This is a genomic window from Methylobacterium sp. A49B (genome assembly GCF_053346215.1).
Window position 1 is genome coordinate 1 of sequence record NZ_JBKFBO010000054.1, and the last position, 55862, is coordinate 55862.

A 55862-nucleotide genomic window follows, 5' to 3' on the forward strand; every position below is an offset into this window, starting at 1 on the left:
ACGTGGCCCAAGCCGCGGCGGCAGGGAGGAAGGATGGACACGGGTCAGCCTCTTCTGGAGGTGGACGGCGTCACGCTCCGCTACAAGACGCCCGAGCATCTCGTCACGGCCACCTACCGGGTGAGCTTCCGGGTTTGGCCCGGGGACCGGTTCGTGCTGCTCGGGCCGTCGGGCTGCGGGAAGTCGACGCTGCTCAAGGCGGTGGGCGGCTACATGGCGCCGACGGAGGGCGAGATCCGCCTGAAGGGTCAGGCGGTCACCGAGCCCGGGCCCGACCGGATGATGGTGTTCCAGGAGTTCGACCAGCTGCTGCCGTGGAAGACGGTGCGGCAGAACGTGGTGTTTGCCCTCGAGGCCTCGGGCCGGCTCAAGGGCCGCGCGGCCCTGGAGCGGGCCAACCTGTACATCGACAAGGTCAACCTGACGAAGTTCGCCGACAGCTATCCGCACACGCTCTCGGGCGGGATGAAGCAGCGCGTGGCCATCGCCCGCGGCATGGCCATGGAGCCCGACATCCTGCTGATGGACGAGCCGTTCGCCGCGCTGGACGCGCTCACGCGGCGGCGCATGCAGGACGAGCTGCTGGCGCTGTGGGAGGGCACGCGCTTCACCGTGCTGTTCGTGACCCACTCGATCCCCGAGGCGATCAAGGTCGGCTCGCGCATCCTGCTGCTCTCGCCGCACCCGGGCGAGGTCAAGGCCGAGCTCAACAGCGCCGACAGCCCGGAGGCGGCGCTGCGGCTGGAGGGCCGGATCCAGCAGATGCTGTTCTCGGAGGAGATCCAGGAGGCGGAGAATGTCTAGCGCGCAAGCCCTGACGGACGCGCCCCGGCCGGGGACGGTGCCGCCGCGGCCCGCCCTTGCGGACCCGCCCCGGCCCGAGATCGTGCGCGAGACCGGGCACGCCCACGGCGCCACGGTGGTGGAGAAGAAGCTGTCGTGGGCCGAGCGGCTGTACAACCAGGCGTGGCTGCGCAAGCTGCTGATCCTGGCGCTGCTGGCCGGGATCTGGGAGGCCTACGGGCGCTACCTCGACAACGACCTTTTGTTCCCGACCTTCACCGCCACCGTGGAGGCGTTCGTGCGCGGCATCATGGACGGCACGCTGCCGGCGCGCGCCTGGGTGTCGCTGAAGGTGCTGCTGATGGGCTACGCCGCGGGCGTCGCGCTGGCGACGCTGCTCACCGGCGTCGCCATCGCGTCGCGGATCGGGACCGACTTCCTCGAGACCTTGACGTCGATGTTCAATCCCTTGCCGGCGATCGCGCTGCTGCCGCTGGCGCTGATCTGGTTCGGGTTGGGCAACGGCAGCCTGATCTTCGTGCTGGTGCACTCGGTGACCTGGGCGATCGCGCTCAACACGCATTCGGGCTTCCTGTCGGTGAGCCGGACGCTGAAGATGGTCGGGCGCAACTACGGGCTGTCGGGCCCGGGGCTGATCGGCAAGATCCTGATCCCGGCGGCGTTCCCCTCGATCCTGACCGGCCTGAAGGTCGGCTGGGCGTTCGCGTGGCGCACCCTGATCGCGGCCGAGCTGGTGTTCGGCGTGTCGTCCGGGGCGGGGGGGCTGGGCTGGTTCATCTTCGAGAACAAGAACATGCTCGACATCCCGAACGTGTTCGCCGGCCTGCTCACCGTCATCCTGATCGGCCTCGTGGTCGAGAACCTGATCTTCCAGACCATCGAGCGCCGCACCGTCCAGCGCTGGGGCATGCAGGCCTGAGCGGCGGGAGCGGGCCGACCGTCGGGCGCGTCCGTCGCATTCCGCGCGCGGTGACTTCTCGGCGCGCGCGTCGAGCCGTTCCGAAGGCGCGCCTCCGCTCAGTCCATCCGCGGACGATCGCGCGCAGTCGGGCGCCCTCCCCGCCTTCGGCTGCAGTAAGTCATGTATATGACACATGAGTGTTGACAGACTTCGCGCCGGGCGTATCCTCGCCCCGACGCCGACGAACTCGCGAGAGACGAGAGCGGCGCAACAACCGGTGAGGAACGCCATGACGGCACGGGGCATCATCCGGCTCGTCGGGACGGTCGCGGCCCTGTGCGTGACGATCGGCGCCGCCCGCGCCGAGGTCTCGACCGTCCGACTCGCGAAACAGTTCGGGATCTCCTACCTGCCTCTGACGGTGATGGAGGAGGAGGGGCTGCTCGAAAAGCAGGCCAAGGGGCGAGGCCTCGACCTGAAGGCCGAGTGGCTGCGGTTCACCGGCGGCTCGGGGATGAACGAGGCCCTGCTCTCCGGCAACCTCGACTTCGCCTCCGGCGGCGTGGGGCCGTTCCTGACGATCTGGGGCCGGACCCAGGGGAACATCAAGGTCAAGGGCGTGGCGGCGCTGAACGCGATGCCGCTCTGGCTGGTGACCACCAATCCTGCGGTCAAGTCGATCAAGGATTTCGGCCCCCAGGACAAGATCGCGCTGCCGACCGCCAAGACCTCGATCCAGGCGATCACCCTGCAGATGGCCGCCGAGAAGGCCTTCGGGCCCGGCCAGCAGGCCAAGCTCGATCCGCTCACCGTCTCGATGGGGCACCCCGACGCGCAGACCGCCCTGATGGGGGGGCGCTCGGAGATCACGGCGCATTTCGGCTCCCCGCCCTTCCAGGAGATGGAGCTGAAGGACCCGCGGGCGCACAAGGTGCTCGACAGCTACGACGTCATGGGCGGTCCCCACACCTTCAACCTCGTCTGGGCCTCCGGCCGCTTCGTCACGGCCAATCCCAAGGTCACCGCGTCCTTCCTGGCGGCCCTGGAGGACAGCCTGAAGCTGATCCGGGACGATCCCGCGAAGGCCGCGGCGCTCTGGATCAAGGCGGAAGGCGCGAAGATCTCGCCGGAGGAGGCGGAAGCCCTCATCCGCGCCCCGCAGAATGTCTGGACCACCAAGCCCCAGCGCATGACCGACTATCTCGCGTACATGAACCGCGCCGGACTGGTCTCCGCCACGTCCTCCAGCGACGCCGAGCTGTTCTTCCCCGCGCCGGCGACGGGCGATGCCCCGAAGGAGGCCACGCGGTGACGGCCCCCGTCGATCATGCCGCCGTCGGGCTGAGCGCGACCGAGGCGCTGCGGGTGCGGGTCCAGCGGGGCGACGGGATCGCGGACTACGTGGTGCCGCGCCGGGCCAACCAGACGGTGCTCGACGTCGTCACCGAGATCCAGCGCGACCAGGACCCGACGCTCGCCTACCGCTTCGCCTGCCGGGTCGGCATGTGCGGCTCCTGCGGCATGACGGTGAACGGGCGTCCGCGCTGGACCTGCCGCACCCGGGTCGCCGCGGTGGCGCCGGACGGGGTGCTGACCCTCGAGCCCCTGCGCAACCTGCCGGTGGTGAAGGATCTCGCGGTCGACATGGAGCCCTTCTTCGAGAAGTGGCGCCGGGCCCACGGTTATTTCGAGCCCGGCGAGAACCCGCCCGACGATTTCGCGACGGTCGCGCCGGATTCGCCCGCCCGCCAGGAGGTCGACGCCGGCATCGAGTGCATCAATTGCGGCGTCTGCTACGCCGCCTGCGATCTGGTGACGTGGAACCCCGACTATCTCGGGCCGGCGGCCCTCAACCGGGCCTGGACGCTGGTCAACGACGTGCGCGACCGCGACCGGGATCGGCTCGCCGCCGTGGCGGGCGATGCCGGCTGCCATTCCTGCCACAGCCACATGAGCTGCACCGAGCACTGTCCGAAGGGCCTGAGCCCGACCTTCTCGATCGCGGGCCTGAAGCGTGAGACCGGCAAGGCGGCGCTGCGCCGGTTCTGGAGGCGCGGATGAGCCCGCTCCTGTACCTCGCCCAGCGCGGCACCGCGGCGATCCTGGCGGTCACGGTCGCGGTCCATCTCGGCACGATCCTCTACGCGGTGCGCGGCGGGCTCACGGCGGGCGAGATCCTGGGCCGGACGCACGGCAACCTCGCTTTCCTGCTGTTCTACGCGGTCTTCGTTCTGGCCGCCGCGATCCACGCCCCGATCGGCCTGCGCAGCATCCTGCGCGAGTGGACCGGCTGGCGCGGCCGCTCCCTCGATCTCGCCATGATCGCTCTCTCGGCCCTGCTCGCCGGTCTGGGCCTGCGGGCGGCAGTCGCGGTGTACGTGGCATGAGGACCGCCACGAGCACGGCCGGGCGGACCGGCATCACCCGCGCGTCCCTGCGCAGGCCCGGCTTCGCCGCCGCGCTGATCCACCGGCTCTCGGGCATCGCCCTCGCGCTGTTCCTGCCGATGCACTTCATCGCGCTCGGCACCGCGCTCCAGGGCGCCGACCGGCTCGAGAGCTTCCTCGGCCTCACCCATAACGGCTTCGTGCGCGCCGCCGAGTGGGGCCTCGTCTGCGCGCTGGCCGTCCACATGGCGCTGGGGCTGCGGGTCCTCGCCATCGAGTGGCTGCGCTTCCGCGAGCGCAATGCCCTCGTCGTGTCGGGCTGCCTCGCCACCGCATTCGCGGTCGGCCTCCTGTTCCTCCTCAGCGGGGCCTGATCCCGCGCTCGTCATCACCGGAGACCCGCCATGGATCTCGACATCCGCGAATTCGAGGAGGTCTGCCGCGACCTCTACGTCCGCGCCCTGAAGATCCTGCCCCCCGACATCAAGGCGGGCTTCGCCGACCTGCAGCGGGCCGAGACCAGCGCCACCGGCCGCGCCATCCTCGACACGATGGTGGAGAATGTCGCGGTCGCGGAGCGCACGAAAAATATCCTCTGCCAGGATACCGGCATCCCGATCTACAACGTCGTCATCGGCGCCGACGTGCGCGTCGACGGCGCCGCCCTGAAGGCCGCGATCCGGCGCGGCTGCGAACGGGCCACGAAGGAGTTTTCCTTACGCTCCTCGGTGGTCCACCCGATCACCCGCAAGAACGAGCAGACCTCCTGCGGCATCCGCGTGCCGATCATCCACGTCGACTTCGACGACCGGCCCGAGACCGTGGCGGTGGAGATGATCCCGAAGGGCTCGGGCTCCGAGAACGGCTCGTTCCTGCAGATGCTGCTGCCCTCGGACGGGATCGGCGCGGCCAAGCGCTTCGTCATCGACCGGGTGATCGAGCTGGGCGGCCGGGTCTGCCCGCCGACCATCGTGGGCGTCGGGCTCGGCGGCACCTCCGACCTGTGCATGCACCTCGCCAAGGTGGCGGCGACCCGGCCGCTGCGCTCGGTCTGCTCCGATCCCGAAGGCGCCCGGATCGAGGCCGAGCTGTCGCGGGCGGTGAACGAGCTCGGCATCGGCCCGCAGGGGCTCGGGGGCCGGTCGACGAGCTTCGCCGTCCATGTCGAGCTCGCCGCGACCCACATCACCCAGAACCCGGTCGCCGTGAACATCCAGTGCCACTCCGCCCGCCGCGCCCGCGCGACGTTCACGCCCGGCGGCATCGCGTTCGATTGAGGAGCAGACCGTGGCCCACCACGTCCTCGACATGCCGGCCACTGAGCCCGAGATCCGGGCGCTCCGGATCGGCGACACCGTCACCCTGCGGCGCTGGCTGTTCGGCATCCGCGACGCGACCCTGATCCACATGTTCGACCGGGACCGCCGCACCCGGCTCGACCTCGACGGCCACGCGGTGATCCATACCGCGCCGAACGTCCACCGCGTCCCGGTCTCCAACGAGGCGCCGGTCGGCTTCGCGCCGTTCTGCATCGGCACCACCACGTCGATGCGCATGGAGCGCTTCACCGACGCCCTGATGGAGCGCGAGGGCGTGCGCCTCATCGTCGGCAAGGGCGGCATGGGTCCGGCGACCCTCGACGCCTTCGCCCGGCGCGGCGGCGCCTACCTGGCGATCGTCGGCGGCGCGGCGGCTTTGGAGACCACCTGGATCGAGACCATCGTGGACGTCGATCTCGACGATCTCCATCCCGAGAGCCTGTGGCAGTTCGCGATCCGCGATTTCGGGCCGCTGCTGGTCGGCATGGATTCCCACGGCGGCTCGCTCTTCGCCGACGTCCAGCGCGACGTGGCCGCCCGGCGCGACGCCGTCATCGCCTCCCTCGAGGACGCCCGATGAGCCCCGAACAGGTCGAGACCGACATCCTGATCCTCGGCTCCGGCGGGGCCGGGCTGTTCGCGGCGCTCCACGCCAAGAAGGTCGCGCCGGACCTCGACGTCACCGTCGCGGTGAAGGGTCTGCTGGGGAAATGCGGCTGCACCCGCATGGTCCAGGGCGGCTACAACGTGGCGCTGGCGCCGGGCGACTCGGTCGAGCGGCACTTCATGGACACGATCGAGGGCGGCAAGTGGCTGAACGACCAGGCGCTGGCCTGGACGCTCGTCACCGAGGCGCAGGTGCGGATCCGCGAGCTGGAGACCGAGCTCGGCTGCTTCTTCGACCGCAACCCGGACGGCAGCGTCCACCAGAAGGCCTTCGCCGGCCAGACCTTCGACCGGACGGTGCACAAGGGCGACCTCACCGGCATCGAGATCATCAACCGCCTGTCCGAGCAGGTCTGGCGCCGGGATGTGCGCCGCCTGGAGGATCATCGCGCCCTGGAGCTGATCCCCGCCCGGGACGGGTCGGGGCTGGCGGGCGTGCTGATGCTCGACATGCGCACCGGCGAATCGAAGCTGGTGCGGGCGAAGGCCGTGCTGCTCGCCACCGGCGGCGGGCCGACCATGTACAAGTACCACACGCCGTCCGGCGACAAGTCCTGCGACGGTCTCGCCATGGCGTTGCGCGCCGGGCTGCCGTTGCGCGACATGGAGATGGTGCAGTTCCACCCGACCGGGCTGCTCGCCGGCGCCGGCACCCGCATGACCGGGACGGTGCTGGAGGAGGGCCTGCGCGGGGCCGGCGGCTGGCTCCTCGATTCCACCGGCCAGCGCTTCATGGAGGCCTACGACCCGCGGGCCGAGCGGGCGACCCGGGACGTGGTCAGCCGCTCGATCATGCGGCGGCTGCGCGACGGCTTTGCCACGCCGAGCGGGGGTGTCCACATCCAGATGAGCCACCTCGGGCCCGAGGACGTGCGCCGCCGGTTCAAGGGCATGGTCGAGCGCTGCGCCGATTGCGGCTTCGATCTCGCCGGCGGCCTCGTCGAGGTCATCCCCACCGCCCATTACATGATGGGCGGCCTCCAGTTCGCGGTCGACTGCACCACGGCGCTGCCGCGCCTTTACGCTGCCGGCGAGGACACCGGCGGCGTCCACGGGGCGAATCGGCTGGGCGGCAACGGCGTGGCGAACTCCACGGTGTTCGGGGGGCTCGCCGGCCAGTCCATGGCGCGGGCCGTGCGGCGCGAGGGGCGCCTCGCCGAGCCCGATCCCGCCGCCATCGAGGTGGGCCTCGCCCGCGCCTACGGCCCGCTCGGCCGGCCGGCGGAGTCGCTGCCGGAGATCCGCGAGGCGCTCTACGAGACGATGTGGGCCGATGTCGGCATCCTGCGGGACGCGGCCGGCCTAACAAGGGCGCTCGCCACCCTCGACGGGCTCTCCGACGCGGTCGCCCAGGCCGGCGCGCCGGACGGCGACCGCCGCTACGCGCTCACCTGGATGGACCGGCTGAACCTCGAGAACCTCGTCCTGGTCTCGCAGGCGGTCGCCCGGGCGGCGCTCGCCCGCACCGACAGCCGCGGCGCCCATTTCCGCGAGGATTTCCCGGAGGCCTCGGATCTCGCGACCTCGCACTTCACCGTGGTGCGCCAGCGCGGCGGCGCCCTCGACCTCGCGATGGAGCCGGTGCACTTCACCCATGTCCGGCCGGGGGGCTCCCTCCTCGACGCGGCCGCCTGAGGGGGCTTGAACCATGCAGACCCTACGCGGCGCCGACATCGTGGCCCGGACCCTGGAGGCGCTCGGCGTCACCCGGATCTTCACACTCTCCGGCAACCACATCATGCCGGTCTTCGACGCCCTGCTGGAGACCGGGATCAGCCTCGTCCACACCCGCCAGGAGGCGGCCTGCGTCCACATGGCCGATGCCTGGGGCCGGCTGACCGGTGAGGTCGGCGTCGCGCTGGTCACGGGCGGACAGGGCCACACCAACGGCGCGGCGGCGCTCACCACGGCGCTCGCGGCGGACTCGCCCGTGCTGCTGCTCTCGGGCCATGCGGGCCTGTCCGAGCTCGGGCGGGGCGCCTTCCAGGAGCTGGCCCAGGCCGATATCGCCCGGCCGATGACCAAGGCGGCCTGGACCGCCGGGTCGGTCGCCGCCTTCGGGCCGGACCTCGCCCGGGCCTTCCGGATCGCCCGCGAGGGGCGGCCCGGCCCGGTCCATCTCAGCCTGCCGGTCGACCTGCTGGACAAAGTCGTCCCCGCCGCCTCGGTGCGGATCCCGGACCGGGCCGCGGCTTCCGTCCGGGTCGCCGAGCCGGCGCCGGACCTCGTGGCCGACCTGCGCGCCGCCCTGACCGGGGCGGAACGGCCGCTCATTGCCTGCGGCCCAGCCCTGTGCGACGCCTCCGGCCGGGCTGCCATGGCGGCGCTGGAGGAGTCGCTCGGCCTGCCGGTCGTCGGCATGGAGAGCCCGCGTGGAATCAACGATCCGGCGCTCGGCGCCTTCGCGGAGGTCCTGGCGCGGACCGATCTCCTCGTGCTCCTCGGCAAGCCGCTCGATTTCACCCTGCGCTTCGGCGCGGCCCCTGCCCTCGCGCCCGACTGCCGCTTCGTCCTCGTCGATCCCGATCCGGTGCTGCTGGCCCGCGCGCCGGCCGACCGTCTCGCCGTCTCGGGCCTCGCCGATCCGCGGCCGGTGCTGGCGGCGCTGACCGCCCGCGGCACCGCCCTCCCCCGCCGGGAGGCCTGGCGCCGCGAGGCGCGGGCCGCCCTCGCCTACCGGCCCCCCGGCTGGGCAGACCTGCGCGGGACCGACGGGCGCCTGCACCCGGTGGAGTTGTGCCGGGCGGTCGACGCCTTCCTGGAACGCCACCCCGACGGCACGCTGATCTGCGACGGCGGCGAGATCGGCCAGTGGCCGCAGGCCCTGGTCCGCGCCGGGCGCCGGGTGATCAACGGCGTCTCGGGCACGATCGGCGCATCGATCCCCTTCGCGCTCGCCGCCGCCCTGGAGCGCCCCGGTGCCCCGGTGGTCGCGGTGCTGGGCGACGGCACCTTCGGCTTCCACATGGCCGAGTTCGACACGGCCGTGCGCTACCGGATCCCGTTCATCGCCGTGGTCGGCAACGACGCGCGCTGGAACGCCGAGCACCAGATCCAGCTGCGCAGCTACGGCCCCGATCGGACGCGCCACTGCGACCTGCTCCCGACCCGCTACGACGCGGTGGTCCAGGCGCTCGGCGGTTTCGGCGCGCTGGTCACCGAGGCCGCCGACCTCCCGGCGGCGCTGGAGGCCGCCCATGCCAGCGGCCTGCCGGCCTGCATCAACGTGATGATCGAGAGCGTGCCGGCACCCATGATCCGCCGCCCCGGCTGAGGAGACGTTTCTCGGGAGGAGATCTCATGCGCAGACGCGACGTTCTGGCGGGCGCCGCGGCGCTCCTGGCGGGTCCCGTCCCGGGGCGGGCCGCGGAGGTCGGCGCCGTGGCGATCGCCCGCCAGCCGAGCCTCGGCCACCTGCCGCTGTTGCTGATGGAGGAACAGGGCCTGCTCCAGAAGGCCGCGGCCGCCCGCGGCGTGGCGGGGCTCCAGGCCCGCTACCTCACCCTCGCGGGCGGCGCGGCGATGAACGACGCCCTGCTCTCCGGGACGATCCAGTTCGCGGCCGGCGGCGTGCCGCCCCTCGTGCTGCTCTGGTCGAAAACCGAGGGCACCGCCATGGCGGTGAAGGGCGTGGCGGCGATGAACAGCATGCCGCTCCTGATGAACACCAGCAATCCGAAGGTGCGCACGCTCACCGACTTCACCGACCGGGACAAGATCGCGCTCCCCGCCGTCAAGGTCTCGGTCCAGGCGATGTTCCTGCAGATGGCGGCCGAGAAGGAACTCGGCGCCGCCCATCGCAACGACCTCGACCGGCTCACCGTCACCCTCTCCCATCCCGACGGGATGGCGGCGCTCCTCGGGGGCAGCGAGGTGACGGCCCATTTCACCGCCGCGCCGATCCAGGAGCTGGAGCTGCGCCGGCCCGGCATCCGCACGGTGCTCAACAGCTTCGACGTCCTGGGCGAGCCCTCGACCTTCAACGTGGTCTGGGCCTCCGCGGCCTTCGCGGCGGCCAGTCCCCGCGTCTTCGAGGCGTTCGGCGCCGCCCTCGACGAGGCCCTCGCGGGGATCGTGGCCGACAAGGCGGAGGCGGCCCGCGCCTACGTGCGCCTCGCCCGCGACGGGAGCGATGTCGGCCTCATCACCGAGATCCTGAACGACCCGCAGGTCTCCTTCACGGCGACGCCCCGGGCCATCGGCAAGGTCGCGGACTTCATGGCCCGCACCGGTACGATCCGCCGCCGCCCGGACAGCTGGAAGGACCTGTTCTTCGCGGGCGTTCACGGCAAGGCCGGGAGCTGAGCCGCCCTGGCGGCCGCCTCAACCCTGCAGCAGGCCGGGCAGCGCCAGCGCGGTGGTGGTCAGCCCGATCGCCGCGAGCAGGGCCAGGACGAGGGTGCGGAAGCGCCGCTGGTCGATCCGGGCGAACAGCGAGAGCCCGGCGAGCACGCTCACCAGCACCACCGGCAGCGCCAGCGCCAGGTCGCCGACGAGTTCGGGGGGGATCGGGTCGAGGTAGACGAGGATCGAGAAGGCCCAGACCTGCATCACCAGGGTGAAGGACTGGTAGACCGCCCGCTGGGTGCGCGGGTCCCAGCCGCGCACGAGGCTCCAGGCCGTCGGCAGGGCGCCGGACAGGCCCGCGATGCCCCCCAGCACGCCGCCGAGGAAGCCGATCGCGCCGTCGCTCCAGCGATTGCCGAAGCCCACCCGGTAATCGGCGCGCAGCAGGGCGATGCCGCCGCTGTAGAGGACCAGGAAGGCGCCGATGGCGACCTTGATGAAGCGTGGATCGAGGTCGTGCAGCAGGTGGATGCCGATCGGTGCCCCGACGAGGCCGGGCAGGATCATCGCGAAGGCGGTGCCCCGCGGCGGCCAGGTGCGCAGCCGCAGGATCGAGATCACCTGCGAGAGGATGCTGCAGACGAGCACCAGGGCGGTCGCCTCGACGGGCGTGCGGATCGACAGCAGCGTGCCCGAGGCGATCAGCGCGAAGGCGAAGCCCGTGAGGCCCGAGATCACGCCGGCGCAGCCGACGCACAGGATGAGGAGGAGCGTCTCGTTCACCGCGGGCACCCGGCCCGGCCGATGCCCTGCGCGGGCGCGCTAACCATCCTCGTCCTCCCGGCCGGCGTCCCGCCGGAGGCGAGCCGCTCATGATATGTAACTTATATAAGACATGGCGTGAGGAGCAAGGCGTGATTGCCGCACGAGAGATCTGGGAGACTGCTCGCACGGACGCTCGCTGATCGCTTCGTGCGCTCGATGGGACAGGCAGGCCAGACCTGACACGCGCCCTCCCTCCCTCGCAGAGGCTTGCGGATTCACACTTCTCTGTCCGACACTCAACCCTCTCGGAACAAAGCGCTTTTCCCTCCCTCTTGTGGGGAGGGGCCAGGGGTGGGGGTGGAGCAGAGGGCATCACCGGGCTCGATCCTGCGCCACCCCACCTCCAGCGCCTCTCCACGAGCTCGAGCGATCCCGTGCAAGCCCGGGATCGCCAGGGGAGGAGCGCGCGTCGGCGTAGATGTGTGAATGTCGTAGCCCGCAGAGGGGAGAGGGACACGCGCGGAGCCGGATCGGGCCTCGAACAATGAAATCGACCTCCCCGGTCAATCACCCGTTGACGTCCACCGCCTCATAGGTCTTATATAAGACCAGTCGCCGACGAGAAGCCGACGACAGCTATCAGGAGGACCGCATGAGCAGCCACGCCGCGTCCGGCGAGGGGCACCGCAAGCCGCATCTTCTCGCCCATTCCCCCCAGGACAACGTCGCCGTCGCGGTGATCGAGGGCCTGAGCGCGAACACCGACGCCTTCGGGGTGGTCACCGAGAACGACTCCACCTTCGCGGTCCATGTCCGCCACGACATCCCGATCGGCCACAAGGTCGCGCTCACCGACCTGAAGGCCGGCGATACGGCCATCAAGTACGGCCAGGACATCGGCAAGGTCATCAAGGACGTCGCCAAGGGCGAGCACGTCCATGTCCACAACGTCAAGACGAAGCGCTGGTGAGGTGACGATGTTCAAGGAAGCCGCTCAGCTCGAACACGAGATCGCCACCCCCTTCGTCGGCGGTGCGCCCGATCAGTTCGCCACCCAGGCGCTCGCGACCAAGCGCGCCTCGCAAGACTACAAGGCCGCCACCTTCATGGGCTGGCGCCGGGAGAACGGCCGGGTCGGCGTGCGCAACCACGTCGTGCTCCTGCCGCTGGACGATCTGTCCAACGCCGCCTGCGAGGCGGTCGCCAACAACGTGAAGGGCACGATGGCGCTGCCCCACGCCTACGGCCGGCTCCAGTTCGGCGAGGATCTGGACCTCCACTTCCGCACCCTGATCGGCATCGGCTCGAACCCGAACGTCGCCGCCGTCGTGGTGATCGGCATCGAGGACCAGTGGACCAACCGCGTGGTCGAGGGCATCGCCAAGACCGGCAAGCCGGTGGTCGGCTTCGGCATCGAGGGCCACGGCGACATCGCGATCGTCGCCAGGGCGAGCTACCAGGCCAAGCGCTTCGTGCAGTGGGCCACCGAGCTCCAGCGCGAGGAATGCCCGATCGCCGACCTCTGGGTCTCGACCAAGTGCGGCGAGTCCGACACCACCACGGGCCTCGCCTCCTGCCCCACCGTCGGCAACATGTACGACAAGCTGATCCCGCACGGGATCTACGGGGTGTTCGGCGAGACCTCGGAGATCACCGGCGCGGAGCACCTCTGTCGGGAGCGGGCGATCAGCCCCGAAATCTCCGACAAGTGGTACACGATGTGGAAGGCCTACCAGGACGACGTGATCGAGGCCCACAAGACCGACGATCTCTCGGACTCGCAGCCCACCAAGGGCAACATCGCGGGCGGACTCACCACGATCGAGGAGAAGGCGCTCGGCAACCTCGAGAAGATCGGCCACGAGTGCCGGTTCATCGACGCGCTGCAGCCCGCGGAGGCGCCCGCCAAGGGACCGGGCCTCTACTTCATGGACACGTCCTCGGCGGCGGCCGAGTGCGTCACCCTGATGGCGGCGGCCGGCTACGTGGTCCACACCTTCCCGACCGGTCAGGGCAACGTGATCGGCAACCCGATCGTCCCGGTGATCAAGATCACCGGCAATCCCCGGACCGTGCGGACCATGGGCGAGCATATCGACGTCGACGTGTCGGGCGTGCTCACCCGGGAGATGACCATCCCGCAGGCCGGCGACGCGCTGATCGACATGGTGGTGCGCACCGCCAATGGCCGGCTCACGGCGGCCGAGTCCCTCGGCCACCGGGAATTCGTGATGACGAAGCTCTACCGCAGCGCCTGACGCGCGAGTCGTTGACTCACCAGTCCCGCGCCCGCGGACCGCGATCCGGTCCGCGGGCGCGGCCCCGACGCCACGGGGTCTGGACCACGAGGGAGCGCACGACCGCGGGCGAAACCGCGGCGGCCTCCGTCCCGTCATTCTGGAGGAACGCATGAGGCTGCTTCGGTCGATCTACGGCCAGGTTCTGCTCGGCATCGCGCTGGGCATCGGCGTCGGCGTGGTCGCGCCCGACTTCGCGGTGGGCTGCAAGATCCTCGGCGACATGTTCATCAACCTGATCAAGATGATCGTCGCGCCCGTGATCTTCTGCACGGTCGTGGTCGGCATCGCGCATGTCGGCGACATGAAGAGCGTCGGCCGGATGGGCCTGAAGACCATCCTCTACTTCGAGGTCGCCACCACGGTGGCGCTCGCCGCGGGCCTCCTGTTCGTCAACCTGCTGCGGCCGGGCGACGGCGTGAACGCCACCGTCGACAGCCTCGACGCCAAGCTGGTCGCCGGCATCGCCGGCAAGGCCCACGCGCAATCGCCGATGGAGATCGTCGCCAACATCATCCCGCACAGCGCGGTCGACGCCTTCGCCAAGGGCGACCTGATCCAGGTGATGTTCTTCTCGGTGCTCGTCGGCATGGGGCTGGCGATGCTCGGCCGGCGCGGCGAGTTCCCGCTCAAGGTGGTGCACGCCTTCGGCGACGTGCTGATGAAAGTCGTCGGCCTGATCATGTACTTCGCCCCTGTCGGCGCCTTCGGCGCGATGGCCTTCACCATCGGCAAGTTCGGGCTCGGCATCCTCGCCCAGTACGGGATGCTGATCGTCTCGCTCTACCTGACCTTCATCGTGTTTATCGCGGTCTTCCTCGGCGGCGTGATGCGGTTCTACGTCGGCCTGAGCCTGTGGAAGCTGTTCCGCTACACCCGCGAGGAGCTGTTCATCCTGCTCGGCACCACCAGTTCGGAATCGGTGCTGCCGCGGATCATGGCCAAGCTCAACGGGCTCGGGGTCGACAAGAGCGTCACCGGCCTCGTGATGCCGGCCGGCCTGTCCTTCAACATGGACGGCTCCTGCATCTACCTGACCATGGCGATCGGCTTCATCGCGCAGGCCCTCAACGTGCCGCTGACCTGGGAGCAGGAACTCGGCATCCTGGCCATCGCGCTGGTGACCTCGAAGGGCGTGGCGGGCGTGGCCGGTGCCATTCTGTTCGTGCTGGCCGCCACGCTCCAGGCCTCGCAGCTCCTGCCGGTGGCGGGCATCGCCCTGATCATCGGGGTGGACCGCATCCTGAACGAACTGCGCTGCGTGACCAACGCGGTCGGCAACATGGTGGCGACCCTGGTGATCGCCCGCTGGGAGGGCAAGATCGACCTCGCCCATGCCCGGGCGGTGCTCGACGGCCGCATCACCCCGAATCTCGATCTCCTCGACGACGAGGACGCGGTGGCGGACGCGATCCCCGCCCGAGAGCCGGCGGCGGCCTTCCGCCGCCCCCTCCCGGCCGCTGTGCCGGCGACCTGAGAAGGACCCTCCATGCCCAAGGTCATCATCAGCGAGTTCATGGACGAGGCGGCGATCGCGGCCGAGCTCGCCGGATTCGACGTCCTGTACGATCCCGGCCTCGTCGACCGGCCCGCGGATCTCGCCGCCGCCGTGGCGGGGGCCGACGCCCTGATCGTGCGCAACCGGACGCAGGTGCGCGGCGCCCTGCTCGATGCCGCCCGCGACCTCAAGGTCGTCGGACGCCTCGGCGTCGGCCTCGACAACATCGACGTCCCGGCCTGCCGGGATCGGGGCATCGCGGTCTACCCGGCGACCGGCGCCAACGACGTCGCGGTGGCCGAGTACGTGGTCGCCACCGCGATGCTGCTCCTGCGCGGCGCCTACGGGGCCACGGCCCGCGTCGCGGCCGGCACGTGGCCGCGCAACGCCCTCATGGGCCGCGAGATCTCCGGCAAGCGCCTCGGCCTCGTGGGCTTCGGCGCCATCGCCCGCGAGACCGCCCAGAGGGCGGCGGCCCTCGGCATGGCGATCGCCGCCCACGACCCCTTCGTGGCCCAGGGCGACCCGGCCTGGAACCCGGCCTACGGCCCCGTGCAGAGCCAGGCGCTCGACGCCCTGATCGCCCAGAGCGACGTGCTCTCGCTGCACGTGCCGCTCACCGATCAGACCCGCGGCCTGATCGACGCGGCGGCGCTGGCCCGGATGCCCGAGGGCGCGATCCTGATCAACGCGGCCCGGGGCGGCGTGGTCGACGAGGCCGCCGTGGCCGAAGCCCTGCGGTCCGGGCATCTCGGCGGCGCGGCGCTGGACGTGTTCGACCGGGAACCCCTCGACGCGGCGGCCGGCGCCGTCTTCGCGGACGTGCCGAACCTGATCCTGACCCCGCACATCGCCGGGGTGACTCAGGAATCGAACGTGCGCGTCTCCGCCGTCACGGCGCAGGCCGTCCGCCGCCATCTCACGGAGCGCTGACCCGATGCCGAACCTCACTCTGTCGGAGGCGGAGGCCCTCGCCGAGGCGGCCCTGATCCGCTGCGGCACGGCCGAGGCCGCAGCGCGGAGCGTCGCCCGGGCGCTGGTCGGCGCCGAGGCGGACGGCTTGAAGGGCCACGGCCTGTCGCGGGTGGCGCCCTACGGCGCGCAGGTGCGCGCCGGCAAGGTCGTGGGCGACGCGGCCCCGCGGGCGGAGCGTCCGCGGCCGGGCCTGCTCGCGGTCGACGCCGCCCACGGCTTCGCCTATCCGGCCCTCGACCTCGCCCTGGAGGCGCTGCCCGGCCTCGCCCGTCAGCAGGGCGTGGCGGCGGCCGGCATCCGCCGCTCGCACCATTGCGGCGCGGCCGGACGCCCTGTGGAGGCCCTGGCCGAGCAGGGCTGCGTCGCCCTGCTCTTCGCCAACACGCCCGCCGCGATGGCCCCCTGGGGCGGGCGTCAGGCGGTGTTCGGCACCAACCCGCTGGCCTTCGCCTGCCCGCTGCCGGGCCGCGCGCCGATCGTGGTCGACCTCGCCCTGTCGAAGGTGGCCCGCGCCAACATCGTCGGGGCGGCCAAGCGCGGCGAGCCGATCCCCGAGGGTTGGGCCCTCGACGCGGAGGGACGCCCGACGACCGACGCCAAGGCGGCCCTCGACGGCACGATGGTGCCGCTGGGCGACGCCAAGGGCACGGCGCTCGCCCTGATGGTCGAGCTGCTCGCCGCCGGCCTCGTCGGCGCGCGCTTCGCCGGCGAGGCCTCCTCGTTCCTCGACGCCGCGGGCGACCCGCCGGGGACCGGGCAGTTGATCCTCGCCCTCGACGCCTCGGCGCTCAGCCCGGACGCGCCGGAGCGCTGCGCGGCGCTGGCCGACGCGATCGAGACGCAGGACGGCGCCCGGCTCCCCGGGAGCCGCCGGCTGGCGCTGCGCCGCCGGGCCGCCGAGGCGGGGCTCGACGTGGCCGAAGCCCTCGTCGCCGAGATCCGGGCTCTGTGAGGCGGATCGCCTGTGCGGGGGAAAAACCTGTGATTGCTCCCGTCGGCGGAGCCACGTAAGCGAGAGGAGGGAGAGGTGCTGGACACATCCTTCGACGCTCTACCCACGGATGGGGCTCTGCGTCGTCACGCGATGGAACGGTCAGGCGAAGGGCAGGCAGGTTCGGGACGCGCGGATTCGGGAGGCGCCCGCACGGTCGGCTTCCGGCCGCTCTACCGGCAGGTCTACGACACGCTGCTGAGGCGCCTCGCCGACGCGGTCTGGCAGCCCGGCCAGATCCTGCCGAGCGAGGGGCAGCTCGCCCTCGAGCTGGGGGTCAGCCAGGGGACGGTGCGCAAGGCCCTCGACGCGCTCACCGCCGACAGCCTGCTGGTGCGCCGCCAGGGCCGCGGGACCTTCGTGGCCGACCACGACGACAAGCAGAGCGTCTTCCGCTTCCTGAAGCTGCGGCCGGACGGGGACGGCACCGGCATGCCCACGAGCCGGGTCACGGGGATCGCGGAGGCGGCCGCCAGCGCCGACGAGCGCGGGCGCCTCGACCTCATGCGGTCCGCCCGGGTGGTCCGGATCGAGCGCGTGCGCGCCGTCGACGCCAAGCTGTGCGTGGTCGAGACGATCAGCGTGCCCGCCGGCCTGTTCCCGGGCATCGCCCAGCTCGAGCTGCCCAACACCCTCTACAGCCTCTACGCCACCCGCTACGGCATCACGATCGCCACCGCCAAGGAGCGCCTGAAGGCCGTGGCGCTCGGGCCCCGCGAGGCGGAACTGCTTCAGGTGCCCGCCGGGACTCCGGCCCTCGAGATCGACCGCGTCGCCATCGACCTCGAGGAGCGGCCGGTCGAGTGGCGCCTCTCGACCTGCCTGACGCAGGACATCCACTACCTCTCGGTCCTGCGCTGACCGGGATCCCCTCCGCGGCGTCGCCCCGCGATCGCGGAGGGGGCGCGCCGAACCGGAACTCCGCTGCGACAGCCTGAACGAGGAGCGCGCGATGACCGATCGTGGAAGACGGGACTTCATGCGGCTGAGCGCGCTCGGCGCGCTGGCCGCCGTCGGCGGCGTGCCGCGCGCACGGGCGGGCGACACCGCGACGCTGCCCTTCGGCAACGGCGAGCGGCCGCTCGTCGCCTATCCGGGCAAGCGGCCGCTCCTGCAGATGACCGCGCGCCCGCCGCAGCTGGAGACGCCGTTCGCGGTCTTCGACGAGGGCGCGATCACGCCCAACGACGCGTTCTTCGTGCGCTACCACCTCGCCGACATCCCGACCGAGATCGACGCGCAGGCCTTCCGCGTCGCGGTGACCGGGCAGGTCGAGCGCCCGCTCTCCCTGTCGCTCGCCGACCTCAAGGCCATGCCGCAGACCGAGATCGTGGCGGTCAACCAGTGCTCGGGCAATTCCCGCGGCTTCTTCGAGCCGCGCATCGCCGGCGGCCAGCTCGCCAATGGCGCCATGGGCTGCGCCCGCTGGACCGGCGTGCCGCTCAAGGCCGTGCTCGACAAGGCCGGCGTCAAGGCCGGCGCCGTGCAGGTGTCCTTCGAGGGCCTCGACGGACCGGTCCTGCCCGAGACGCCGGACTTTGCCAAGGCGCTGACCCTCGACCACGCCCGGGACGGCGCGGTGATGCTGGCCTGGGGCATGAACGGACAGGACCTGCCCTGGCTCAACGGCTTCCCGCTGCGCCTGATCGTGCCCGGCTTCTACGGCACCTACTGGGTCAAGCACCTCAACAGCATCGCGGTCCTCGATCACCCCTTCGAGGGCTTCTGGATGAAGAGCGCCTACCGCATCCCCGACAATGCCTGTGCCTGCACGGAACCCGGCAAGGCGCCCGACAAGACCGTGCCGATCGGCCGCTTCAACGTCCGCTCGTTCGTGACCAACCTGACTGACGGCGCGCAGGTGACGGCCGGGCGCGTGCCCCTGCGCGGCATCGCCTTCGACGGCGGCTCGGGCATCAAGGCGGTGGCGGTCTCGACCGACGACGGCCGGAGCTGGGGCGAGGCCCGGCTCGGCCAGGATCTCGGCCGCTACGCCTTCCGCACCTGGACCGCGGAGGTCGAGCTGACGCCGGGCACCCACGCCCTGCGGGTGCGGGCCACGGGCAACGACGGCGGCACCCAGCCGATGGAGCCGCGCTGGAACCCCGCCGGGTACATGCGCAACGTGGTCGAGACCACCCGCGTTCGGGCGGCCTGAAGGAGGATCGGCATGTTCAGCCCCTGCCCGCTTCGCGCGTCGATCATCGCCGCCCTCGCGCTGGCCCCCGCGCTGGCCGCGACCTCCGCGCGCGCCGCGCCCGACACCTACGCGCTGCCGGAGCCGACGGCGCAGTTCCGGCCGGCCCCGGATGCCGCGCACGCGGCCGGCTTCCAGGCCGCGCAGGAGAACTGCATGACCTGCCACTCGGCCGACTACGTCGCCATGCAGCCGCCGAAGAAGGGGCAGGCCTTCTGGGACGCCGAGGTCGCCAAGATGATCAAGGTCTACCGGGCGCCGATCGCCGAGGAGCAGGCCAAGGCCATCGCCGCCTATCTCGGCGCGGCCTACTGAGCGCCGACACCGGACAGGAGGCCGCGCGATGATCGCCAGACCCGCCGTGCTGGACCGGTCCGGGACCGCACCGTCCCGGTCGCGGCGCGCATCCGCCTGGGCCGGGACGGCCGGCACCCTGCTCCCGGGCCTGCTCCTGTGCCTGGGCCTGACCGTGGTGGCGCAGGGTCTGCAGGCTGGCGAGGAGCACCTGACCGGCCATCCCTACGTCGAGGCGCTGGTGCTGGCCATCCTGCTGGGGACGGCCCTGCGCTCCGCCTGGGTGCCGGGCGCGCGCTTCAAGGCCGGGATCGCCTTCTCGGCCAAGCAGGTGCTGGAGGTGGCCGTGACCCTGCTGGGCGCCGCGGTGAGCCTGGGGGCCATTGTCGCCTCGGGGCCGGCGCTGCTGGCCGGCATCGTCGGGGCGGTAGCGCTGACCATCCTGGCGAGCTGCGCCCTCTGCCGCGCTCTCGGGCTGCCGGTGCGCATGGCGCTGCTGATCGCCTGCGGCAACGCGATCTGCGGCAACTCGGCGATCGCCGCGGTGGCGCCGGTGATCGGGGCGGACAGCCGGGACGTGGCGGCCGCCATCGCGTTCACGGCCGTGCTGGGCGTGCTGATGGTGCTCGGCCTGCCGCTGTTCGTGCCGCTCGTCGGCTTCAGCGAGCACCAGTACGGCGTGCTGGCGGGGCTGACCGTCTACGCGGTGCCGCAGGTCCTGGCCGCGACCGTCCCGGTGGGCCCGCTCGCCACGCAGGTGGGCACGCTGGTCAAGCTGGTTCGAGTGCTGATGCTCGGACCGGTGGTGCTGGCCTTGTCGCTGCTCGCGCCGCGCCTGCCGGCGGCGGGGGCGACCGCCCGGACCACCCGGAGCCGGCCCGGCTTCTTCAAGCTGGTGCCGTGGTTCATCCTCGGCTTCCTGGCATTGGCGAGCCTGCGCTCGCTCGGGCTGATCCCGGACGCCTGGATCGCGCCGATCTCACGCCTCGCCGGCTTCCTCACGATCGTGTCGATGGCCGCGCTGGGCCTCGGGGTGGACGTGCGTGTGCTGGCACAGGTGGGCGGCCGGGTCACGATGGCGGTCACCGCCTCGCTCCTCGTCTTGCTGGCCACCGCCATCCTGCTCATCCGCGGCCTCGGGCTCGGCTGAGCGGGCCGCTTCTCAACGACGACTGTTCGCAAGGCGGATCGTATCTGGCCGCCGGTCGGCCATCGGCGCGCAGCGGCCGAGCCGGCTGAGCTGGAATCCGCTGATCCGGGATGGGTCAGGCCGAGGCTAATCAATCTGTGGCCGGGGCAGCGGCATCCCATTCACGATCCTGCTGTGCGAGCAGGGCGGCCCGACGGGATGCGATCGTCTCCGGCTCCGTCGCGGGCGCGTCTTCGGCTACCTGCGCGGACAGAGAAGCGGTCGTCCTGCTCCCGCCCAGGAGTTCGGCGAGCGTCGCGATGATGCGATCCACATCGCGGGCGATCACGCGTCCCGTGCCGAGGAGTTCGGTGCGTGAACGGCCGGCCAGATCCGCGCAGGTGCAACCGGCGCAGCCGAGCGCGGCGATCGCGTCGGCGGCCAGGGGCAGGCCTTCGACCGGCCTGTCTCGCAGGCGTCCGAGCCTCCGCTCTCCGGTGGCCCCCTTTGCGTGCCTCTCTCGGGCGCCCGGCAGCCAGCGCGCGATCTCGTTGAGGATGAGATCCCGAACGCGGTCGACGCGGACCGGACCGAACTTCCTGATGCTGGCGATCGCCTCCGGTGAAGTCTGGGCCAGTTGGCCGAGATCCCGATACCCGGCCTTGCGCAGGCGGGCTCGCAGCGAGGCCGTCAGGAATCCGCGGCCGAATCCCGGCGTCGCGAGATGCTGTAGCGCGTCAGGAGGCAGATCCTCGAACAGCGGGAGCCGCACGCTGATCTCGTCAAAGAGGGTATCGGACCTGGTTGAGCGAAGCGATCGGCCGGGCATCGCCGCCGATAGGGCGATTTCCGACTTCCCGCAACGGCTCGCCATCGACGGCGTTCAGGATGTCCGCTTGTCCGCCGTTCGACCGGCTAAGAGCGCGCGAGGCTGGCCGTTCTCCGGCCGCTCGGGTCGGCCGTGAGGGCGCTAGATCGCTCGCCGTTTGCGGAGCCGGCCGAACTGCAGATCCGGAGGCGCAGCGGACGTGTCTGACTTGCAGCGTGGACGTCAGAGCGATGAACGACCGGCATGGGCGCAACCCGGACGCGCAAGGTCGGAGCGTTGGTAGGCGGACGCCCTGATGCTCCCTGCACCAGCGAAAGATACAGGGAACTTTCCGGATCCAGAGTTTGATGCCGGACCAGCCTCAGCAAAGAGGGGTCCGTTGTTCTGGCCAAGCACCTGCCCGAGCAAGGACGGAAGTGGCCTGTCAGAGAGACCGGCGTTCGGCACGGTAATCATGCGTATGATGAGGCGCTCTCGGATGCAGTGGTCCAGACCCAGACTCGGAACAGTATCGAGGTGCCGTGCACCGAGAGACGCCGAAATGCCCTGATCGATCTCTCCTGTCTAAGCTGGGCCAGTGTCCCGTATCTGCCAATTAATCGCGCAAGTATTGTTAAACTGATTGCGCGTACAAAAGTTCAATTTCAAAACTATATCCGATCTCAGATCGATCAATAAATAATGGCACGTTATGATGGATTTCACGGGTTGATCAGAATGATACCGCAATCGATAAAATCTTTCACGTTGCGAGTCGCAAGTCGCGCGCCGCGCGAGGCGGTGATTGCCGCAATCTGCCCGTCGATCTGCGTAATCGGCTGACCTTCTCGGCGTCGGTGGGCGGCGATCGCCGCGTAAGCCATTGCCGCATCCTGATCGAAGCTCAAGATCCGGCCGGCGAGCTCAACCGCAAAGATTGGCCGTGCAGCCGCCATCAGGTCGTCGCGGCGTTGGCCATCGGGAAGGAGGGCCAAGCCATAGAAAATTTCAGCCTGCGTGAGGGTCGTGGTGAACAGAGTCGCTGCAGACTGAACGGCAAACCACCGAAGGACGGGCGCTGCCGGCGTCGCACGCATCAGCTCAGACAAAACGTTGGTGTCGAGGACGATCACTCCGCGAATCCGATCGGATCGCGACTCGGCTCCCGTGGCACGGCGGGCAAATCAACACCTCCGAGGGTAGCAAATCTTTCGTGGATCGCGTGACCGAGGTTCGCGGGCTGCGGAAGCTCCGTGGAGAGCGCTGAGCGCAGAATATCGCGGGCCTCGTCCTCCATCGAGCGGCCCTTCAAGGCAGCGCGGACGCGCAGGCGCGTCTTCAACGCTGCGTCGATGTTGCGGATGGTCATCACGGCCATGGCGACCTCCATTAGTCAATGACTGCAAATTAGCGTTTGCTACAATGGTCGACAAGGCCAGCCTTTTCCCGCGGCCGCTTGGAAACCGTTCAGGGAAGCGTATCGAATCTCGTCATCGCGGGCGTGCCTCGATCTCCGGCCCGCGAGGGGTTGCTGCCCGTTACCCAGCACGGCTGTGGCGGCATTCAACGCCGCTTTGACCCAGCGCGCGCCAGCCTAGCTGCTTTGGTGGCGCCAGAATCGAGGTGGGAATCCGCGGTCGATGTCGCGCCGGTCGAGGTCATGGGACTGTTCGGGCCGAGCTGCAGCCGGCGCCCGCAGCGCCTGACAGCAATCACGGTCGCGATACGCCGCCTGCGACCGAGCGGGTCGGGCTGGGCTTTCCCTCCTTCCGATACGGTCCCATCCCGTCGTAAGTTGGCCGCCAACCTCGGTCCCGGGCTCTCGACCTTGCCCAGGTCGATCAACAGTCGGCGCGAGTGAGAGACGGACACGGCCGCCAGCCGACCGGTGGGAGCCATGAACTACCTGATCGCGTCAGAGCTCTGAGGGCTGCGCAAAGAACTCGGTGCGTTCCTTATCCCCGGTCGCGCGATCGGCGCCCGAGCAGCCTACTCGATCCAAATCGTCAGGCTCAAAAATAATGTCGAGCTGTCGGCAATATTTGACTGGACTGCGGCGGCGATCGGAGCGTGAATAGATGTGCCGCGAAGCAATAGCTCTTGTAAGCCGGGACGAAAAAATCTTGAGCATGGTTGATCCGAGCAGCGTCATCGATCGATTCGCACACGACATGCCTTTGAATGGTGGGAGCGTGGTTGCGGATTTGATCATGACCTGCAGCGCAGCCGCATGGCGCGCCCAAGATGGGCGTGGGGCGAGCGCTGCCGAGGTTTGGCGGCGGCAGGCCGAAGCGTTGCAGCGCGTGACATGCCTCGAGACGCGAAGGCTGCTCAGGATGATCGCCGCGGTAGCGACTGGCTAAGGCGTTCCGACAACAGGCGCGCTGAGGTCTGATAATCGCGTTGCCCCGCAGGCTCATGAGGCCGCGTGCGGGGTCGGGGCAGTGGCGGGGCAGATCCCGCCGCCAGCTCGAGGCGCATCATGTGCTCACGCCGTTCGGTTCAGCTCCGCCCCCTCCCCTCGCGTCCTTATGGCCGATCCAGAGGAGTGGCGTACCGTCGGCGACTATCGGCTCCATGCCGGTCGGCATCTCACACCCGATCGGCGTGAGGGCGGCCATGTCGAACCGCAACATCTCCTGGGCGGCTGCCCTGCGCGAGTTGAAGGCCGACCGCTCCGTGCGCTCGCCCGTGCGTGAGGAGCGCCTGCGGACGAGTGCTGGCCTGCGTGGTGGCCCCGCACTCGCCATGAGCGTCTGGCGTGGGCGCTCCGGTCGGCGCTACGTCGTAGTCGTTCAACCGCTCGATGCGGCTGACCCTGTCGCCGGGCACTCGGCCGTCATCCTCGCGGTCGCTCGGGATGAGCACGACGGACAAGCTACGATCGTCGCGGCTCGTCCCTGCGAGGCCGGCGATGTCGGCTTTCTCGGCTGGCTCGCTGCTTGTGCAGGACGTGGCGCGCGCGAGTTGCACGCCTACCGGCTTGCCCAGACCACGCATGAACGCGCCGAGATCGCAGCTGACCTGGGCGGGCCGACCACGCGCACCTCTGCGGGGGTGGCGTGATGGCGCGGCGAGAGTTCAGCAAGGCGGTGCTGCGCGCCGCCCTCGCCCGAGCTGACGGACGCTGTGAGGGTATACTCACGGACGGCAGCCGCTGTCCGTGCGCGCTGCAGGTCGGGCACTTCCACTACGACCACATCATCCCAGCGGCGCTGACGGAAGATGCTTCGTTGGAGAACTGCCAGGTGCTGTGCCGACCCTGCCACGCGGCCAAAACAGTGGTGGATGTCGGCATAATCGCTCGGGTGCGGCGAGTGCGGGATCGGCACGCCGGCATCGCCGATCCCCACCGCCGGCCGTTTCCAGGCGGGAAGGCGAGCCCGTTCAAGCGGCTGATCGGAGGTGGCATCGTCTGTCGCGAGACAGGAGCGCGTCTGGATAGACGGGGCAAGTAAATGGATCTCACGCCGGGCTGAGCGTTCCAAGGCGACGTTCTCGCCTTCGCGAGCTGTATTTCCAGTCCACCGGACTTCTTTGATTCCGGATCTGCCGCTCTGACATCGCATAAGCCCGCCTTCGGCGTGGTCCTGTTCAGAAGCCAAAATTCAGCTTGCTTTGAACGGTCGAATGCGTCACCTCTTGGTACGCCTGTCGGAGACGACTCAGATCCGATGGGGCATCCGGGACCGATTTGCCCTGAGGCATTCGGCGGCCCGTAGTCATATCACATGAAGCAGCATGGGGTGTTGGAGCCCTGAGCAGCATCGGTTTGGCGCGAGCGACTTCGCAGTCGCTTGGCGACTGGTGGCTGCGCATGCTGTCGTTCCTCTCAGTCAACATCGGTCTCCATCGCTGGGTCAGCCTTGGAGGCTACGATGTCAAAACAACAACCAGCCCGTCTTGCCGATACGACGGTCGGACTTGTGCCCTGCGCAGCACACGCCAACGCGATCACCCTCGATGAAGCGCCGCGTATACCCATCGGGCCGGGGCTGGAGGGGCGCTATGGACTTGCTCCGGTTGCGAGCTTGGTCGAAAATCCGCATCGCGTGCAGATCCACTCATCGCGGCAGGTAAAGAAGCTTAGTCGTGCCCTCGAAGTTGGCGGACAGCTGGCGCCGGCCGTCATCGACGAGCATTACGTGATCCTTGCAGGCCATGGCCGCCTTGCGGCCGCCAGAGCGCTTGGCCTCGACTGCATGCCAGTTGTCCAGGTCTTCAATCTATCGGAAGCTCAGAAGCGGTCGTTCCTGCTGAGCGACAATCGCGTTGGCTTGGATGCTCGCCTCGACCGCAAGGCGTTGGCAAGCCAGATTCCCGAACTGACGCTGCTCTTCGAGGAAGCCGGGCTCACCCTCTGTGATTCTGGCTTCGAGGTCGCAGAGATCGACGCACTCGTGATCGATTACGAGGATGGTGGCAACGCAGCCGCCGAAGCGACCGATCCGTCGCTTGCACCGGCGGCGTCCTGCCTCCGGGGCGGCGATATGTTTAGCCTCGGCGCGCATCGGTTGGCCGTCGGTGAAGCGCGCGATGTCGATCTCCTCGACCGCCTCATGAGCGGCGAGAAAGCCGAGGTTGCGTTCCTAGATCCGCCCTACAATGTGCCTGTGCGTTCGACCGGGGGCCGGGGTCGAATCCGTCACCCTGACTTCGCCTTCGCGTCAGGTGAGATGACCCAAGCCGAGTTCGTTGCCTTCCTCGGATCTGCCCTCGGCAACGCCGCCCGGGTCGCGGTGCCTGGGGCGGTGCACTTCGTTTGTATCGATTGGAAGCATGTCCGCGACCTCGTCGAGGCCGGAGAGCGCGTTTACGGCGCGTACCTCAACTTGATCACATGGGTGAAGACCAACGCGGGTCAGGGTGGGTTGTATCGTAACCAGCACGAGCTGATCGGCGTCTTTCGGGTTGGAGATGCATCCCATCGCGACAACGTCCAGATGGGCCGGTTTGGGCGCAATCGGTCGAACGTCTGGACCTATGCGGGGGCCAACGCCTTCAGGTCCGGACGCCTGGATGACCTCGGCGATCACCCGACGGTCAAGCCGACGCAGCTCGTGGTCGATGCACTCAAGGATGTTAGCCGGCGCGACGCGCTCGTCCTCGACACCTTTGTCGGCTCCGGCACTACGATCTTGGCCGGAGAGCGGACGGGCCGGCGCGTCCGAGCCGTGGAGTACGAGCCACGCTATGCCGAGATCGCGATCCGGCGCTTCGAGGAAGTTTCAGGCCGCGAAGCTGTGCATCTTGAGACGGGGCTGACCCTAGCGCAACTGGCGGAGCGTCGCTTTGCTGAAGCGCGGAAAGGCGCGGCCTCGGTTCAGTCATTCCCGCCAGCCACAATGATTTCCGCTGCAAAGGCCGAGCCTCGGGTGCGAACACGGGTGAGGCCGTCAAATTCTTAGCAAACAACGAACGCCCCGTCTCGTAGTCGTGATGGCAAAAAGCGAATAGCGATGGTTCGACGCAATGTGCCTCGAGCCATCGCCGCGACTTGCATATTTCATAATCATGACATCGATATATCAAAAAATACATTCGGATCACACAAGAAATAATTGACTTGTGCGAATTCTTCGAATAACAACGAGACAGTGCATCGCTGTGATGCGCATTCAACGGTAGACGCAATCGGGAAGACGCTCCGCTGTCGTGCGGGTCAGACGTCATCGCTCGAATGAGCGGCATTCCGGCGCAACCGTGTCATGCCTCATCAGAGAGGCATGGCGCTTCGCTGGAGATCGCCATGAAAAACGTTGATGACGAGCATCCCGACGGCTTCCTTGGGGCAGAGGCCTCCTCTGAAATCACAGAGGACGTTGAGCGTGTCGGCTACAAACGCCCTCCCAGGCGGACACGCTTTCGCAAAGGACAGAGCGGTAATCCCGAGGGGAGACCTAAGGGTAGCCTCAACCGCTCGACACTTCGCGCGCTGCTCGCGACGCAGTGGCTGGAAGAGACTATCAAGATCGTCGAGGGAGGCCGCGAACGTCACGTTAGCCGCTTTGCCGCGCTCTTGAAGAAGCAAGCGGAACTCGCGCTCAAGGGTGATCCTAAAGTCATAAGAGATGTCATCGATCAACTCGTTCGCATGGCCGTCGACGAGTCTGTCTCGGTCACAAACGAAGAAACGTCGGTTGAAGACGAGACGATCCTGCGCACTCATTGCCCCGATGTGCTCGACGCCAAGAGCGTGCCTGCAAATAGGTGCGATGATGATGGGAAGAGCGGCCGTGAGTGACCGGCAGCGTCTCCTGCGCGCTTTGCTGCGCCAGAACCTCGCTGCTTTTGCTCAGAAGACGTTCCATGCGCTTGAGCCCGGGACGCCTTACTGTCACAGCTGGCACCTCGATCACTTGGCATGGCAGCTCGGGCGCGTGGCCAGCGGCGAGGTGCGCCGCCTGATCATCAACGTGCCGCCACGCTCGATGAAGTCGATCACAGTCTCGGTCGCCTTCACCGCTTGGCTTCTAGGTCGGGATCCCACCAAGCGTATCCTCTGCGCGTCTTACGCCGCCGATCTCGCGCGCAAGCACGCGATCGACACGCGTCACATAATGGAGAGCGACTGGTTCCGTGAGCTATTTCCGTCCTGCGAACTCGTCGCCCGCCGCCAGCGCGACGTCGAGCTCGTGACTACGCTCAAGGGCGGACGCCTGGCCTTCGGCCTGGGAGGCGCGCTGACTGGGCGCGGTGCTGACGTCATCATCCTCGACGACCCGATGAAGGCCTCCAGCGCCACTTCAGAGGCCGATCGACGTCGGGCGATCGAGTACTACGAGGGAACGCTGGTCTCACGTTTGAACGACAAGCGGCGCGGCGCGATCGTGCTGGTCATGCAGCGCCTGCACGAGGCGGATCTCAGCGGCCACCTGCTCGAGCGCGCTCCGGAAGATTGGCAGGTCGTCCACCTGCCGGCGATCGCCGTCGAGGATGGGGTGTTTCAGCTCAGTGCACGTCCAGGCCACGTGCATCGGCGCCGCTGCGGAGATGCCCTCCAGCCGGACCGAGAGCCGCGCGATCTGCTCGAGGGTTTGCGCCGCGAACTCGGCTCGCGCACTTTCGAGGCGCAGTACCAGCAGGCACCGACGCCGGCAGGCGGCAATCTGATCCGGCGCGAGTGGCTCAGGTTCTACCGTGAGCGACCGGTCGCGCTGGACCGGATCATCGTCGCTTGGGACACGGCTTCGACTCTGGGTGAGACAAGCGATTGGTCAGTCGGGCTGGTGTGGGGCGTCTGCGACCAGAACTTCTACCTGCTCGACGCGGTCCGCCAGCGCCTCGAATTCCCTCAGCTGCGGCGTGCCGTGCTGCAACTGAGCGAGCGTTGGGATGCGGACGTCACCTTGATCGAGAAGACCGCGCTCGGCTACGCGCTGCTCCAAGATCTGCGCCGCACCAGCGCGCTGCGTCCGGTTCTGTTGCCGGCACGACTCGATAAAGTGGCGCGCTGCGAGGCGCAGTCGGCGCGCTTCGAAGAGGGACGCGTGCACTTGCCTCAGGAGGCATCTTGGCTCGGCGTCTATGAAGCCGAATTGTTGGCCTTCCCGAACGGCCGGCACGATGATCAGGTCGACGCCACGAGCTACGCCCTGCACTACCTCACAGCTTGGTTGCGGCGCGCTCGTCCGCCCGCTCGGCGGAGCCGCGAGAGTATACGAGGACCCGGCAGGCGTTCGCTGGTCTCCGAGTCAGGCATTGCGGCGGTCGAGCCGGTCGCATTGATGACGGACGGAGCCGGGGAGGAGCGTATCGTTGACGGTCGGCGTATCATCCGCGTCTCGGCCTCGACCCAGATCCCTACAGAGAATGGGCCGGCAGATGTCGACACCCGAGCGTCCCGTCGGTGGTCGCGCAGTCGCGGGTGAGCGGTTCTCCGCCTGTCTCGATCGAGAGTAAGGTGAATCCGCGTAGGTCGCCGCAGCAGTCCCGCAGCGCGAAATCCAGGTCGCTACAGGGGACAAGCAGCTTGTCTCCGCTGAATATCGGCGCGCGTGGGTATGGCTCAGACAATCCGGAAGCAGGTTCTGTTCGTCGGAAATTGCAACGCGCATGATATGTCTCTGGCATTCTCCGCCCTGGATGCTTTGCGCGGCGACTTCGAATTCCATCCTCTGGCCGGCCCTGACCAATTGGCTTTGGACCGGGTTGATTGAGAGGATCAGTCCGGACCGCAGGAGTTGACGATCAAGCAAGAATAGAGGCCGAGCGCGTTGACGTCCCCCGTGACGACCCCTCTGGCGGAGTCGATCCTGAAGAGCGCTCCACCGGCTGATCTGCAAGAGGCTTCGACGAGCAGCTCAGGAGACCAGGTGTTCATCCGTGAGAGCGGACCACACGAGGATAGCAGCGGCGAGGGCCGCGAGTCGTAATTGGCCCTCTCCAACCTTATCCCGCGTATCGGCCGCTGTCAGAACATGTTTGAGATTGGAATCGAGCTCGTCGAAGCCCGCCACGAGGCGTAAGGCGGGGATGTTGTGCTTGGCGAAGTTGGCATGGTCCGAGTTGGCCATGTGCGGCAGGTACGTCCTGACCGGGACGCCGGCCGCGCTTGATCTCCGCTCGACCCAGGTCGCGAGCTTCGAAGACCCGCTGCAAAGGGCCGTCAGGTGGTCGGAGCCGGCGACGGAGTCGAGATTGATGTTCAGGGCGAGCGTCTCGCGATCGGCCGTGGGCAGGTGTTCAAGGTAAACACGCGAGCCCGTCAACGCCCATTCCTCGGCACTGAAGAAGGCGAGGCGCAACCCACGCCGGAAGCAACCCGCATGGGGTGCAAGCGCCCGCGCCACTGCGAGCGCCGCCGCGATACCGGTGGCATTGTCGATGGCACTCTCGGCGAGGTCGTGGCCGTCGAGATGCGCGCTCAGCACGACGGTCTCGGCCGTTTTTCCCGGCAGATCGAACAGGATCGCGTCCGTACTGTCGGCAAACTCGTCCGCGGCAATCCTGAGGCGGGCCAGGGTGTAGCCGGATCCTCTCGGCGCGAGGCGAGCCGCAGCTTCGGGTGTGATACCGAGGGCGGGGATCCCGTCTTCGCGGCCGCGGCCACATGAACCCGCGACCGGGCGTGTCGGCAGAGGTCCGGCGATCAGGAAGCCCACGGCACCGGCCTGCTGCGCCCAGGCGTACTTCAGCCGCCGGTGGATGTGCCCCGCCGCGAACATGTATTCGTGCCGCACCAGGGCGATGCGGCCGGCCAGCACCGGGGCGAGCGCGGCGAACTCCGCTTCCGTGCCGCGTCCGACGGGCACGACCTCCGCCTCCAGTCCCGATGGTGGCGTGGCGACGGTGCGCACGAGTGGGTGGCAGCCGAGCGAGACGACGCGCGCTCCCTCCACGACCTCCAGCGTGGTGGAGGCGGCCTGCCATCCGTCATAGGGCGTCGGCACGGTCTCGGCGGGACGTCCCGTCGCCGACTCGCCGAGGCGCCGGACGAGCTCGCGCGCCGCGGCCTCCGAGGGCGAACCCGCAAGGCGGCCGCCGCAATCGCAGAGCGCCGCGAATTCCGCTGGCAGGAGCCGGTCGGACAGGATCCCGGCGGCGACGGAGGCGGGCAGAGGCTCCGACAGCGTCATGGGCTTTGCTCCATCAGATAGGGACGAACATGCCGATCGATGGCCGTGGCGAATGCCTCGGCGAGGCGTGAGAGGCCGCTCTGGGCCGGCTTCAGAACGGCTACCTCGTAGGTGATGCGCGGCGCGAAGGGGCGGATGGCGATGTCGGGCGCCGCGTGGCAAGCGGCGCTGATCGGGTCGACGATGGCGATCCCCGCCCCCTCGGCCGCGAGGTTGAGCGCGGTCGCGAAGAACTCGCACCGGATCACGATCCGCAGCTCCGACCCATCCGCGGCGAAGGCCTGAGCGATGGCGGGAGTGGTCCCGTGCGAGGGCAGCAGCCCGATCATGGGCGCCGCGTCGAGGAGCGCAGGCGTCAACGTCTCATGCGCGGCCAGGGGATGATCGGCCTTGAGGGCCGCCACCGCGGCGAATCGATAGCGGCGGACGACGCTGTCCTTCTTGTCGAAGGGCGGCTCGGCGATGCCCAAATCGAAGGCACGGGCCGCCACGAGGTCGCGGACCTCGCGTGAGGAGCGGGTCAGGAGATTGAGCGAGACGTCGGGCCGGGTCCGGTGAAACTCCGCGACGATGCGGGGCAGCCAGGCAATCCCGGGGCTCGGGTTGGTCGCCACCGTCAGAGAGCCGCGCGCGGCGGCCGCGATGGCGGCGGCGGCGTCATCGAGCTGCGCGACACCGGCCAGCGCCCGGACGGCCTCCTCGTAGAGGAGAGTCGCCTCCGCGGTCGGCACAACCTGCCGCCCATCCCGGCGGAACAGCGAGAAGCCGACCGCCCGTTCAAGTCGCGCCAGCCCGGCGCTGACCGCCGGCTGCGTCACGCCGAGGGCGCGGGCCGCCGCCGTGAGGCTCCCGTGCTCGATGATGGCGGTGAAGAGCTCGATCTGACGCAGGTCCATAACAATGATTTATCGAGCATCACCGGCTCTCGGCTCAAGACTACAATTTAGGCGTGACACGCACAGGAGAAATGCGCCAGTCTGCATGCATCACGGATGGTGATGAGTCATGGCGATTGTGGCCCGGCGGATCCTCGAGGGACAGGAGATCGGGAAGGCGTTCGGGTCGCACCGCGTCCTCGACGCCGTGGATCTCACGCTGCACGAGCAGGAGGTGGTGTGCGTCATCGGGCCGAGCGGCTCGGGCAAGACCACGCTGCTGCGCTGCCTCGCCCTCCTCGCCGCACCGGACCGCGGCCGCGTGCTCATGCACGACCGGGTCGTCGCGGGCGGGCAGCCGAACCGGACGGTGGCGCGGGCAGCCCGCGCGGTGCGTCCCGACATCGGCATGGTGTTCCAGCACTTCAATCTGTGGCCGCACATGAGTGTCCTGGCCAACGTCATCGAGGCGCCGATGCGGGTGCGAGGGCTGACGCGCGACGAGGCCGTGGCCCGCGCCGAGGCGCTCCTCGCCAAGGTCGGCCTGTCCGACAAGCGCGACGCCTATCCGGGTCGCCTGTCCGGCGGCCAGCAGCAGCGCGTCGCCATCGCCCGCGCCCTGGCTATGCGCCCGGCGGTGCTCCTGTTCGACGAGCCGACGAGCGCCCTCGACCCGGAACTGCGGCGCGAGGTGCTGACGGTGATGCGCGATCTTGCCGGCGAGGGCATGACCATGATGGTCGTGACCCACGAGATGGGCTTCGCCGAGAGGGTCGGCAGCCGCGTCGTCTTCATGGATGGCGGCCGGATCATCGAGGAGGGCGAGCCGAAGGCCTTCTTCGCCGCACCCCACACGGATCGCGCGCGCCGCTTCCTGGCGCAGTTCGAGGACTGATCGACAGCCGCATTCACACGGAGGTTTGCACCATGACGCGTCGTTTCACCGGGCTCCTCGCGGCGTTCCTCGGCGGGTTCACCCTGCTCGGCTCGGCGCCCCCCGCCGCCGCTCAGCAGACGCAGTCACACCTCTACGAAGTCACCAAATCCGGCCGGCTGCGGGTCTGCACTTGGCCGCTCTACTACGCGATCTCGTTCCGCAACCCCGCCACCGGGGAGCTGGAGGGCATCGACGCCGACCTGATGAAGGAATTGGCGAAGGACATGGGGGTGAAGCTCGAGGTCGTCGAGACGGCCTTCGGCACCTTCATCGCGGATCTGCAGGCCAACAAGTGCGACATCGGGATGTTCGGCGTCGGGGCGACGATGAAGCGGGCGCAGGCCGTCGAGTTCTCGAAGCCCTACCTCATCACCAACGTCTACGCGGTGGTGAAGGAGGGCGGCCCGATCAAGCAGTGGGACGACATCGACAAGAAGGGCATCACCGCCGCGGTTACGCTCGGCTCCTACATCGAGCCGTTCATGCGGGGCTATCTCAAGACCGCATCCGTCAACGCCGTCGCGCCCCCGGCCACCAGCCAGGCCGAGCTGATGTCGAACCGGGCCGACGTCATCATGAGCGACTTCCCCACCGCGCTGCGCATGAAGAAGGAGTTTCCCGGCATCACCTACCTGCTGCCGCCGGAGAAGCTGGCGGTGACGCCCTACGCCTACGTGGTCGCGCCGGGCGACCAGATCTGGCTGAACTACGTCAACCTCTTCGTGGACACGATCAAGCTCGACGGGCGGCTCGCCAAGTTCGCCGAGAAGAACGGGCTCGGCCCGATCGTCGCACCGTAGGTCGCCCGTGATGGGCAGCTATCAGTTCCGCTGGGACGTGATCCCGGCGAACCTCCCCTTCCTGCTGTCGGGCGCTCAGACGACTCTGATCATCTCGGGGCTGACGCTCGTCTTCGCGACGGCGGGCGGCCTCCTCGTCGCGGTCATGTCGGCCTCGCGCTTCTGGCCCCTCCGCGCGCTCGCGCTCATCTACGGCGAGGTCATCCGGAACACGCCGATCCTCGTCCAGCTCCTGTGGGCCTACTACGTCCTGCCGATCCTCCTCGGGATCCGCCTGGACGCCTTCGCCGCCGCGATCCTGGGGCTGTCGATCTACTCCTCGGCCTTCATCGCCGAAGTTTTTCGGGCCGGCATCCAGGCCGTTCCGGTCGGGCAGCGGGAGGCGGCGCAGGTTCTGGGCCTCACCCCGGGTCAGAGTTTCGTGCGGATCGTCCTGCCGCAGGCGGTCCGTTTCATCCTGCCGCCGCTCGCGGCCAATTTCGTGCAGCTGATAAAATATTCCTCCCTCGCGGCGGTGATCTCCGTCGGCGAGATCACGCGGCGAGGGATGGAACTCTCGTCGTCGACCTTCCGGCCATTGGAGATCTTCACCTTCATCGCGGTGATCTACTTCGCGATCTGCTGGCCGCTGACGCAATCGATCCGCATCTGGGAGCGCCGCCTTGCCGCACGATGACACCGACGCCCGACGCACCCTCGCCGTCGACCGCGGCCCCGAGGTTGCCGCCATCGCGCGGCGGCTCATCGCGGCGGCTTCCCCGAACCCGCCCGGCGATACCCGCGCGGTCGCCGAAGTCGCCGCGGCCTGCATCCGCGAGGCGGTGCCCTCGGCCGAGGTCACGCTGCACGCGAGCGCGGAGGCGATCGTGAACGTCGTCGCCCGCGTCCGAGGCACGGGGCCCGGGCGGCGCGTCGTCCTCAACGGCCATCTCGACACCTACCCCGTCGGCGAGACTGACGCCTGGAGCGTCGATCCGGCCGGTGCGACCGCCGACGGGCGCCTGTACGGACGCGGGGCCGCCGACATGAAGGGCGGGATCGCCGCCTCCATCGTCGCCCTCGCCGGGCTCGCCGGCGTCGCGGACGCATGGCCCGGCGAGGTCGTCCTCACGCTGGCCGGGGACGAGGAGAGCATGGGCCCCCTCGGGACCCGGTGGCTGCTCGACACCGTGCCCCACGCCTCGGGCGACGCGGTGATCATCGGCGATGCCGGATCGCCGCGCGTCCTGCGGTTCGGCGAGAAGGGCTTCCTCTGGATCGAGGTCGAGGCGGCGGGGCGGCCCGCCCACGGCGCCCATGTCCACCTCGGCGACAACGCGATCGACCGGCTGCGCGGGGCGCTGGACCGGCTCGGCGCGGCGCTGGCGGCGGTGCCCGTCCCCGCGCCCGCGGCCGTGATCGAGGCGATTGTCCGGTCGCGCCCCATCTCCGAGCCCCTGGCCGGGGCCGGCGAGGCGGAGACGCTCGGCCGCATCACCGTCAATCTCGGCCGGATCGAGGGCGGCACCTCGCCCAACCTCGTCCCGGCCCGGGCCCGCGCCGCGCTCGATATCCGCCTGCCCGTCGGCGTGGCGACGGAGGCGGTCGAGGCGGCGATCCACGGCGCCCTCGACGACCCGAGCCTGACGGTGCGCGTGCTGCGGAACTTCGCGCCGAACCACACCGACCCGGACCACCCCCTCGTGCGCCTCTGCGCCGCCGCCGCCGAGGAGGTCCTGGGCACCCCGGTCGCGGTCAACATGCGGGTCGGCGGCTCGGACGCCCGCTGGTTCCGGATGCGCGGCATCCCGACCGTCGTCTATGGGCCGACCCCCCACGGCATGGGCAGTCCCGACGAGTATGCCGCGATCGCCGAACTCGGCCAGGTGGCGCGCGTCCACGCGCTCACCGCCTTCGATTTCCTGAGGGACACGCAGCCTTGACCGACCCGCTGTTCACGCCGCCGGAGTCCTTCATGGGGCTTCCCGTCGGGAGCCCCGGTCCCGGATGCCGGGCGGCGATCCTCGGCGTGCCGTTCGATTGCGGGACCCACGCCTTCCGGGTCGGGGCGCGGCAGGGCCCGGCCGCCGTGCGCCGGCAATCCGGCCTCATCCGCCGGTTCCACCCGTCGCTGGCGGATGTCGACGTCCTGAGCCTGCTTGGTGCGGTCGATTGCGGCAACGTGGCGCTCACGCCAGGGCGGATCGACGACGCGCTGCCCCGGATCGAGGCGGCAGCCGGCGCGATCCTCGATGCGGGGGCCGTGCCGGTCGGGATCGGGGGTGACGGCTCGGTGTCGCTGGCGCTCATGCGGGCGGCGGGGCGCCGGTACCCGGGCCTCGTCGCGCTCCATATCGACAGCCACACGGACGCCTACCCATATGAGCTCGACGATCGCTACAACGCGGCGACACAGTTCACAAACGCTGCCGAGGAAGGCTGGGTCGACGCGTCGCGATCCTGGCACGTGGGCGTGCGCGGGTTCACCTATTGCAGCGGCGTCCTCGATCACGCAGCCCATCTCGGTTTCCGCGTCGTCACCGCGGAGACGCTGCTGCGGCGTGGCTTCGCGCAAACCATGGCCGAGTTCCGCAGCACCGTCGGCGAACGGTCAGTCTATCTCTGTTGGGACATGGATGTCTTCGATCCGTCGGTCGCCCCCGGCGTCTGCACGCCCACCTGGGGCGGCCTCACGGCACGGGAGGGGATCGAGCTGATCCGTAGCCTGAGCGGCCTGAACATCGTGGCGATGGACTTCAACACGGTCAGTCCCCCGCAGGACGTGAACGACATGGCCGCGCATCTGTGCGCGCACATGATCATGGAGGCGATGCTCCTGCTGGCACGACAGCACGAGCTGATCCCGGACGCGACCTGAGCGTCGCCCGCAAGAGAACGAGCCGCCGCAAATCTCCGCGGCCGTCATCATCCTGAGGAGCGCCGCGACAGCAGAAGCTGGGTGAGGTGGGCGTGGCCCCTCACGGGATGGGCTTCTCCTGTCCGGTTCGATCTTGCCGTTCGGCACCGACAAGAGCGGATGAGATCCTGCTCGGCCTGTGCCGCATGCAGCTCGCCGTTTCGCCGCTTGCGTCCAAGCTGAGGCCGGGTCCTTCGGGGATGACCGGTCGGGAGGTCCAACCCTCCCGGCAACCAGATCGATGATGCAGGTCCCCCTGCGTTCGAACACGGCCCACGATATCATCGTTGACCGCAGCAGCTGTGGCTATGAAGCAACTGTCATCGTCGCGCAGCCTCCCCCATCGCTGCCAAGCTTCGGCTTCGATTGACAAGCCTCGGCACGTTCTTGTTTTGTTCGGCGCAGGGATCGGCCCGTAGAGGGCATTACCCTCGCAAGTATGCGCAAGGCGCGATCCCATCGCCAGCATCACTCTTTGACATCGTCCTATGAAGCAGGCGGTCGCCTCACCAGTCGGCCGCAGGCATGACAGATGGAATGAAGAGCTCACGTTCCTCCGAGCTCCTCACAAAGGCGACCCAGAGATATCGAGCTGGCGGATTATCTGATCGCCGCAGACCTGATCGAAGATCGATCGTTCTGTTTTGCCCCGCGCGACGCAGCGTCGTCGCTTTCTGTCTTGCAATCCCGAAGAGTTTTGCATGAAAAACTTACTTTCGAACCCGACAAATGAGCAAAAAAGCCTGGAATTTATGGCCGTAGACCGGCTCAAATTCTACTCTGGCAACGCTCGAACGCACTGTAAATCTCAGATCCGCCAAATCGCGCGAAGCATCGAGCGGTTCGGTTTCACCAATCCCGTCCTCGTCTCCGACGACGACGAGATCATCGCAGGCCACGGCCGCGTAGAGGCAGCCAAGCTCCTCGGTCTAAGCGCCGTCCCCGCCTTGCGCCTCTCCCATCTTGGACCGGCCGAACGGCGAGCCTACGTGCTGGCCGATAACAAGCTCGCCCTCAACGCGGGGTGGGACCGTCAGGTGCTGGCTAAGAGTGCCTAACAGAACGGGCACGGGTAGCTGGGTCAGGCGTTGTCCGACATGGCTCGCCCGCTTCTACCTGACGATCTCTGGACCGAGATTGCGCCCCTTCTGCCGCCGCCCCGCCCACGTCCAAAAGGTGGTCGGCGGCCGATCGAGAACCGAGCTGCGTTGACCGGCATTCTGTTCGTGCTGCGCTCAGGCGTTCCGTGAGAGATGCTGCCAGCGGAGATGGGCTGCGGCTGCGGAATGAGTTGCTGGCGGCGCTTACGGGACTGGCAGGCAGCCGGCGTATGGGCCCGCCTGCATCAGGTGCTCTTGGAGCGCCTGCATGGGGCGGGCGAGATCGACTGGAGCCGAGCGAGCCTGGACAGCGCCTCTGTCCCGGCCAAAAAAGGGGCTCTGCCACCGGCCCGAACCCGACGGACCGGGGCAAGGCGGGCACGAAGCGCCACGTCGTCACCGACGCGCGCGGTACACCGCTCGGCTTCCGCCTGAGTGGGGCCACCGGCACGACAGCGTGATGATGGCACCGACCATTGATACTATACCATCCGTGCGCAACGGCAGGAGGGGACGGCCGCGACACCGCCCGGACAAACTGCACGCTGACAAAGCCTACGACGCTGAACCGCGCCGACACGAGTGCCGGGCGCGTGGAATTGTCCCGCGCGTCGCACGCCGCGGCATCGACAGCAGCGAGAGGCTGGGCCGGCACCGGTGGGTGGTGGAGCGCACGCACGCTTGGTTCAACCGCTTCCGTCGGCTGCCCGTGCGCTACGAGCGACGCGCCGACATCTATGAGGCCTTCATCAGCCTCGCTGCCAGTCTCATCACACTCAACCAGATCAAGCGGTTCCGTTAGGCGCTCTTAGACTGGGTTGACTGAAAGTGACCTGGTCAGCTGGCTTTGTGATCCACCCTGCAATCTGAGCGGCCCGTTCGAATCGAGGCGGGCGGCCGGCCCGTGACCTGCTCGTCTCGCCCGACTATGCCTTGCTGGTCGATGGCCTATTCTTGGCCGTCGGGCATCTGGTGAACGGCAACAGCATCACCCGCGGTGAGGTGTTAACCGATCTCACCTACTGGCACGTCGAGTTGGACAGCCATGACCTGCTCCTGGCCGAGAACATCCCCGCGGAGCGCTACCTGGCCGCCCCCGGGCGGGCCGCCGGTTTCGATGGCGTGCAGGCGCTGGATGCGCGTGAGACGCCCGTGCCCTATGCGCCGCGGATCGTACTCGGCCCACGGCGCGCCGCGCGTCCATGTCGACTTGCGCGAGCAGGGCGAGCGGCATTCTCGAAAGCGCATCGCCCCGCTGGGCGGCGAAGAAGGCCAGTACCTGATCGCGTCGCAACTTCTTGCGGAACACCGGCGCCCAGCGGCATCCGCGCCGTGGGCCTGAGAGATGTTCTTGGCCAGATCCAGGCCGATGGTGCTAACCTCTGTCACGGACGCCTCCCTCCGGTGGCTCACAACACCACCATCCTGGCACGTCGATGCCGTCGGGGGCGTCCAACACATCACTGGAGGACCACTTCCCTGGTAGCGGGCCTGCGCCTGTCCGGGATTGCAGCGCCGTTCGTGCTGGACGGGCCGATCAACCGCGACGCCTTCCAGACTTACGTCGAGCGCGTGCTCGTGCCTGAACTCACTCCCGGCGACACTGTGGTGATGGACAATCTCGGCCGCCATAGAGGGCCGGCCGTGCGTGCGGCTGTTGAGGCGGTTGGCGCGCGGCTACTCTTCCTCCTCCCTACTCGCCGGACTTTAACCCGATCGAGAGGGCCTTATCCAAGCTCTAGGCGCTGTTGCGCAAGGCCGCCGAGCGCACGGTCGAGGGATCATGGACAGCCATCGGCCAGCTCATTGACCTCATCACCTCGAATAATATGCCAACTTCTTCGCAGCCACATAATATAAGTCAGATTAAATCGAAAAAAATCTGGCTTGTCCGTCTCATGCGAGGCCGAATTCTCTATCTATAGTCGCAACTGGTTCGGGACTGACACGATTAGTAAAGGCAGTGATAGCCTTAGTCCAGGAACTCATTTCAAATTCTGTCTCATTTCTTCCCTTCAGATCTCCGTAGAACGCTTTAATCATTTCGATATCGGCTTGGCTTGCACCTATGCGCGAAAGTCCGATTGTGTTTACTCGGCTGATCCGCCGGTTTATCAAGATGGTAAATGGCGGCACATGCGCGGTCACCACACCATTCATACCAATCATGCACGCGCGACCGATCCTTAAGCCCTGGTGCACGACTGCATTCATGCCAAGGTAGGCATGGTCCTCAATATGAACCGAGCCGCCAAGGGTGACACCCGTGGCTGTCTTGACAAATGGCTCAAGCACGCAGTCATGGTCAACTTGTGTTCGGGCCATGATATAGCAGCCTCGACCAATCTTAGTGGACACTGTTAGTACAGATTTATTAATTGCAACAAATTCGCGAATAGTTACTTCACTGTCAATTTCAACTTTCCCATCTATATTGTGTCGTTCGGGATATTGCCCCAGTTGACCTATCACTGCATAGGGGAACACTGTGGTACGAGATCCAATAATTGCGGGCCCCTGGATTGCTGCTCCAATCCCAATCCTTGTTTCCTTTCCAATTTCGACTTTGCCTTCTATGACTACGTGTGGATGTAAGTGAACGCCCGAACTCAGTACCGCGTCCCGGCTGACGAAGCAGAATGCGCCAATCGTGACGCTAGGGTCGATCTGTGCGCCGGGCTCAACAATGGCGGTTGCGTGAGCCTTCACACCGAGGTCCTCTTCGCTGTGGCGTACAGCCGGTTCGTGCCGGAAGCGTATGTTACCATGACCCAGCCAAATTTTCCGGAGAAATCTCGATCAACGCCATATCTTACATTCTCTCGTACCCGAACTCGCACGCAAAACGCTACCTCCATGCGACTGCCGTCAGGTAGCCTCAATCGTCGGGTTTGCCTTTGCGAGCTTATTTGGGTCTGTCAGCGCTGATACAGGCGTCCTTGAAGCGACGCTTGCAAATCTCACCTCAAAAGACGGTAGCTTGGATGTGTGGAATAGCCGGTGCCATCGCCTTGGACGGCAACCCGATCCCGAAGCTCGACAGCGCGCTCGCGGTTATGGGCAAGCTAATCGCACACCGTGGTCCTGATGGGGAGGGGCATTGGTGCTCGCCTAAACGGGATTGCGGGCTTGCGCACCGGCGCTTGGCAATTATTGATGTCTCGACGGCCGGCCAACAGCCTATGGTCGGGAAGAATGGCTCCGTTATCAGTTTCAATGGAGAGATATACAACTATCGCGAGCTAAAGAGCGAACTTAGGGATTTTTGGCCCTTTAAATCCGAAGCAGATACAGAAACAATCCTGGCCGCACACGCCAAGTGGGGCCTGGATGGGGTGTCTAAGCTACGCGGTATGTTTGCTTACGCTATTTGGACTGATGAAGAGTTTGTCGCTGTACGAGATCGTTTCGGCATCAAGCCGTTCTACTATGCCATTGTCGACAGTATCTTTTACTTTGCCTCGGAGATCAAGGCGCTGCTTCCGATTTTGCCCGGTGTAGAAACTGAGCCGGATGCCTTGGCTGAGTATATGACGTTCCAGTATACCATCGGAACTAAGACACTATTCAAGCACGTTATGAGTCTTGCGCCAGGACACATACTTGTCATCAAGCGCGGCGAAATCATCATTCGAAAGTACTGGGATATCCACTACAACGTCGATCTAAATCACACGCCGCACTGGTTCGCGGAGGAGATGCGTGCGCGCCTATCCGAATCAGTTGATATGCACCTTCGCTCCGATGTCCCAGTGGGCGCATACGTGTCGGGGGGCATTGACTCAAGCCTAATGGCAGTCTTGGCTGCGCGACGTCCATCCTTCGGTCATCTCGGTTTCCACGGCAAGTTCACTGACTACGCTGGTTATGACGAGAGTGCCTACGCCGAACTCGTCTGCGTAGAGAATGGGATCGAACTGAAGCAAATTGATATTCAAGCTGCTGACTTCGAGGCTCATCTTGAGCAGGTCATCTATCATCTTGACACCCCTGTCGCCGGACCAGGGGCGTTCCCGCAGTTCATGGTGTCAAAGCTAGCAGCGGAATCGGTAAAGGTGGTGCTCGGTGGCCAAGGCGGCGATGAGATCTTTGGTGGCTACGCGCGCTATTTGATCGCTTACCTCGAACAGGTCATCAACGCGGCCATCGACGGTACATATCAGAACGGCAACTTCGTCGTCACACCGGAGTCAATCATTCCGCATCTGCAAGTCTTGCAGGAGTATAAGCCGCTCATCCAGCAGCAGTTTTCACGCGGCTTGTTTGGGCCGCCGGACCAGCGTTACCTGAACCTAATTGATCGCTCAGGAGATGTGTTTGGTGAAGTCGATTGGTCCCTTCTTGACCGCGCCGGCGTTGTCGAACGCTACCTCGCGATTTTCAATTCTGCCCGCAACGTGCGCAAGGAGGCCTATCTCGATTCGATGATGCACTTCGACTTCAAGTGCCTCCTTCCCGCGCTCTTGCAGGTCGAGGATCGCATGTCGATGGCCCATAGCCTTGAATCGCGCGTACCACTCCTTGATCACTCGATTGTTGAACTTGCCGCGACGATTCCCGCCAATATCAAATTCAAGGGCGGCCAGATGAAGCATTTCCTTAAGGAGTGCTTTAGTGGCGATCTGTCGTCGCGTCTGCTTCACCGCCGCGACAAGATGGGTTTCCCGGTCCCTCTGAAGGAATGGAGCGCAGGCCCGCTGCGAGATTTCATGACTGACGTGTTTTCCAATGAGTCATTCCGCCATCGAGCCTACTTTAACGCTGAGGTAATTCTGGATAATTTCGATAGGACTGGCCGATACTCTCGCAAGACTTGGGGGCTTCTCAGCCTGGAGCTCTGGCACCGATGTTTTCATGATCGTGCTGGGCAGTATCGAGCAATGATCGACAATATTCGGCCCGTGGAGCTTCAAATGAACTGAGCTCGAATTTGACCATTCATGCGGTGTTGCAGAGGTTATATGCCCGGTTTGCTTGCGGGCGGGAGTGACATTTTGTTCGGGCACGTCGCGCCAGATCGCACAGCGCACGGAGGCTAGGTGTTTGATCCCGCAGTGTGGTGGTACGGTTGACCACCATGCTGCGAGGGATGCGCTATGGGCCAGGTTCTCCATGGAAGCGCCACCACGACGGAGCGGCTGTGTTGAACGTCAAGCCGTGAGGGGCCGCCAGAGCGCGCGGTCGCGGACCATGGCGTTGAGCGTCACCAGAATCTTTCGCATCACCGCCACGAGGACGACCTTCCTCGGTCGGCCGCGCTGGGTGAGCCGCGCGTAGAAGGGCCGGAAGGGAGAGCCGCGCCGGATCGCGGTCAGCGCAGCCATGTACAACACGCCTCGCACCGACGTTCGCCCACCCGCGATGGATCGCCGACCCCGCATCAGGCCGGAATCGCGGTTGATCGGCGCAATGCCGACGAGAGCCGCGAGCTGGTGGCGCCCGATGGTGCCGAGTTCAGGCAGCTGAGCCAGAAGCGTGCGCGCGGTGACGTCGCCGACCCCGGGGACGGACTTGAGCAACGCCTCAGTCTCGCACCAGACGGGAGAGGCCTTGATGGTTTGGCCGATATCTTCGTCGAGCTCTGCGAGCTCCTTCTCCAGGAAGGCAATATGGCGGCTAAGCCGCCGGGTCAGCTGCTTGTCTACGGCTTGATCACGGCGGTTGGTCTCCATGTTGATCATCCCGACTATCTGCCGGCGCCGGCTCACGAGTTCGGCCAAGTGGCGTCTCTCCGGTTCCGGCAGAGGTCTGACCGGGGGTCTGATGCGCTCGGCAAAGAGGGCGATCACTTCAGCGTCGAGCGTGTCGGTCTTGGCCAGCCGGCCCATGGCTCTGGCGAAGTCGCGGATCTGGCGCGGGTTGACGATGCAGAGCGGCAGTCCGGCCGCTGCAAGCGCTGCAGCGACGCTCGCCTCGAAGCCGCCAGTGGCTTCCAGGACGACGAGGGTAACCGGGAGGTTGCCGAAGCGGCGCGCGAGGGCTTCAAGCCCCTTCGCATCCCGCGGAACGTGGAAGGCCTCGTCCAACGGCCTGAGATGAACGTCGAGACGGTCCTTGGACACGTCTATTCCAACGAAGATGGTGGGTTGTTCGTCCATGACCCTACCTTGCAAATGCGGGCTCGGGCCCAAGCGGCTGTCCGGGTTCGGGACTGTGGCGGTGAGGGCCGCACCTTGCTCTGTCGCGGGCTTGAGAGCCCCAGACGGACGCGGGCTGACCCTCACCGTGTAGCCTCGCTGGCTTCACGCCAGCGGGCAACTCCAAGATACAAGGCAGTCCGTCGCACGATCCAGCCACGTGAAGAGTGCGTAAGAGCGCTGGCCAAGCGCTACGGCGTCAGCCCGACGACGGTGCAGAAGTGGCGCAAACGGACGAGTACAGCGGATGCCCGGATGGGCCCGGGAGTGTCAGGAATTCCGTGTGGGGGCGGCGGGTTGAACATCAGGCCGCCATGGCCCTTGTGAAGCGCTCGCCGAAGATGACGGCGAACTGCGCCTTGGCCACGATCCACTCACGCAGTCCCATTTTCCACGCCTTCTCGGTGCGCGCGGTAGATGTCCTTCAGCGCCCCCGCCACGAGCTTGCGGTCCTTGTAAGAAACGAAGTCGAGGCTGTGGCGCAGGAGGTGGACGATGCAGGTCTGGACCAGCGCCTCGGGAAACACCGCCCGGATCGCGTCGCGGAAGCCCTTCAAACGTCGACCAGGGCAAGCAGCACGTCCCCGACGCCGCGGTTCCTGAGCTCGTTCATGACCCGCAGCCAGAACTTGGCGCCCTTGTTCTGCTCCAGCCACAGGCCGAGGATCTCCTTGGAGCCGTCGGCGCGCACGCCCAGCGCGACGTGGACGGCCTTGTTGCGGACCACGCCCTCGTCGCGCACCTTGATCCGCAGGGCGTCGAAGAACACGATCGGGTAGACCGACTCCAGCGGCCGGCTCTGCCAGGCGGCGACCTCCTCCAGCTGACCTGACCGGCTGGCTTTGGACCGGGCTGATTGAGAGGATCAGCTGGGACCAAGGGAGTTGGACATGCGGCGAGGTCATAAGACGAGCGCGAAGCAGGTTGCTCTGAAGCTGCGCCAGATCGAGGTGCAGACGGCACAAGGCAAGAGCTTGGCGCTGGCGTGCAAGGAGGCGGAGATCTCTGAGCAGAGCTACTACCGCTGGCGCAAGGAGTACGGCGGCCTCCAAGTCGACCAGGCCAGGAAGATGAAGGATCTGGAGCGCGAGAACGCTCGGCTTCGTCGTCTGGTGGCCGATCTATCTCCGGAGAAGCAGGTGCTGGCGGACGTCGCCTTGAAACTTCTAGCCCCCGAGCGACGCCGGCAGGCGGTCGACGGCATCCGGGAGAAGTACGGCCTCTCAGAACGTCACGCCTGCCGGATCGTCGGCCAGCATCGGGGCACGCAGCGCTACGTGTCCACGTTGCCAGCCGATGAGGATGCGCTGACCCGGGCCATCATCGCCCTGACGTGCGAGTATGGGCGCTACGGCTATCGCCGCGTCACCGCGCTGCTGCAGGTGGCCGGCTGGCAGGTGGGCAAGGATCGGGTTCAGCGGATCTGGCGTCGTGAGGGGCTCAAGGTCCCGCAGAAGCACCGACCACGCAGCCGCCTGTGGCTGGACGATGGATCCTGCCTGCGGTTGCGCCCGCTCCATCGCAACCACGTCTGGAGTTTTGACTCCGTCTAGGCGCAGACCCACGACGGACGCTCGCTCCGGATCCTGACGCTGATCGACGAGCACAGCCGGGCTTGTCTGGCGCTGAAGGTGGCGCGACGCATCAACAGCGTGGGCGTTATCGAGGCGCTGGCCGACGCGATGTGCCTGCACGGCGTCCCGGGCCACATCCGCTGCGACAATGGCCCGGAGATGATCTCCAAGGTGCTACGCAAATGGGTCGCTAAAGCCGGCTCGCAGATCCAGTATATCGCACCAGGATCGCCGTGGGAGACCGGGTACTGTGAGAGCTTCAACGGCAAGCTTCAGGACGAAGGCCTACGCCAGAAGATCTTCTGCTCGTTGAAGGAGGCGCAGATCGTGATCGGACGGTGGCAAACGACCTACAACCGCGTCCGGCCGCATTCGTCGCTGGGCTATCGGCCGCCCGCGCCCGTCAGCAACCCGGATCTGGCCTTCCGGCTACCCATGGCCGCGGCCATGTAGTAGCCTCGCAACCGGCCCGATCCAAAATACCGGTCAGGTCAGTGCCTTACCGCATCCACACCGTGCTCATAGACAACGGCGTTCAGTCCACATCACGTCGACAGGACATCTACGATAGCCAGTACATCTTGGACGGCGTCTGCGACGAGCACAACATCGAGGATCGGCTGACCAAGGTAAACCATCCCTGGACCAACGCGCAGGTCGAGCGGATGAACCGCACCATCAAGGATGCGACGGTCAAGCGCCACCACTACGACAGCCACGACCAGCTTCGAAGGCATCTGCACCTGTTCGTCGATGCCTACAATCACGCTTGTCGGCTCAAGACCCTGCGGGGCCTGACACCCACCGAGTTCATCCTGAACGCCTGGACGAAAGAGCCCAATCGCTTCAGGATCGACCCGTCACACCTCATTCCGGGAACATACAACTAGTGCAGTGACGCGGACAAAGGATTCATGCGTGCGATGCGACGTGCGTGTCTGGGGCATGGTTAACAACGGGCTCAGATTATTCCTCAAAGCTGGAATTTCGCAGTCGGAGTCCGATAAGCCGCGATCATGGCTGCCGCAATACGTGCCGAATCGTGCCATCTTTCGACATAGGCTCGAGAACGTGCCGACCATTCCGGCCACATCGAGCGCGCATCGAGAGCCGCACCGATGTCCTCAATCAAATGTTCGGGGCGAATGTTGCAGATCGGCAGGTCTCTGATAAGTTCCGAAGGAAGATTGCAAAAATCCTCTTCCCGCAAGGTGCAGAGCACCGGCTTTCCCATGGCCATTACTTCGACGGCGAAGCCACCATACCAGCCGCAGAGAACCTGATCGATTACAATATCAGCGCTGCGGTACAATTCCATGGCTTCGGCGTGTGGAATATTCTCAACAATAATAAGTTCGAAGTCATGTGTTGCGCGTAGCGCGTCGAGGGCGGCTAAGATCATAGCAGTGCCCTTTATCGAACGATCGCTGGGCGCATGTAAAATACGTGGTCGTCCCGCCATAGTGGGTGGTGTCACGGAGAAACTGGCAATGTCGATATTGCAGTAGGGCAAGAATTCGGCGCCCGCCACAAAGTGACCTAGCTCGGGGTTGAGATAAAAGATCTTATCTGCGAAAGGTAATATTTCGCCGATTAGTCGCCGCCGACGGTCGTCGAGCCCGCTGATGCAGGCCGCGAATTGGCTGCAATGGCCCGTGCGACAAGGCGTCGTTTTATTGCGTCTGTCCGACTCGCCAGCTAGTCTCACATCGCAGCCTTGGAGTGTGAAAATGATCGTCCGTCCTAGTGCCTTGGCAATTTGCAAGTCGGCTAAAGCAATCGGGCTGTCAGAAGGAAAATCATCCCAAGACATAAGCGTTTTGCCGAAATAGTAGTGCAAAACATCATGATTCAGTGGTTCGATTAGGCTAGTACGCAGCTTCGTCGCCACCTCGTGGGGTCCACAATTGCCGATGATGTCAAGGGAGCGGTCAGCCGGATAGCGGAAAACTGGGGGTACGTAGTGCACAAGCAGTTCGCTGTTGCAGCCGAGACGGCGCTCATGACGTGAGAGTGCCCAAGGCTGGTTGCCAATATTGAACGGCGCGTGGAGCACGCGCAATCCAGCTCCAAGCGAAGAAGCGTTCATTTGAACGTACTCCGAGAATTGAAGTTTGATCCTGTTGACGGCGGCACAAATAGTTCGGGCCCCTGCATGCATGCCTCGATGTATGAATCGATAAGATAGTGGAAAATCGCGCCCCTACGTTAATTTCCTCAGATTATTTCACGTTCGCCGCCAAGCTATAACAGGATCGACTTAGGATCGACTTAGGATTGACTGTGCTGATTGAGATCTTCGACGTGAATCCTGCTGCCAGCCGAATCTTGAGGGGCGTGGGGAGCATGTCGTGAAAGACACTAATCACGGGGTAAACCGCCGTATCATCCGCGCAAAACGATTGCCATACCGTTCGAGGAAGCGCAGTGGCATCGAGATACGCCAGGCCAAGCTGGCCCGAAAATGGGCACGCTCTGCTTTAGCCCGTTCCAAAGTGGCCTCAAGGTCGTTGGCGCGAGCAGTACAGACGTCTTTAGCTGCCTCGGCTACCGCTAAGCGAGCCGCGAGATCGGCTTGATCACACAATTGCGCCTCAAGTTCAGCATGTCTGAACTGCAAAGCCGTAAGCTGATGCTGCGTCGCCACAAAGGCGTCGACTACGACCTTGTAGGCGGCACGTAGATCTGCATCTTCCAGCCCAGCCTTCTCGATACGAGTGCCGTCAGCCCCTTGATCCGACTGAGCTGAGTCATCATCCATGGTACCAGCTGTCCCCTTTGACGCGGCCATCTTAGCGTCAGTCTACACTCCCTGCAGAAGTATACTCCTTTAATTCCGATTGGTCAACGCAACACTTACTTGACTCAATTGTCAGGCTATACTGGAAAATATTGCAGCCGCTTTCCAATCGAGTGACTTGCGAAATCTGTCATTGAGCAGGACGGCGCTGGTTCGGGTTTGAGTGAAGGAGAATTGACGCGCCGCTGCCTAATTGATGAGGTGCTAAACGCCCAGTACGTGCTCTTTATCAATGGAGCAGTTCGTGCTTTCGAGTTACCATCTCACGAGGCTCCTGACGGAGAGTTGATTACCACTTCGGCGAAGCTGATCTAACCGAGCCGGATGATCCGCCGCAAACCCTCCTCGATCGGCACGAGTGCGCCGAGGTTAAAGCGCGCCGCAAGTCGCTGCACCGGCGGAGCTAGATCCAACGCGGCTCCTCCGTTAACCACAAAGTGTGGCTCGCGCCCGACGATGGACCCAATCTGCTCCGCAAGATCGCGTAGATAAAGCGCTTGAGGCGCTGCTACGTTGAGTGTTTCTGCCCATTGCTCGGCGAGGCAGGCAAGGACGATTTTGCAAAGGTCATCGACGTAGATGGGTGCCAGACGCAAGCCTGCCCCGTCGGCGGTAAGTTCGATAGACTTTCCCGTCTGCACGCGGTCGACGATGTCCGGAACCAGCCGCGCTGTCTGGCCGGGGCCGTAAGGTGTGAACACCCGCAAAATTGATATGGGAAATAGCGCGCGGAACGGCGCTGCGAGCGCCTCAGCTGCGAGCTTTGAAGCGCCGAGCATCGTTGGGGGAGCAAGCCGCGCGGTCTCGCCGAGAGTGTCGGCGAAAGGCGCGTAGACGGTTCCGCTCGACAAAAGGCAGACTTGTCCGACACCGGCTCGAGCCGCGTATTCAAGGAGCGCAAATGTGCTCGCCGTGTTGACCGCAAACATCTCGCCGGCGTCTGCGGGAAAGGCTCGATAGTTGCGCGACTGCGCGGCGTGGACGATTGCGTCAATCTCCAATGGCAGGCCTGCTGGCGCCCTTTCTGCACCAAGATCCCAACGGACGGTTTCAGCCCCATCTACCGATTGGCTGTTGCGCACGACGGCGATCGGCTCATGCCCGCACTTGCACAGGTGCGCGACAAGCGCGCGACCGATGAAGCCGGTCGCGCCGGTGACGAGGATGCGCATCGTCATGCCGAGGGACGGGTGAAAAGCCCGACTATAAGCTGCCTCAATGCCGTGCTTTCATCTCGGGGTAGCCACCTTGCACGGATGCTCTAGGCCTCGACAGCAAGCTTATGCAGCCCGCGGAGGTGAGCGTCAAATTCCTGGACACACAAGCTTCAAAGGACAAGAACGCGCATGTGCGGTATTGCGGGCCTCCTGCATCACGATGGCCGCCCTGCTTCGCAGATCGTGCTGCGGGCGATGACAGACGCTATTGCCCATCGCGGCCCGGATGGGGAAGGTCAATTCTGCGACGGTTCGATCGGGCTCGGTCACCGGCGTTTGTCGATCATCGATTTGAGCGATGCGTCGCGCCAGCCGATGACGACCCGTGATGGTCGCTTCGTGATGACCTTCAATGGGGAGATATATAATTTTCAAGAACTGAAGTCGGCGCTCACAATCCGTGGCCATCGCTTCGCCTCCACGGGTGATAGCGAAGTTCTGCTCGCGGCTTTTGTGGAGTGGGGCGTTGAGGCGTTAAAGCGATTCAATGGCATGTTCGCTTTCGCGATCTGGGATGCTGCTGAGCGCGTCCTGACAATCGCCCGTGATCGGTTTGGCGTGAAGCCAATTTATTACATGCGGATCGGTCAGACTCACGCTTTTGCTTCAGAGATCAAGGCGTTTCGGCCTGTTCCGGGTTATGCCTCGCGCCTGGATATCGAAGGCCTAACAGAGTACTTGTCTTTTCAGAACTTTTTTACCGATCGGACGCTCTTTGAGGGCGCTCGGTTACTGCCAGCCGGCTGTTACATGCAGGTGCGTCCGGGCGAAACTGATCCTCAGCCGCAGAGGTATTGGGATTTCGCTTTCGAGGAACCAGAGGGCGTAACAGACTCTGCCGAATTGTTGGAGGAACTCGACCGCCTCTTCGTCCAGGCGGTGGGACGACAACTCCAAAGCGATGTCGAGATCGGCGCCTATCTTTCCGGCGGGATTGATTCTGGGTCAATCACGGCGATAGCGGCGGCGCAGCTTCCCCAAATGCAGACTTTCACTGTCGGTTTCGACCTTAGTTCGGCTTCGGGAGTAGAGCTTGGCTTTGACGAAAGAGCACGCGCTGAGCGTCTTTCCTACCTATTCGGTACAGAGCACTACGAGATGGTCCTTAAGGCTGGGGACATGGAGCGGGCGCTGCCGCGTCTTGCTTGGCACCTTGAGGAGCCGCGCGTCGGACAGTGCTACCCGAATTTCTACGCCGCACGACTCGCCTCAAAATTTGTAAAGGTAGTGCTCTCAGGCGTTGGTGGAGACGAACTTTTTGCTGGTTATCCATGGCGGTATTATCGTGCTGTCGTGAACGACGACTTCGACCATTACGTTGAGAAGTATTTTGGTTTTTGGCAGCGGCTGGTGCCGAGCGAGATCATGCCCGACCTACTACGGCCAGTATGGGCTCGGGCGAGCCATGTATCGCCGCAGGACATCTTTCGTGGCGTCTTCCACGCTCACGCGGCGAGCCTCACGCGCCCGGAGGACTACGTCAACCATTCTCTGTATTTCGAAGCGAAGACGTTCCTGAACGGTTTGCTCATTGTCGACGACAAGCTCGCGATGGCCCATGGGCTGGAAGGCCGGGTGCCGTTCCTTGACAACGACCTCGTGAATTTCGCGATGAAGCTGCCGGCCCATCTGAAGCTCGGCAATCTCACTGAGGTAGTTCGTCTTAATGAGAACGAGCCGGGCGGTAAGGCGCAGCGTTATTATGAGCGAACGAGAGATGGGAAACTTATCCTGCGCCGCATGATGGAGCGTCACATCCCGCAGGATGTGACCGAGCGCGAGAAGCAGGGTTTCTCGGCTCCAGATGCAAATTGGTTTAAGGGTGAGAGCATAGGTTACGTTCGGCGTCGCCTGATGAACCCACGTGCGTTGCTCTACGAGTTCCTTGACCGAAATACTGTTCAATCACTCGTTAATGATCACTTAGAAGGCCGTCAGAACCGTCGATTACTGATTTGGTCGCTGCTCAATATTGAGCAGTTGTTAGAGGCGTATTTTTAAATACGGCGTTATTCAGACAGGTTGCTTTGCGGCTATAGGGCCGCCGAGTAGGCTCGACGTGTTTCAAGCTCCCGTATGTGCGACTTTCGCCACGCGATCAGATCGCACAAGCCTTGCTCTAAGCTGACCTGCGCGGTAAATCCGATCTCTCGGCTGGCACGCTCAGGCGAGCCTATACGGTTGCGGACCAAAGTCGCTTGACTGCGCGGCGCATATTGGATCGGCTGGTTGCAGCCGGTTATGTTCAACAGCATTTCGGCAAGCTCTCGCAGCGACGTGCGCTTACCAGTGCCGACATTGTAGAACCGGTCCACAGTCTCCGCTTTGAAGGCGCATAGATTGGCGGCAGCGCAATCCTTAACCGCTACGAAGTCGAACGCTTCGCTGCCGTCGCCGAGGATTGTCGGTCCCTCGCCGCGGTCGATTGCGTCAAGCATCTTCATGATCACGGCAATGTAGGCGCCGCGATAATCCTGACGCGGGCCGTAAACGTTCATATAGCGCAGGCCGACGACGTTCAGGTCATAACGATGGTGGAACGAGCGGGCCATCGCCTCACCGGCGATCTTCGTCGCACCATAAAAGTTCCTGTTGTTGAAAGGGTGATCCTCGGTCATCGGCTCCTCGACCGCGTCACCGTAGACCGAGGCGGAGGACGAGTAGACGAGCCGCTGGACGTTGTTGCGCACGCAGGCTTCAAGCACATTGAACGTGCCGCGGATGTTCACGTCGAAGGCGGCACGCGGAAATTCGTGGCATTGAAGCAGCCACAGAGCGGCGAAGTGAAATACACCATCTGCACCCTTTATGGCGGCGTCGAGTACGTCGGTTTGGGTGATGTCGCCGCCTGCCTCGAAGATCTTGACCCGGGGGTCCTTGAGGACATTTGCAAGGTTCTCGTGGCTTCCACGCGCGAAGTTGTCGTAGATCGTAATTTCGGCCACGTCCTGACCGACGAGTTGATCGACGGTGTGCGAGCCGATCAGCCCTGCTCCCCCGATAACGACGATGCGCTTGCCCTCGAGCTTCACGGCCACCACCTCGCAAAGTTGTCAGCCGCGCCAAGCGTCTGGATCGGGATGCCGTTGAGCGGGGTGGATCCGGCACGTTGAGGATCAGCTTGCCTAGCAGCACTGCCGCCGGTCAACGCAATCTGTCCAAACCAAACCTGCCCCCAGGGCGGCGGATCTATATGAGCTCGCCCTGGAAGGGTCAACGCGCCATATCGCACGCGCGCCTAAGCTCTCGGGGCGACTGCGGAGGTATGAAAGCTTTGCCCACGACCTCCTGGCCGGCCAACCGGAGTATCGATATGGTGTCCAATGCGCAACCCAGTGTGCAAGGCTGTGCTTGACTGGATTCTCAAAGCGCCGCAGACAGGCCGCCCTTTAATCTTCGGTCGCAAGCGGGGATCCCGTGGGCCCGAATGGTGCCTCGGCGGAGGCCGTGGCCGGCCGAAACAGCCGCTCGCGGGTCGGCGAGCTGCCGACGCAACTGCTCAGCCAAGATGTCCAAACCCCAGCCGAATGCGAACGTGCAACAGCTTATCGAGCGCCTGGGTCGCCGGGACTATCGCGTGGCCATCGTCGGCCTGGGCTACGTCGGGATCCCCCTCGCGCTCACCGCTTGCAAGGCCGGCTTCCCGGTTCTCGGGCTCGATATCGACCCGCAGCGCGTCGCCCAGCTCAACCGCGGCGAGAGCTTCATAAAGCACATTTCCACTGATGCGATCCGCACCGCTCGCGAGAACGATCGCTTTGTCGCAACGACCGACTTCGCCCGACTCGGCGAAGCGGACGCAATCGTCATCGCCGTGCCCACCCCGCTGACGCGGCACCGCGAACCTGACCTCAGCTTCGTCGAGGGCACGGCCCGGGCGATCGCTCCCTACCTTAAGCCCGGCCATCTCGTCGTGCTGGAATCGACCACGTGGCCGGGCACCACTGACGAAGTGGTCAAGCCGATTCTGGAAGCCGGCGGGCTCAAGAGCGGGCGCGACTTCTATCTCGCTTTCTCCCCGGAACGAGAGGATCCGGGCAACGTCAGCCACAACACCGCGACCATCCCGAAGGTGGTCGGCGGCGACGGTCCTGAAGCCCTGCAACTCGCCCAAGCCCTTTATGATGCCCTTGTCGTGGGCACCGTTCCCGTCTCCTCGCCTGCGACCGCCGAGGCGGTCAAGCTCACCGAGAACATCTTCCGCGCGGTCAACGTCGCGCTCGTGAACGAGCTGAAGGTCATTTATCAGAAGATGGGCATCGATGTGTGGGAAGTTGTCGAGGCGGCTAAGACCAAGCCGTTCGGCTACATGCCCTTCTATCCCGGTCCCGGACTCGGCGGACACTGCATCCCGATCGACCCGTTCTACTTGACGTGGAAGGCGCGGGAGTATGACGTCACCACCCAGTTCATCGAGCTGGCCGGGCAGATCAACACCGCCATGCCCTACTACGTGGTCGACCGCCTCGCCGAGGCCCTCGATCGCAGCGCTGGCCGCGGCCTGCGCGGAGCGCGCGTCCTCGTCATCGGCGTCGCCTACAAGAAGAACGTCGACGACATGCGCGAGAGCCCCTCGCTGCGCCTCATTGAACTTCTGGAGGCGCGCGGCGCTGAGGTTGACTATCATGACCCCCATATTCCAGTGATCCCGATGACCCGTGAGCACGCCGCTCTCGCCGGACGCCGCTCGGTCGGCCTGTCGGACGGGGCAGTCGAGGGCTTCGACGTGGTACTGATCGCCACTGACCACGACGTCCTCGACTACGTGGGGCTCGCCGCGCGGGCGCGGCTCGTGATCGACACCCGCAACGCCTGCACTCGGGCGGGCGTGGTCGCCCCGCACGTCGTCAAGGCGTGAGCGGCGGGGCCGCAGGAAGCAGCGCATGACTCACTTCGCCCTGATCGGAGCGGCCGGCTACATCGCTCCCCGCCACATGATCGCGATCAAGAAGGTCGGCGGCGATCTGCTGGTCGCCTTCGACCCGAACGACTCGGTCGGCATCCTCGACAGCCACTTCCCCGAGGCGCATTTCTTCACTGAGTTCGAGCGATTCGACCGACACCTCGATAAGATCCGCCGCCGCGGCACGCGGATCGACTATGTGGCGGTGTGCTCGCCGAACTACCTGCACGATGCGCATGTCCGCTTCGCCCTGCGCGCCGGCTCGGACGCCATCTGTGAGAAGCCGCTCGTTCTCAATCCTTGGAACATTGATGGATTGCAAGAACTGGAGCGGGAGAGTGGGCGCCGCGTCGCGACCATCCTGCAACTGCGCCTCCACCCGGCGATCCTGGCTCTGCGCGAGAAAGTCGCCGGCTCGCAGCGCCGGCACTCGGTCGATCTCACCTACATCACCTCGCGCGGACGCTGGTATCACGCCTCGTGGAAGGGCGAGGAGGCGAAGTCCGGCGGAATCGCCACGAATATCGGCGTACACTTCTTCGACATGCTGAGCTTCGTCTTCGGCCCACTGGAGTCGCAGAGCGCGTCCCTGCGCGAACCGGAGCGCGCCTCCGGGGTCCTGCGCTACCGCAACGCGGACGTACGCTGGTTTCTCTCCGTGGACCGATCGGACCTGCCGGAGGCGGTGCGCGGGGTGAAGCCCACTTACCGCGCGATTACCGTCGACGGGGAGAACGTGGAGTTCTCCGATGGCTTCACCGACCTTCATACCCGCAGCTACGAAGAGATCCTCGCCGGCCGCGGCTACGGGCTTGAGGACGTGCGCCCGTGCATCGAGGTGGTCTCAACCTTCCGCAGCCTCCCGGTGACAACCATAGGCGATGTGCATCCCTTCGCCGCCCGTGCTCCCGGCCTCGCGCGCGCCTCATGAACGCGAGGGCGGACGGGCTGCGCGCCGACTCCCGCTTTCCCGGCGTGCTGATCCATGAATCGGCCTACATCGATCCGGGCGTGACGGTCGGCGCGGGTACCAAGATCTGGCACTTCGTCCACGTCCTCGGCGAGGTGACGATCGGGCGCGACTGCGTGCTGGGTCAGAACGTCATGGTCGGCCCGCGGGTTCGGGTCGGCGAGGGTTGCAAGATCCAGAACAACGTCGCGCTCTACGAGGGCGTTGAACTCGCCGACGACGTGTTCTGCGGCCCCTCCTGCGTGTTCACCAACGTCTCGACGCCGCGGGCCTTCCTGAATCGGAAGAGCGAATTCCGGGCGACGCCGGTCGGCCGCGGCGCCAGCATAGGCGCCAACGCGACAATCGTCTGCGGCCATCGCGTCGGCGCCTACAGCTTGATCGGGGCGGGCGCGGTGGTCACCCGCGACGTGCCGGACTACGCGCTGATGGCGGGGGTTCCCGCCCGCCGGATCGGTTGGGTGAGTCGCGCCGGCGAGCGGCTCGGAACCGACCTCCTGTGCCCCCGCGAGGGCCGACTTTACCGCTTGGCCGGTCCCGAACGCCTCGAAGAGGCCGGAGAGTGAGGCGATGGAGCCAATTGAGTTCATCGACCTGAAGGCCCAGCGTCGCCGCCTCGGCGCGCGCCTGGATGCAGCGATCCTCGACGTCGTTGACGAGGGACGATTCATCCAGGGACCGCAGGTTGCCGCCCTCGAGAGGGCGCTCGAGATGTTCTGCGGCGTGCGCCACGCGATCACCTGCGGCAACGGCACGG

The 55862-nt window shown here is 66.1% G+C and carries 50 protein-coding genes and 8 pseudogenes (1 of these 58 running past the window's edge); 43 read left to right on the forward strand and 15 right to left on the reverse strand.

What is annotated here, in order from left to right; genetic code table 11:
• Positions 1-33: 33 nt before the first annotated feature.
• From ACLBX9_RS03820 to ACLBX9_RS03870, 11 genes are all read left to right on the forward strand, one after another.
• Positions 34-804 (forward strand): ABC transporter ATP-binding protein, encoded by a 771-nt coding sequence (locus ACLBX9_RS03820; protein ID WP_010685112.1) that lies wholly within the window; start codon positions 34-36, stop codon positions 802-804.
• Positions 797-1723, forward strand: a complete 927-nt coding sequence (locus ACLBX9_RS03825; RefSeq protein ID WP_447717960.1) for an ABC transporter permease — start codon at positions 797-799, stop codon at positions 1721-1723. Before ACLBX9_RS03820 ends, ACLBX9_RS03825 begins: the two co-directional genes overlap by 8 nt.
• A gap of 271 nt (positions 1724-1994) precedes the next feature.
• Entirely contained in the window at positions 1995-3017 is a 1023-nt protein-coding gene (locus ACLBX9_RS03830) for an ABC transporter substrate-binding protein (protein WP_447717961.1), read from the forward strand.
• Complete coding sequence (locus tag ACLBX9_RS03835; RefSeq protein WP_447717962.1) at positions 3014-3766, forward strand: succinate dehydrogenase/fumarate reductase iron-sulfur subunit; 753 nt, start codon at positions 3014-3016, stop codon at positions 3764-3766. The genes ACLBX9_RS03830 and ACLBX9_RS03835 overlap by 4 nt, the downstream gene beginning before the upstream one ends.
• Complete coding sequence (locus tag ACLBX9_RS03840) at positions 3763-4092, forward strand: succinate dehydrogenase/Fumarate reductase subunit (RefSeq protein WP_010685108.1); 330 nt, start codon at positions 3763-3765, stop codon at positions 4090-4092. The genes ACLBX9_RS03835 and ACLBX9_RS03840 overlap by 4 nt, the downstream gene beginning before the upstream one ends.
• Positions 4089-4466, forward strand: coding sequence for a succinate dehydrogenase, cytochrome b556 subunit (locus ACLBX9_RS03845; RefSeq protein ID WP_447717963.1), 378 nt, complete (start codon positions 4089-4091; stop codon positions 4464-4466). The genes ACLBX9_RS03840 and ACLBX9_RS03845 overlap by 4 nt, the downstream gene beginning before the upstream one ends.
• Before the next feature lie 30 nt (positions 4467-4496).
• Entirely contained in the window at positions 4497-5369 is an 873-nt protein-coding gene (locus ACLBX9_RS03850; protein WP_447717964.1) for a fumarate hydratase, read from the forward strand.
• 10 nt (positions 5370-5379) lie between these two features.
• Complete coding sequence (locus tag ACLBX9_RS03855; RefSeq protein WP_010685105.1) at positions 5380-5991, forward strand: fumarate hydratase C-terminal domain-containing protein; 612 nt, start codon at positions 5380-5382, stop codon at positions 5989-5991.
• Positions 5988-7712, forward strand: coding sequence for an L-aspartate oxidase (locus ACLBX9_RS03860; RefSeq protein ID WP_447717965.1), 1725 nt, complete (start codon positions 5988-5990; stop codon positions 7710-7712). The genes ACLBX9_RS03855 and ACLBX9_RS03860 overlap by 4 nt, the downstream gene beginning before the upstream one ends.
• 13 nt (positions 7713-7725) lie before the next feature.
• Complete coding sequence (locus ACLBX9_RS03865; RefSeq protein WP_447717966.1) at positions 7726-9351, forward strand: thiamine pyrophosphate-binding protein; 1626 nt, start codon at positions 7726-7728, stop codon at positions 9349-9351.
• A gap of 26 nt (positions 9352-9377) precedes the next feature.
• A complete protein-coding gene (locus tag ACLBX9_RS03870; protein WP_447717967.1) occupies positions 9378-10382 on the forward strand; it encodes an ABC transporter substrate-binding protein in 1005 nt (334 codons plus the stop codon).
• Between the two features lie 18 nt (positions 10383-10400).
• Here ACLBX9_RS03870 and ACLBX9_RS03875 read toward each other — a convergent pair whose 3' ends face one another.
• Complete coding sequence (locus ACLBX9_RS03875) at positions 10401-11147, reverse strand: sulfite exporter TauE/SafE family protein (RefSeq protein WP_091782250.1); 747 nt, start codon at positions 11145-11147, stop codon at positions 10401-10403.
• A 634-nt stretch (positions 11148-11781) separates the two neighbouring features.
• Here ACLBX9_RS03875 and ACLBX9_RS03880 point away from each other — a divergent pair.
• The 9 genes from ACLBX9_RS03880 to ACLBX9_RS03920 all read left to right on the forward strand — a co-directional run bounded on the left by ACLBX9_RS03880 (position 11782) and on the right by ACLBX9_RS03920 (position 20531).
• On the forward strand, positions 11782-12099 hold the full coding sequence (locus tag ACLBX9_RS03880; RefSeq protein WP_010685100.1) for a UxaA family hydrolase: 318 nt from the start codon (positions 11782-11784) through the stop codon (positions 12097-12099).
• A 7-nt stretch (positions 12100-12106) separates the two neighbouring features.
• A complete protein-coding gene (locus ACLBX9_RS03885; RefSeq protein WP_447717968.1) occupies positions 12107-13387 on the forward strand; it encodes a UxaA family hydrolase in 1281 nt (426 codons plus the stop codon).
• Between the two features lie 151 nt (positions 13388-13538).
• Positions 13539-14903, forward strand: a complete 1365-nt coding sequence (locus ACLBX9_RS03890; protein WP_447717969.1) for a cation:dicarboxylate symporter family transporter — start codon at positions 13539-13541, stop codon at positions 14901-14903.
• Between the two features lie 12 nt (positions 14904-14915).
• On the forward strand, positions 14916-15857 hold the full coding sequence (locus tag ACLBX9_RS03895) for a hydroxyacid dehydrogenase (protein WP_447717970.1): 942 nt from the start codon (positions 14916-14918) through the stop codon (positions 15855-15857).
• A 4-nt stretch (positions 15858-15861) separates the two neighbouring features.
• Positions 15862-16851, forward strand: coding sequence for an Ldh family oxidoreductase (locus ACLBX9_RS03900; RefSeq protein WP_010685096.1), 990 nt, complete (start codon positions 15862-15864; stop codon positions 16849-16851).
• Positions 16852-16926: 75 nt separating this feature from the next.
• Positions 16927-17751, forward strand: coding sequence for a GntR family transcriptional regulator (locus ACLBX9_RS03905; RefSeq protein ID WP_447717971.1), 825 nt, complete (start codon positions 16927-16929; stop codon positions 17749-17751).
• Positions 17752-17842: 91 nt separating this feature from the next.
• Entirely contained in the window at positions 17843-19048 is a 1206-nt protein-coding gene (gene sorA, locus ACLBX9_RS03910) for a SorA family sulfite dehydrogenase catalytic subunit (protein ID WP_447717972.1), read from the forward strand.
• A 12-nt stretch (positions 19049-19060) separates the two neighbouring features.
• A complete protein-coding gene (sorB, locus tag ACLBX9_RS03915; RefSeq protein WP_447717973.1) occupies positions 19061-19402 on the forward strand; it encodes a SorB family sulfite dehydrogenase c-type cytochrome subunit in 342 nt (113 codons plus the stop codon).
• A gap of 28 nt (positions 19403-19430) precedes the next feature.
• Complete coding sequence (locus tag ACLBX9_RS03920; RefSeq protein ID WP_447717974.1) at positions 19431-20531, forward strand: YeiH family protein; 1101 nt, start codon at positions 19431-19433, stop codon at positions 20529-20531.
• Between the two features lie 130 nt (positions 20532-20661).
• Here ACLBX9_RS03920 and ACLBX9_RS03925 read toward each other — a convergent pair whose 3' ends face one another.
• The 4 genes from ACLBX9_RS03925 to ACLBX9_RS03940 all read right to left on the reverse strand — a co-directional run bounded on the left by ACLBX9_RS03925 (position 20662) and on the right by ACLBX9_RS03940 (position 23470).
• Entirely contained in the window at positions 20662-21282 is a 621-nt protein-coding gene (locus tag ACLBX9_RS03925) for a hypothetical protein (protein WP_447717975.1), read from the reverse strand.
• A gap of 758 nt (positions 21283-22040) precedes the next feature.
• Positions 22041-22451, reverse strand: a complete 411-nt coding sequence (locus ACLBX9_RS03930) for a PIN domain-containing protein (RefSeq protein WP_447717976.1) — start codon at positions 22449-22451, stop codon at positions 22041-22043.
• On the reverse strand, positions 22448-22696 hold the full coding sequence (locus tag ACLBX9_RS03935; protein ID WP_447717977.1) for a FitA-like ribbon-helix-helix domain-containing protein: 249 nt from the start codon (positions 22694-22696) through the stop codon (positions 22448-22450). Before ACLBX9_RS03935 ends, ACLBX9_RS03930 begins: the two co-directional genes overlap by 4 nt.
• 537 nt (positions 22697-23233) lie before the next feature.
• Positions 23234-23470, reverse strand: a complete 237-nt coding sequence (locus tag ACLBX9_RS03940; RefSeq protein ID WP_447717978.1) for a hypothetical protein — start codon at positions 23468-23470, stop codon at positions 23234-23236.
• Between the two features lie 467 nt (positions 23471-23937).
• Here ACLBX9_RS03940 and ACLBX9_RS03945 point away from each other — a divergent pair, with 467 nt between their 5' ends.
• From ACLBX9_RS03945 to terL, 5 genes are all read left to right on the forward strand, one after another.
• Complete coding sequence (locus ACLBX9_RS03945) at positions 23938-24384, forward strand: hypothetical protein (protein WP_447717979.1); 447 nt, start codon at positions 23938-23940, stop codon at positions 24382-24384.
• Positions 24384-24776 carry an HNH endonuclease signature motif containing protein gene (locus ACLBX9_RS03950; protein ID WP_447717980.1) on the forward strand — a complete coding sequence of 131 codons (393 nt, stop codon included), beginning with the start codon at positions 24384-24386 and terminating at the stop codon, positions 24774-24776. The genes ACLBX9_RS03945 and ACLBX9_RS03950 overlap by 1 nt, the downstream gene beginning before the upstream one ends.
• A gap of 420 nt (positions 24777-25196) precedes the next feature.
• A complete protein-coding gene (locus tag ACLBX9_RS03955; RefSeq protein WP_447717981.1) occupies positions 25197-26726 on the forward strand; it encodes a site-specific DNA-methyltransferase in 1530 nt (509 codons plus the stop codon).
• Positions 26727-27067: 341 nt separating this feature from the next.
• On the forward strand, positions 27068-27562 hold the full coding sequence (locus ACLBX9_RS03960) for a DUF5681 domain-containing protein (protein WP_447717982.1): 495 nt from the start codon (positions 27068-27070) through the stop codon (positions 27560-27562).
• Positions 27555-29189, forward strand: coding sequence for a phage terminase large subunit (terL, locus tag ACLBX9_RS03965; protein WP_447717983.1), 1635 nt, complete (start codon positions 27555-27557; stop codon positions 29187-29189). Before ACLBX9_RS03960 ends, terL begins: the two co-directional genes overlap by 8 nt.
• 432 nt (positions 29190-29621) lie before the next feature.
• Here the strand turns inward: terL and ACLBX9_RS03970 are convergent, their stop codons facing one another.
• Together ACLBX9_RS03970 and ACLBX9_RS03975 are read right to left on the reverse strand one after the other, a co-directional pair.
• The gene (locus tag ACLBX9_RS03970; protein ID WP_447717984.1) at positions 29622-30896 is read right to left on the reverse strand and encodes a M28 family peptidase; all 1275 of its coding nucleotides are present in this window, start codon (positions 30894-30896) and stop codon (positions 29622-29624) included.
• On the reverse strand, positions 30893-31792 hold the full coding sequence (locus ACLBX9_RS03975; protein ID WP_010685077.1) for a LysR family transcriptional regulator: 900 nt from the start codon (positions 31790-31792) through the stop codon (positions 30893-30895). The genes ACLBX9_RS03970 and ACLBX9_RS03975 overlap by 4 nt, the downstream gene beginning before the upstream one ends.
• A gap of 109 nt (positions 31793-31901) precedes the next feature.
• Between ACLBX9_RS03975 and ACLBX9_RS03980 the strand changes: the two genes are divergently transcribed.
• The 8 genes and pseudogenes from ACLBX9_RS03980 to ACLBX9_RS04015 form a co-directional block, all read left to right on the forward strand.
• Entirely contained in the window at positions 31902-32666 is a 765-nt protein-coding gene (locus ACLBX9_RS03980) for an amino acid ABC transporter ATP-binding protein (RefSeq protein ID WP_447717985.1), read from the forward strand.
• Positions 32667-32698: 32 nt separating this feature from the next.
• Positions 32699-33508: an ABC transporter substrate-binding protein gene (locus ACLBX9_RS03985; protein ID WP_010685075.1), complete on the forward strand. Its 810-nt coding sequence runs from the start codon at positions 32699-32701 to the stop codon at positions 33506-33508.
• A 10-nt stretch (positions 33509-33518) separates the two neighbouring features.
• Complete coding sequence (locus ACLBX9_RS03990; protein ID WP_447717986.1) at positions 33519-34184, forward strand: amino acid ABC transporter permease; 666 nt, start codon at positions 33519-33521, stop codon at positions 34182-34184.
• The gene (locus tag ACLBX9_RS03995) at positions 34171-35430 is read left to right on the forward strand and encodes a M20/M25/M40 family metallo-hydrolase (RefSeq protein WP_447717987.1); all 1260 of its coding nucleotides are present in this window, start codon (positions 34171-34173) and stop codon (positions 35428-35430) included. The genes ACLBX9_RS03990 and ACLBX9_RS03995 overlap by 14 nt, the downstream gene beginning before the upstream one ends.
• Positions 35427-36365 carry an arginase family protein gene (locus tag ACLBX9_RS04000; protein WP_447717988.1) on the forward strand — a complete coding sequence of 313 codons (939 nt, stop codon included), beginning with the start codon at positions 35427-35429 and terminating at the stop codon, positions 36363-36365. Before ACLBX9_RS03995 ends, ACLBX9_RS04000 begins: the two co-directional genes overlap by 4 nt.
• A gap of 740 nt (positions 36366-37105) precedes the next feature.
• A complete protein-coding gene (locus ACLBX9_RS04005; protein ID WP_447717989.1) occupies positions 37106-37462 on the forward strand; it encodes a ParB/Srx family N-terminal domain-containing protein in 357 nt (118 codons plus the stop codon).
• Positions 37463-37501: 39 nt separating this feature from the next.
• Positions 37502-38306 (forward strand): annotated as a pseudogene (locus ACLBX9_RS04010) (IS5 family transposase).
• Positions 38307-38437: 131 nt separating this feature from the next.
• A pseudogene (locus ACLBX9_RS04015) lies at positions 38438-38536 on the forward strand (hypothetical protein); the annotation flags it as partial.
• A gap of 232 nt (positions 38537-38768) precedes the next feature.
• Here ACLBX9_RS04015 and ACLBX9_RS04020 read toward each other — a convergent pair.
• Positions 38769-38893 (reverse strand): annotated as a pseudogene (locus ACLBX9_RS04020) (IS110 family transposase); the annotation flags it as partial.
• 45 nt (positions 38894-38938) lie between these two features.
• Here ACLBX9_RS04020 and ACLBX9_RS04025 point away from each other — a divergent pair.
• Positions 38939-39359 (forward strand): annotated as a pseudogene (locus ACLBX9_RS04025) (transposase); the annotation flags it as partial.
• A gap of 41 nt (positions 39360-39400) precedes the next feature.
• Here the strand turns inward: ACLBX9_RS04025 and ACLBX9_RS04030 are convergent.
• Positions 39401-40213, reverse strand: coding sequence for a hypothetical protein (locus ACLBX9_RS04030; protein WP_447717990.1), 813 nt, complete (start codon positions 40211-40213; stop codon positions 39401-39403).
• 230 nt (positions 40214-40443) lie between these two features.
• Here ACLBX9_RS04030 and asnB (ACLBX9_RS04035) point away from each other — a divergent pair, with 230 nt between their 5' ends.
• Entirely contained in the window at positions 40444-42426 is a 1983-nt protein-coding gene (gene asnB, locus ACLBX9_RS04035) for an asparagine synthase (glutamine-hydrolyzing) (protein WP_447717991.1), read from the forward strand.
• 228 nt (positions 42427-42654) lie between these two features.
• Here the strand turns inward: asnB (ACLBX9_RS04035) and ACLBX9_RS04040 are convergent, their stop codons facing one another.
• Positions 42655-43602 carry an IS110 family transposase gene (locus ACLBX9_RS04040; RefSeq protein WP_447718003.1) on the reverse strand — a complete coding sequence of 316 codons (948 nt, stop codon included), beginning with the start codon at positions 43600-43602 and terminating at the stop codon, positions 42655-42657.
• Between the two features lie 138 nt (positions 43603-43740).
• On the opposite strand from ACLBX9_RS04040, the pseudogene ACLBX9_RS04045 reads away from it, so the two are divergent.
• Positions 43741-43905 (forward strand): annotated as a pseudogene (locus ACLBX9_RS04045) (helix-turn-helix domain-containing protein); the annotation flags it as partial.
• Between the two features lie 40 nt (positions 43906-43945).
• Here the strand turns inward: ACLBX9_RS04045 and ACLBX9_RS04050 are convergent.
• Positions 43946-44464, reverse strand: a pseudogene (locus ACLBX9_RS04050) (IS256 family transposase); the annotation flags it as partial.
• Between the two features lie 67 nt (positions 44465-44531).
• Here ACLBX9_RS04050 and ACLBX9_RS04055 point away from each other — a divergent pair.
• Positions 44532-45668, forward strand: a pseudogene (locus ACLBX9_RS04055) (IS3 family transposase).
• Positions 45669-45700: 32 nt separating this feature from the next.
• A pseudogene (locus tag ACLBX9_RS04060) lies at positions 45701-46105 on the forward strand (integrase core domain-containing protein); the annotation flags it as partial.
• A gap of 83 nt (positions 46106-46188) precedes the next feature.
• Here ACLBX9_RS04060 and ACLBX9_RS04065 read toward each other — a convergent pair.
• The 3 genes from ACLBX9_RS04065 to ACLBX9_RS04075 form a co-directional block, all read right to left on the reverse strand.
• Complete coding sequence (locus ACLBX9_RS04065; RefSeq protein ID WP_447717992.1) at positions 46189-47304, reverse strand: glycosyltransferase; 1116 nt, start codon at positions 47302-47304, stop codon at positions 46189-46191.
• Positions 47305-47580: 276 nt separating this feature from the next.
• Positions 47581-47976 (reverse strand): hypothetical protein, encoded by a 396-nt coding sequence (locus ACLBX9_RS04070; RefSeq protein ID WP_447717993.1) that lies wholly within the window; start codon positions 47974-47976, stop codon positions 47581-47583.
• A 350-nt stretch (positions 47977-48326) separates the two neighbouring features.
• A complete protein-coding gene (locus ACLBX9_RS04075) occupies positions 48327-49193 on the reverse strand; it encodes an NAD-dependent epimerase/dehydratase family protein (RefSeq protein WP_447717994.1) in 867 nt (288 codons plus the stop codon).
• Between the two features lie 168 nt (positions 49194-49361).
• Here ACLBX9_RS04075 and asnB (ACLBX9_RS04080) point away from each other — a divergent pair, with 168 nt between their 5' ends.
• Positions 49362-51233 (forward strand): asparagine synthase (glutamine-hydrolyzing), encoded by a 1872-nt coding sequence (asnB, locus tag ACLBX9_RS04080; RefSeq protein ID WP_447717995.1) that lies wholly within the window; start codon positions 49362-49364, stop codon positions 51231-51233.
• Between the two features lie 32 nt (positions 51234-51265).
• Here asnB (ACLBX9_RS04080) and ACLBX9_RS04085 read toward each other — a convergent pair whose 3' ends face one another.
• On the reverse strand, positions 51266-52264 hold the full coding sequence (locus ACLBX9_RS04085) for an NAD-dependent epimerase/dehydratase family protein (RefSeq protein ID WP_447717996.1): 999 nt from the start codon (positions 52262-52264) through the stop codon (positions 51266-51268).
• Positions 52265-52740: 476 nt separating this feature from the next.
• Here ACLBX9_RS04085 and ACLBX9_RS04090 point away from each other — a divergent pair, with 476 nt between their 5' ends.
• The 4 genes in view from ACLBX9_RS04090 to ACLBX9_RS04105 are tightly spaced (at most 25 nt apart) and all read left to right on the forward strand, a layout consistent with a single transcriptional unit that may run on beyond the window.
• Positions 52741-54090, forward strand: coding sequence for a nucleotide sugar dehydrogenase (locus ACLBX9_RS04090; protein ID WP_447717997.1), 1350 nt, complete (start codon positions 52741-52743; stop codon positions 54088-54090).
• 25 nt (positions 54091-54115) lie between these two features.
• Positions 54116-55066, forward strand: coding sequence for a Gfo/Idh/MocA family oxidoreductase (locus ACLBX9_RS04095; RefSeq protein ID WP_447717998.1), 951 nt, complete (start codon positions 54116-54118; stop codon positions 55064-55066).
• Positions 55063-55671: a DapH/DapD/GlmU-related protein gene (locus tag ACLBX9_RS04100; protein ID WP_447717999.1), complete on the forward strand. Its 609-nt coding sequence runs from the start codon at positions 55063-55065 to the stop codon at positions 55669-55671. Before ACLBX9_RS04095 ends, ACLBX9_RS04100 begins: the two co-directional genes overlap by 4 nt.
• A 4-nt stretch (positions 55672-55675) precedes the next feature.
• On the forward strand, positions 55676-55862 hold the start of the coding sequence (locus ACLBX9_RS04105) for a DegT/DnrJ/EryC1/StrS family aminotransferase (protein WP_447718000.1). Its footprint extends 941 nt past the window's final position; only the first 187 of its 1128 coding nucleotides appear in the window; its start codon is at positions 55676-55678; its stop codon lies beyond the right edge, outside the window.

What these genes read in the sequence shown, in the direction of transcription:
- ACLBX9_RS03820 (WP_010685112.1), top strand. Translation starts at nt 34, where the DNA reads ATGGACACGGGTCAGCCTCTTCTGGAGGTGGACGGCGTCACGCTCCGC.
- ACLBX9_RS03825 (WP_447717960.1), top strand. Translation starts at nt 797, where the DNA reads ATGTCTAGCGCGCAAGCCCTGACGGACGCGCCCCGGCCGGGGACGGTG.
- ACLBX9_RS03830 (WP_447717961.1), top strand. Translation starts at nt 1,995, where the DNA reads ATGACGGCACGGGGCATCATCCGGCTCGTCGGGACGGTCGCGGCCCTG.
- ACLBX9_RS03840 (WP_010685108.1), top strand. Translation starts at nt 3,763, where the DNA reads ATGAGCCCGCTCCTGTACCTCGCCCAGCGCGGCACCGCGGCGATCCTG.
- ACLBX9_RS03845 (WP_447717963.1), top strand. Translation starts at nt 4,089, where the DNA reads ATGAGGACCGCCACGAGCACGGCCGGGCGGACCGGCATCACCCGCGCG.
- ACLBX9_RS03850 (WP_447717964.1), top strand. Translation starts at nt 4,497, where the DNA reads ATGGATCTCGACATCCGCGAATTCGAGGAGGTCTGCCGCGACCTCTAC.
- ACLBX9_RS03860 (WP_447717965.1), top strand. Translation starts at nt 5,988, where the DNA reads ATGAGCCCCGAACAGGTCGAGACCGACATCCTGATCCTCGGCTCCGGC.
- ACLBX9_RS03865 (WP_447717966.1), top strand. Translation starts at nt 7,726, where the DNA reads ATGCAGACCCTACGCGGCGCCGACATCGTGGCCCGGACCCTGGAGGCG.
- ACLBX9_RS03870 (WP_447717967.1), top strand. Translation starts at nt 9,378, where the DNA reads ATGCGCAGACGCGACGTTCTGGCGGGCGCCGCGGCGCTCCTGGCGGGT.
- ACLBX9_RS03880 (WP_010685100.1), top strand. Translation starts at nt 11,782, where the DNA reads ATGAGCAGCCACGCCGCGTCCGGCGAGGGGCACCGCAAGCCGCATCTT.
- ACLBX9_RS03885 (WP_447717968.1), top strand. Translation starts at nt 12,107, where the DNA reads ATGTTCAAGGAAGCCGCTCAGCTCGAACACGAGATCGCCACCCCCTTC.
- ACLBX9_RS03890 (WP_447717969.1), top strand. Translation starts at nt 13,539, where the DNA reads ATGAGGCTGCTTCGGTCGATCTACGGCCAGGTTCTGCTCGGCATCGCG.
- ACLBX9_RS03895 (WP_447717970.1), top strand. Translation starts at nt 14,916, where the DNA reads ATGCCCAAGGTCATCATCAGCGAGTTCATGGACGAGGCGGCGATCGCG.
- ACLBX9_RS03900 (WP_010685096.1), top strand. Translation starts at nt 15,862, where the DNA reads ATGCCGAACCTCACTCTGTCGGAGGCGGAGGCCCTCGCCGAGGCGGCC.
- sorA (WP_447717972.1), top strand. Translation starts at nt 17,843, where the DNA reads ATGACCGATCGTGGAAGACGGGACTTCATGCGGCTGAGCGCGCTCGGC.
- sorB (WP_447717973.1), top strand. Translation starts at nt 19,061, where the DNA reads ATGTTCAGCCCCTGCCCGCTTCGCGCGTCGATCATCGCCGCCCTCGCG.
- ACLBX9_RS03920 (WP_447717974.1), top strand. Translation starts at nt 19,431, where the DNA reads ATGATCGCCAGACCCGCCGTGCTGGACCGGTCCGGGACCGCACCGTCC.
- ACLBX9_RS03935 (WP_447717977.1), bottom strand. Translation starts at nt 22,696, where the DNA reads ATGGCCGTGATGACCATCCGCAACATCGACGCAGCGTTGAAGACGCGC.
- ACLBX9_RS03940 (WP_447717978.1), bottom strand. Translation starts at nt 23,470, where the DNA reads ATGACGCTGCTCGGATCAACCATGCTCAAGATTTTTTCGTCCCGGCTT.
- ACLBX9_RS03945 (WP_447717979.1), top strand. Translation starts at nt 23,938, where the DNA reads ATGTCGAACCGCAACATCTCCTGGGCGGCTGCCCTGCGCGAGTTGAAG.
- ACLBX9_RS03950 (WP_447717980.1), top strand. Translation starts at nt 24,384, where the DNA reads ATGGCGCGGCGAGAGTTCAGCAAGGCGGTGCTGCGCGCCGCCCTCGCC.
- ACLBX9_RS03955 (WP_447717981.1), top strand. Translation starts at nt 25,197, where the DNA reads ATGTCAAAACAACAACCAGCCCGTCTTGCCGATACGACGGTCGGACTT.
- ACLBX9_RS03960 (WP_447717982.1), top strand. Translation starts at nt 27,068, where the DNA reads ATGAAAAACGTTGATGACGAGCATCCCGACGGCTTCCTTGGGGCAGAG.
- ACLBX9_RS03970 (WP_447717984.1), bottom strand. Translation starts at nt 30,896, where the DNA reads ATGACGCTGTCGGAGCCTCTGCCCGCCTCCGTCGCCGCCGGGATCCTG.
- ACLBX9_RS03975 (WP_010685077.1), bottom strand. Translation starts at nt 31,792, where the DNA reads ATGGACCTGCGTCAGATCGAGCTCTTCACCGCCATCATCGAGCACGGG.
- ACLBX9_RS03980 (WP_447717985.1), top strand. Translation starts at nt 31,902, where the DNA reads ATGGCGATTGTGGCCCGGCGGATCCTCGAGGGACAGGAGATCGGGAAG.
- ACLBX9_RS03985 (WP_010685075.1), top strand. Translation starts at nt 32,699, where the DNA reads ATGACGCGTCGTTTCACCGGGCTCCTCGCGGCGTTCCTCGGCGGGTTC.
- ACLBX9_RS03990 (WP_447717986.1), top strand. Translation starts at nt 33,519, where the DNA reads ATGGGCAGCTATCAGTTCCGCTGGGACGTGATCCCGGCGAACCTCCCC.
- ACLBX9_RS04005 (WP_447717989.1), top strand. Translation starts at nt 37,106, where the DNA reads ATGAAAAACTTACTTTCGAACCCGACAAATGAGCAAAAAAGCCTGGAA.
- ACLBX9_RS04040 (WP_447718003.1), bottom strand. Translation starts at nt 43,602, where the DNA reads ATGGACGAACAACCCACCATCTTCGTTGGAATAGACGTGTCCAAGGAC.
- ACLBX9_RS04065 (WP_447717992.1), bottom strand. Translation starts at nt 47,304, where the DNA reads ATGAACGCTTCTTCGCTTGGAGCTGGATTGCGCGTGCTCCACGCGCCG.
- ACLBX9_RS04070 (WP_447717993.1), bottom strand. Translation starts at nt 47,976, where the DNA reads ATGGATGATGACTCAGCTCAGTCGGATCAAGGGGCTGACGGCACTCGT.
- ACLBX9_RS04075 (WP_447717994.1), bottom strand. Translation starts at nt 49,193, where the DNA reads ATGACGATGCGCATCCTCGTCACCGGCGCGACCGGCTTCATCGGTCGC.
- asnB (WP_447717995.1), top strand. Translation starts at nt 49,362, where the DNA reads ATGTGCGGTATTGCGGGCCTCCTGCATCACGATGGCCGCCCTGCTTCG.
- ACLBX9_RS04090 (WP_447717997.1), top strand. Translation starts at nt 52,741, where the DNA reads ATGTCCAAACCCCAGCCGAATGCGAACGTGCAACAGCTTATCGAGCGC.
- ACLBX9_RS04095 (WP_447717998.1), top strand. Translation starts at nt 54,116, where the DNA reads ATGACTCACTTCGCCCTGATCGGAGCGGCCGGCTACATCGCTCCCCGC.
- ACLBX9_RS04100 (WP_447717999.1), top strand. Translation starts at nt 55,063, where the DNA reads ATGAACGCGAGGGCGGACGGGCTGCGCGCCGACTCCCGCTTTCCCGGC.